General features: G+C 67.9%; 42 protein-coding genes (1 of these 42 running past the window's edge). 13 read left to right on the top strand and 29 right to left on the bottom strand.

Annotated elements, in window-relative coordinates; genetic code table 11:
* Nucleotides 1-77, bottom strand: partial view of a hybrid sensor histidine kinase/response regulator gene (locus B9N97_RS26335; RefSeq protein ID WP_085090810.1) — the beginning only. 3,421 nt of this gene lie to the left of the window's left edge; only the first 77 of its 3,498 coding nucleotides appear in the window; its start codon is at nt 75-77; its stop codon lies beyond the left edge, outside the window.
* Between the two features lie 254 nt (nt 78-331).
* Between B9N97_RS26335 and B9N97_RS26330 the strand changes: the two genes are divergently transcribed.
* Nucleotides 332-1,510 carry a calcium-binding protein gene (locus B9N97_RS26330; RefSeq protein WP_085090809.1) on the top strand — a complete coding sequence of 393 codons (1,179 nt, stop codon included), beginning with the start codon at nt 332-334 and terminating at the stop codon, nt 1,508-1,510.
* Between the two features lie 118 nt (nt 1,511-1,628).
* On the opposite strand, the gene B9N97_RS26325 is transcribed toward B9N97_RS26330, so the two are convergent.
* Both B9N97_RS26325 and B9N97_RS26320 read right to left on the bottom strand, forming a co-directional pair.
* On the bottom strand, nt 1,629-3,344 hold the full coding sequence (locus tag B9N97_RS26325) for an MFS transporter (protein ID WP_085090808.1): 1,716 nt from the start codon (nt 3,342-3,344) through the stop codon (nt 1,629-1,631).
* Between the two features lie 226 nt (nt 3,345-3,570).
* A complete protein-coding gene (locus tag B9N97_RS26320) occupies nt 3,571-4,635 on the bottom strand; it encodes a transporter substrate-binding domain-containing protein (protein ID WP_085090807.1) in 1,065 nt (354 codons plus the stop codon).
* Between the two features lie 141 nt (nt 4,636-4,776).
* On the opposite strand from B9N97_RS26320, the gene B9N97_RS26315 reads away from it, so the two are divergent.
* Nucleotides 4,777-8,220, top strand: a complete 3,444-nt coding sequence (locus tag B9N97_RS26315; protein ID WP_244560934.1) for an ATP-binding protein — start codon at nt 4,777-4,779, stop codon at nt 8,218-8,220.
* A 36-nt stretch (nt 8,221-8,256) separates the two neighbouring features.
* Here the strand turns inward: B9N97_RS26315 and B9N97_RS26310 are convergent, their stop codons facing one another.
* The 4 genes from B9N97_RS26310 to hmpA all read right to left on the bottom strand — a co-directional run bounded on the left by B9N97_RS26310 (nt 8,257) and on the right by hmpA (nt 13,853).
* Entirely contained in the window at nt 8,257-8,910 is a 654-nt protein-coding gene (locus tag B9N97_RS26310; protein WP_085090805.1) for a bifunctional 4-hydroxy-2-oxoglutarate aldolase/2-dehydro-3-deoxy-phosphogluconate aldolase, read from the bottom strand.
* Nucleotides 8,910-9,836 carry a MurR/RpiR family transcriptional regulator gene (locus tag B9N97_RS26305; RefSeq protein WP_085090804.1) on the bottom strand — a complete coding sequence of 309 codons (927 nt, stop codon included), beginning with the start codon at nt 9,834-9,836 and terminating at the stop codon, nt 8,910-8,912. Before B9N97_RS26305 ends, B9N97_RS26310 begins: the two co-directional genes overlap by 1 nt.
* 178 nt (nt 9,837-10,014) lie before the next feature.
* On the bottom strand, nt 10,015-12,192 hold the full coding sequence (locus B9N97_RS26300; RefSeq protein ID WP_085090803.1) for a methyl-accepting chemotaxis protein: 2,178 nt from the start codon (nt 12,190-12,192) through the stop codon (nt 10,015-10,017).
* Between the two features lie 485 nt (nt 12,193-12,677).
* The gene (hmpA, locus tag B9N97_RS26295; protein ID WP_085090802.1) at nt 12,678-13,853 is read right to left on the bottom strand and encodes an NO-inducible flavohemoprotein; all 1,176 of its coding nucleotides are present in this window, start codon (nt 13,851-13,853) and stop codon (nt 12,678-12,680) included.
* Nucleotides 13,854-13,986: 133 nt separating this feature from the next.
* Here hmpA and norR point away from each other — a divergent pair, with 133 nt between their 5' ends.
* On the top strand, nt 13,987-15,597 hold the full coding sequence (norR, locus tag B9N97_RS26290; protein ID WP_085090801.1) for a nitric oxide reductase transcriptional regulator NorR: 1,611 nt from the start codon (nt 13,987-13,989) through the stop codon (nt 15,595-15,597).
* Nucleotides 15,594-15,860 carry a DUF1488 family protein gene (locus tag B9N97_RS26285; RefSeq protein WP_085090800.1) on the top strand — a complete coding sequence of 89 codons (267 nt, stop codon included), beginning with the start codon at nt 15,594-15,596 and terminating at the stop codon, nt 15,858-15,860. Before norR ends, B9N97_RS26285 begins: the two co-directional genes overlap by 4 nt.
* On the opposite strand, the gene B9N97_RS26280 is transcribed toward B9N97_RS26285, so the two are convergent.
* The 3 genes from B9N97_RS26280 to B9N97_RS26270 form a co-directional block, all read right to left on the bottom strand.
* Complete coding sequence (locus B9N97_RS26280; RefSeq protein WP_085090799.1) at nt 15,857-17,140, bottom strand: TRAP transporter large permease; 1,284 nt, start codon at nt 17,138-17,140, stop codon at nt 15,857-15,859. The genes B9N97_RS26285 and B9N97_RS26280 overlap by 4 nt on opposite strands.
* Nucleotides 17,137-17,676 carry a TRAP transporter small permease gene (locus B9N97_RS26275; protein ID WP_085090798.1) on the bottom strand — a complete coding sequence of 180 codons (540 nt, stop codon included), beginning with the start codon at nt 17,674-17,676 and terminating at the stop codon, nt 17,137-17,139. Before B9N97_RS26275 ends, B9N97_RS26280 begins: the two co-directional genes overlap by 4 nt.
* Nucleotides 17,677-17,755: 79 nt before the next feature.
* Nucleotides 17,756-19,594 carry a sensor histidine kinase gene (locus B9N97_RS26270; protein WP_085090797.1) on the bottom strand — a complete coding sequence of 613 codons (1,839 nt, stop codon included), beginning with the start codon at nt 19,592-19,594 and terminating at the stop codon, nt 17,756-17,758.
* Between the two features lie 231 nt (nt 19,595-19,825).
* On the opposite strand from B9N97_RS26270, the gene B9N97_RS26265 reads away from it, so the two are divergent.
* A complete protein-coding gene (locus B9N97_RS26265; RefSeq protein WP_085090796.1) occupies nt 19,826-21,304 on the top strand; it encodes a sigma-54 interaction domain-containing protein in 1,479 nt (492 codons plus the stop codon).
* A gap of 17 nt (nt 21,305-21,321) precedes the next feature.
* Here the strand turns inward: B9N97_RS26265 and uxuA are convergent, their stop codons facing one another.
* The 7 genes from uxuA to B9N97_RS26230 form a co-directional block, all read right to left on the bottom strand.
* Nucleotides 21,322-22,518 carry a mannonate dehydratase gene (gene uxuA, locus B9N97_RS26260; protein ID WP_085090795.1) on the bottom strand — a complete coding sequence of 399 codons (1,197 nt, stop codon included), beginning with the start codon at nt 22,516-22,518 and terminating at the stop codon, nt 21,322-21,324.
* A gap of 45 nt (nt 22,519-22,563) precedes the next feature.
* Nucleotides 22,564-23,838, bottom strand: coding sequence for a TRAP transporter large permease (locus tag B9N97_RS26255; RefSeq protein ID WP_085090794.1), 1,275 nt, complete (start codon nt 23,836-23,838; stop codon nt 22,564-22,566).
* Nucleotides 23,838-24,341: a TRAP transporter small permease gene (locus tag B9N97_RS26250; protein ID WP_085090793.1), complete on the bottom strand. Its 504-nt coding sequence runs from the start codon at nt 24,339-24,341 to the stop codon at nt 23,838-23,840. The genes B9N97_RS26255 and B9N97_RS26250 overlap by 1 nt, the downstream gene beginning before the upstream one ends.
* Nucleotides 24,342-24,413: 72 nt before the next feature.
* Entirely contained in the window at nt 24,414-25,439 is a 1,026-nt protein-coding gene (locus tag B9N97_RS26245) for a TRAP transporter substrate-binding protein (protein ID WP_143266879.1), read from the bottom strand.
* A 65-nt stretch (nt 25,440-25,504) separates the two neighbouring features.
* Nucleotides 25,505-26,533 (bottom strand): Zn-dependent oxidoreductase, encoded by a 1,029-nt coding sequence (locus B9N97_RS26240; RefSeq protein ID WP_085090792.1) that lies wholly within the window; start codon nt 26,531-26,533, stop codon nt 25,505-25,507.
* Nucleotides 26,534-26,574: 41 nt separating this feature from the next.
* On the bottom strand, nt 26,575-28,089 hold the full coding sequence (locus tag B9N97_RS26235) for a mannitol dehydrogenase family protein (protein ID WP_085090791.1): 1,515 nt from the start codon (nt 28,087-28,089) through the stop codon (nt 26,575-26,577).
* A gap of 161 nt (nt 28,090-28,250) precedes the next feature.
* Nucleotides 28,251-29,009: a GntR family transcriptional regulator gene (locus B9N97_RS26230; RefSeq protein ID WP_085090790.1), complete on the bottom strand. Its 759-nt coding sequence runs from the start codon at nt 29,007-29,009 to the stop codon at nt 28,251-28,253.
* Nucleotides 29,010-29,334: 325 nt separating this feature from the next.
* Between B9N97_RS26230 and ppc the strand changes: the two genes are divergently transcribed.
* Together ppc and B9N97_RS26220 are read left to right on the top strand one after the other, a co-directional pair.
* Entirely contained in the window at nt 29,335-32,106 is a 2,772-nt protein-coding gene (gene ppc, locus B9N97_RS26225; RefSeq protein ID WP_085090789.1) for a phosphoenolpyruvate carboxylase, read from the top strand.
* A gap of 282 nt (nt 32,107-32,388) precedes the next feature.
* Nucleotides 32,389-32,577: a hypothetical protein gene (locus B9N97_RS26220; RefSeq protein WP_085090788.1), complete on the top strand. Its 189-nt coding sequence runs from the start codon at nt 32,389-32,391 to the stop codon at nt 32,575-32,577.
* Nucleotides 32,578-32,676: 99 nt separating this feature from the next.
* On the opposite strand, the gene B9N97_RS26215 is transcribed toward B9N97_RS26220, so the two are convergent.
* Nucleotides 32,677-35,313, bottom strand: coding sequence for a methyl-accepting chemotaxis protein (locus tag B9N97_RS26215; RefSeq protein ID WP_085090787.1), 2,637 nt, complete (start codon nt 35,311-35,313; stop codon nt 32,677-32,679).
* Nucleotides 35,314-35,649: 336 nt separating this feature from the next.
* Here B9N97_RS26215 and B9N97_RS26210 point away from each other — a divergent pair, with 336 nt between their 5' ends.
* From B9N97_RS26210 to B9N97_RS26200, 3 genes are read left to right on the top strand one after another with little or no spacing between them, the layout of a single operon-like run.
* A complete protein-coding gene (locus B9N97_RS26210) occupies nt 35,650-36,798 on the top strand; it encodes an FIST signal transduction protein (protein WP_085090786.1) in 1,149 nt (382 codons plus the stop codon).
* A 4-nt stretch (nt 36,799-36,802) separates the two neighbouring features.
* On the top strand, nt 36,803-40,744 hold the full coding sequence (locus tag B9N97_RS26205) for a PAS domain S-box protein (protein ID WP_085090785.1): 3,942 nt from the start codon (nt 36,803-36,805) through the stop codon (nt 40,742-40,744).
* Entirely contained in the window at nt 40,741-41,871 is a 1,131-nt protein-coding gene (locus B9N97_RS26200; RefSeq protein ID WP_085090784.1) for an HD-GYP domain-containing protein, read from the top strand. The genes B9N97_RS26205 and B9N97_RS26200 overlap by 4 nt, the downstream gene beginning before the upstream one ends.
* Nucleotides 41,872-41,886: 15 nt before the next feature.
* Here B9N97_RS26200 and B9N97_RS26195 read toward each other — a convergent pair whose 3' ends face one another.
* Nucleotides 41,887-42,678: a DUF2076 domain-containing protein gene (locus tag B9N97_RS26195; protein WP_085090783.1), complete on the bottom strand. Its 792-nt coding sequence runs from the start codon at nt 42,676-42,678 to the stop codon at nt 41,887-41,889.
* Nucleotides 42,679-43,054: 376 nt separating this feature from the next.
* Here B9N97_RS26195 and B9N97_RS26190 point away from each other — a divergent pair, with 376 nt between their 5' ends.
* The 3 genes from B9N97_RS26190 to B9N97_RS26180 are packed head-to-tail and all read left to right on the top strand — an operon-like array spanning nt 43,055 to nt 46,006.
* Entirely contained in the window at nt 43,055-43,732 is a 678-nt protein-coding gene (locus B9N97_RS26190) for a chemotaxis protein CheX (RefSeq protein ID WP_244560933.1), read from the top strand.
* Nucleotides 43,713-45,608 carry a sensor histidine kinase gene (locus B9N97_RS26185; protein WP_085090781.1) on the top strand — a complete coding sequence of 632 codons (1,896 nt, stop codon included), beginning with the start codon at nt 43,713-43,715 and terminating at the stop codon, nt 45,606-45,608. Before B9N97_RS26190 ends, B9N97_RS26185 begins: the two co-directional genes overlap by 20 nt.
* Nucleotides 45,605-46,006 carry a response regulator gene (locus tag B9N97_RS26180; protein ID WP_085090780.1) on the top strand — a complete coding sequence of 134 codons (402 nt, stop codon included), beginning with the start codon at nt 45,605-45,607 and terminating at the stop codon, nt 46,004-46,006. Before B9N97_RS26185 ends, B9N97_RS26180 begins: the two co-directional genes overlap by 4 nt.
* Before the next feature lie 22 nt (nt 46,007-46,028).
* Here the strand turns inward: B9N97_RS26180 and B9N97_RS26175 are convergent, their stop codons facing one another.
* The 10 genes from B9N97_RS26175 to B9N97_RS37060 all read right to left on the bottom strand — a co-directional run.
* A complete protein-coding gene (locus B9N97_RS26175) occupies nt 46,029-46,886 on the bottom strand; it encodes an oxidoreductase (protein ID WP_085090779.1) in 858 nt (285 codons plus the stop codon).
* Between the two features lie 114 nt (nt 46,887-47,000).
* On the bottom strand, nt 47,001-48,809 hold the full coding sequence (locus tag B9N97_RS26170; protein WP_085090778.1) for an ABC transporter ATP-binding protein: 1,809 nt from the start codon (nt 48,807-48,809) through the stop codon (nt 47,001-47,003).
* Nucleotides 48,810-49,095: 286 nt separating this feature from the next.
* Nucleotides 49,096-51,213: a YgiQ family radical SAM protein gene (locus tag B9N97_RS26165; protein WP_085090777.1), complete on the bottom strand. Its 2,118-nt coding sequence runs from the start codon at nt 51,211-51,213 to the stop codon at nt 49,096-49,098.
* A 191-nt stretch (nt 51,214-51,404) separates the two neighbouring features.
* Nucleotides 51,405-51,989 (bottom strand): MFS transporter, encoded by a 585-nt coding sequence (locus tag B9N97_RS36480; RefSeq protein ID WP_348520099.1) that lies wholly within the window; start codon nt 51,987-51,989, stop codon nt 51,405-51,407.
* A gap of 3 nt (nt 51,990-51,992) precedes the next feature.
* Nucleotides 51,993-52,652, bottom strand: a complete 660-nt coding sequence (locus tag B9N97_RS36475; protein ID WP_244560931.1) for an MFS transporter — start codon at nt 52,650-52,652, stop codon at nt 51,993-51,995.
* 234 nt (nt 52,653-52,886) lie between these two features.
* Entirely contained in the window at nt 52,887-53,462 is a 576-nt protein-coding gene (locus B9N97_RS26155; RefSeq protein ID WP_085090776.1) for a TMEM175 family protein, read from the bottom strand.
* 17 nt (nt 53,463-53,479) lie between these two features.
* The gene (locus B9N97_RS26150) at nt 53,480-54,196 is read right to left on the bottom strand and encodes a YoaK family protein (protein ID WP_085090775.1); all 717 of its coding nucleotides are present in this window, start codon (nt 54,194-54,196) and stop codon (nt 53,480-53,482) included.
* Nucleotides 54,197-54,678: 482 nt separating this feature from the next.
* Complete coding sequence (locus B9N97_RS26145) at nt 54,679-56,010, bottom strand: ISNCY family transposase (RefSeq protein WP_085083673.1); 1,332 nt, start codon at nt 56,008-56,010, stop codon at nt 54,679-54,681.
* A gap of 869 nt (nt 56,011-56,879) precedes the next feature.
* On the bottom strand, nt 56,880-57,392 hold the full coding sequence (locus B9N97_RS26140; protein ID WP_432264213.1) for a phosphate ABC transporter ATP-binding protein: 513 nt from the start codon (nt 57,390-57,392) through the stop codon (nt 56,880-56,882).
* Nucleotides 57,308-57,671: ATP-binding cassette domain-containing protein (locus B9N97_RS37060; RefSeq protein WP_432264208.1), on the bottom strand; the 364-nt coding region annotated here is incomplete at its 5' end. The genes B9N97_RS37060 and B9N97_RS26140, both read right to left, overlap by 85 nt.

Raw genomic sequence — 57,671 nt, 5'->3', positions numbered from 1 at the left:
CGGTCGCCATACCACGCGATTGCGAACAGCGACAACAGATAGGCCAGCGATGCGGCCAGGATGAACCAGCTTTCCATGGGGCTTTGCGCATCCCGTTCCCGATTTTCACTCCCTGTGGGCAGCAGTTTATCACAGCACGCGCCTCGGCACCGCGCCTGCTTCGCACCTCCACCTTTGACCGCACGCAAATGGCTGGGGCCGGTGGTGCCGGGGGCAAAGGGGGCCGCCCGACCGCACGTCCGGCGAAGCCGGCACACATCCGCCCTTTCGTTGTTCTTCCTGCGGGGCTGCAAAGCCTTTGGTCGAAAACGCAAGGTTAAGGAGAGTGCGAATGGTATCGGTCAGCGCCGGTTCACAGACCAGCATCAATACCGACGAACTCGGGGTGACCGGCATCCAGGGCGGTACGGTCACGGTGGCCACCCCCAACCAACTCGTCATCAGCTATGGCGACGGCCGGTCCACCGACTTCCGCGGCAATTTCACCTACGACGCGGCCAGCCAGACTCTGACCGGCGGCACCATCGCCAGCGTCACCAACGCCACGAACGGCGTTCCCGACCTGTCGGTGTCGCAGTTGAACCTGCCGGTTGCGACCGCACTGGGTTGGGCGGCGGCCGGCACCGACGCTGAAGCGATCCGCGATGCCCTGCTGAGCGGCAACGACAGCCTGACCGGGTCGGACTTCAACGACACGATGCGCGGCTATGCCGGCGACGACACCATCAACGGCGGCCGGGGGGACGACCTGCTGGATGGCGGCAAGGGCGTGAACATCATCGATGGCGGCGACGGCATCGACACGGTGGTCCGCCACGCCTCGCGGGCCGACAGCGGTGCCGTCAAGCATGACGGCGAGATCTATGTGATCGACGCCAACGGCTATGACCAGCTGACCAATGTCGAATTCATCCAGTACGCCGACCAGACGGTGGCCGGCGCCACCGCCCCGGTGTTCGACGGCCTGTCCTACCTCGCGGCCAATCCGGACCTCGCCGCCGCCTACGGTACGGACGGCGGCGACGCCGCCTTCGACCATTACCGGTCCTTCGGCTGGAACGAGGGGCGCACCCTGACCTTCAACGCCGCGGGTTACATCGCCGACAATCCGGACATCTTTGCCGCCTTCGGCACGGACACCAGCGCGGCGACCCGTCACTATATCGAAATGGGACGGCTGGAAGGCCGCCAGACCGATTTCGATTCCATGAGCTATCTTGCCGCCAACCCGGACCTGATCGCCGCCTTCGGCACGGACACGACCGCGGCGGCGCTCCATTATGCCCAGTTCGGCCGCAACGAGGGTCGGAACCTGGAGTTCGACGCCTCGTCCTATCTGGCGCGCTATCCGGATCTGCAGGCCGCCTTCGGAACCGATCTGCAGGCCGCGACCAACCACTATGTCCAGTTCGGCTACCAGGAGGGCCGCGACGCCTCGCCGCTCACCACCGGCACCGCCTTTGCCGTGGCCGACACGACTCAACCGCACGCGGCGCTGTCGTTCGCCTGATCTGGGCCGCGTGACCCGGGCCGCCTGACGGCAACCGGACGGAAAAAGGGCGGAGGGGTATCCCCTCCGCCCTTTTCCTTTGTTGGACCAATGCCGGTTCAGGCCAGGGCCGGTACCGTCAGTCGTGCTGGTAGATGTCCACGTCCTTGGTCTCGCGGACGAACAGCAGGCCGATCACCAGGGTCGCGGCGGCGATGACGATCGGGTACCACAGGCCGGAATAGATGTCGCCGGTGGCCGCCACGATGGCGAAGGAGGTGGTCGGCAGGAAGCCGCCGAACCAGCCGTTGCCGATGTGGTAGGGCAGCGACATGGAGGTGTAGCGGATGCGGGTCGGGAACATCTCCACCAGCATGGCGGCGATCGGGCCGTAGACCATGGTCACATAGAGGACCAGCACCGTCAGCAGGGCGACGACCATCACCGTGTCGATACGGGCCGGATCGGCCTTGGCCGGATAGTTGGCGGCCTTCAGCGCGTCGCCCAGCCCCTTGTCGAAGGCGGCGCCCACGGCCTTGGCGTCGGCCGGGGTGGCGGCGGTGGCGGGCCCGTGGCTCAGCGACACGGTGGTGTTGGCCTGCGGCAGGGCGGAATAGCCGGGGATGACCGTGCTGCCGACCTTGATCGAGGCAACGGTGCCGGCCGGCGCCGCCTCGTTGGTGTAGGGGATGCCGCGCTTGACCAGCGCGCTCTTGGCGATGTCGCAGGAGCTGGTGAACTGGCTGGTGCCGACCGGGTTGAACTGGAACGAACATTCGTTCGGATCGGCGATCACGACGACCGGCGCGGTCGCGATGGCTTCCTCCAGCGCCGGGTTGGCGTAGTGGGTGATGCCCTTGAACAGCGGGAAATAGGTCAGGCAGGCCAGCAGCAGCCCGGCCATGATGATCGGCTTGCGGCCGATCCTGTCGGCCAGCGTGCCGAAGATCACGAAGAAGGGCGTGCCGATCAGCAGGGCCGCCGCGATCATCAGGTTGGCCGTCTGGGCATCGACCTTCAGCGTCTGGGTCAGGAAGAACAGAGCATAGAACTGCCCGGTGTACCAGACCACCGCCTGACCGGCGACGAGGCCGAACAGGGCGAGCAGGACGATCTTCAGGTTCTTCCACTCGCCGAAGGATTCGGTCAGCGGCGCCTTCGAATGCTTGCCCTCCTCCTTCATCTTCTTGAAGGCGGGCGATTCGTTCAGCATCAGCCGGATCCACACCGAGATGCCGAGCAGCACGATGGAGATCAGGAATGGGATGCGCCAGCCCCAGGCGTTGAAATCCTCCGCCGACATCGACACGCGGCAGCCCAGGATGATCAGCAGCGACAGGAACAGGCCGAGCGTCGCGGTGGTCTGGATCCAGGACGTGTAGTTGCCGCGGCGGCCGTGCGGCGCATGTTCGGCGACATAGGTGGCGGCACCGCCGTATTCACCGCCGAGAGCCAGACCCTGCAGCAGGCGCAGGACGATCAGGATGATCGGGGCGGCGATGCCGATGGACGCATAATTGGGCAGGATGCCGACGATGAAGGTCGACAGGCCCATGATGAGGATGGTGACCAGAAACGTGTATTTGCGGCCGATCATATCGCCGAGACGCCCGAAAACCAGGGCACCGAAGGGGCGGACCGCAAAGCCGGCGGCGAACGCCATCAGGGCGAAGATGAAGGCCGCGGTCGGGTTCACGCCCGAAAAGAACTGTGCGGCGATGACCGCGCTGAGCGATCCGTAGAGATAGAAGTCGTACCACTCGAAAACGGTCCCGAGCGAGGACGCGAAGATGACTTTCTTTTCCTCGCCCGTCATCGGTCGGACGGCATCAGCCGTCGAAGCCGCATAGGCCATGGTCTTCACCCTCCCAAGTGAATAAGCCAAGACTGTGGTTGGTTTTTGGCGAGCGGCGCATCGCGGTCATGCCGTTGAATGACCAAGCCCGCTTCTTGGTTGTTCTGCGGATAGTTGTGCGCACAAACCATGCGCGTCACCCCCGACCATGGTCGGGGGGCACCGGGACGCGGTATTGGGTTACGCTATCCTATTGTGCGGATTCCACCGCCTGCCGGAACGGCCCTTACTGGAAAACCGGGGCATATAACAGCCCGCCCTGCGTCCAGGGCCGGTTCACGCCGCGGTCCAGCTTGAAGGGGGAGCGGCTGCCGAGGTTGCGGTCGAAGATCTCGCCGTAATTCCCGACCTGTACTACCGCTTGGTAGGCCCAGTCCGGGCGCAGGCCCGCCTTCGCCGCCACCTCCGGCATGCCGGACAGCAGGCGCCGCATTTCGCTGCTGCCGGTGATGCGCTGGAAATTGGCGTTGGCGCCGGTGACGCCGGCATCGTCGGTCAGAAACAGCGCGAACATGACCCAACGCACCGCCGCCATCCACATGCGGTCGCTGTTCGGCGTCAGCGGAGCCAGCGGCTCACGCGCGGCAACGGAAGAGGCCACGGGGGTGTCGGCGATTTCCAGCGCGTCCTGCGGCGCATCCAGCATCCGCAGCGCCGTGGTCAACAAGGCCCGGTCGGCGCTGACCGCCGCGCAGTCGCGGCTGAGGAAGGCCTCCAGCGTGTCGGGCCAACCGGGGAAGCTGCGCAGCTTCCAAGGCCGCTTGCCGCTGGCGATCAGGGATTCCAGCTCGGCCTGGGTGGTGGTGCCGGCCGGCACGCAGACCGTCACCTCGCCGTCCAGCGCCGACCGGCCGTCGGGCAGCCGCCACGCGGCGATCCCCTGCACGTCGTAGAAGATCGGCGGTCCGAAATCGACGGCATAGGTCGCATCCCGTGTCAGCGTCCAGGACGTCTGAGCGAAGGAGACGTCGACCTCGCCGGCGGCGACCGCGGCGAACTCCTGCAGCTTCGACAGCCGGCGGATCTCGATGGCGTCGGCCTTGCCCAGCACCGCGGCGGCCAGCGCCCGGCACAGATCGACCATGAAGCCGACCGGACGGCCGCCGTCGTCGTTGGCGGCGAAGCCGGGATTGAAGGACACCCCGCAGCGCACGACCCCGCGCCGCTCGATCTCCGCCAGCACCGGGCGGTCGCCGTTGCGCGCGGCGTCAGGCTGCGCTGCGGCGGCACCGGTGAAGAGCTGCAGCGCCAGCAGCAGGCCGGACGCGACGGCAACAGGCTTGGACCCCATCCTTCTCCCCTTATCCGACGGATTGGCTATGATACGCTGCGATCGTTCTCGCGCAAACGATGCGGGGCCAGAGAAGCAGGAACGGGAATGGCGGACGGCAGCGGGTCGGGGTCTGGCGGTTCTGAACCGGACAGGGCCGGGATGGTCAGGATCGGCGTCGGGGCGCGGCTGTTCGGCGCGCTCGCCTTCAACGGGCTGGTCGCCTTTCTGATCGGGCTGGGCGCCTACATCGCCTTCGATGGGCTGCATGCCGGCATCACCAAGGTCACGTCGGAGCAGTTCCCGGCCGTCGTCGCCTCCGCCAAGCTGGAGCGCCAGCACCAGCGGATCATGCGGACCCTGGAACAATTGGCTCTGTCAGAAGAGAATTTCGGACGCGAAACGATCAAGCAGGGGCTGGCCGACCAGCTCGACGGCTATGACCGGCTGCTGGCCGAGTTGGACTCGCCCGACGGCCGGCAGGCCCAGCGGATTGCCGGGCTGAAGCTTCAGCGCGACGAGATCCTGCGGCTGCGCGACGCCATCGACCGCGGCGTCGCCGCCCGCATCACCGCGCGCCGCGCCCTGGCCGACCGTACCCGCGACGTGCGGCGGATGGCCGACGCCCTGGCCGAACCGGCTCTGCGCGGGGTGGAGGATGCCGGTGTGCAGCGCTGGCTGGCGATGGCGGAGCGGCTGCTGTTCCTGATCGCCTCGGTCCATCAGGCGGAGAACAGCTTCGCGCTCGCCCGGCTGGCCGACAGTGCGGTGGCGCAACTGACGGCGCTGGACGGCTCGGTTCCGGCGGGCGCCGTGGCGGACCAACTCACCCGGCTGGCCGAGGGCATGCGGTCGGTGGTGGAAGGCGACCGCTCCGTCTTCCGCCAGCGGCAGGCGGAATTGCAGGCGTCGGAGATGCTGAACGGGCTGGTCGACCGCGCCAATCAGGTGTCGCTGGTCAACACCGGGCTGAACACCGGCATCTTCGTGGAACAGACCAAGGCGGCGGAGGAAAGCCGCCAGCAGGTGATCGAGGTGTCGACCACCTACACCCGCCTGTTCTTCGCTTCGGTCGGCGTTGTCGTGCTGGGGATGGTGCTGTCGGTGCTGTATGTGCGGCGCAAGGTGCTGGCCCGGTTGTGGGCGGTGAGCGAGGCGATCCGCGACCGCACAGGCGGTGGCCGGGCCGAAGTGCCGGTGACCGGCGCCGACGAGATTGGCCAGCTTGCCCGCGCGTTGCGCTTCTACATCCAGGAGACGGAGGACAAGAGCGCGGCGCTCCGCCGCAACGAGCAGTGGCTGCGCACGGTGTTGGAGGCGGCGCCGGTGCCTCTGGTGATCTCCGGCCGCGCCGACGGCCAGATCCGCTTCGTCAACCGCCGCGCCGCCGACCTGTTCGAGGTGGACGAGGCCGCCGACCTGCTGGGCCGCCCGGCCGCCAGCGTCTGGTATGTCCCGCAGGTGCGCGACGAGTTCGTCCGCGACGTCTTCTCCAGCGGCCTCGCCCTCGATGTGGAAACGGAACTGGTGACCAGGTCCGGCCGCCGTCTGTGGGGCCTCCTGTCCGGCATCGCCTTCGAATTCCAGGGAGAGGAGGTGCTGCTCAGTTCGGTCGTCGACATCACCCGCCGCCGCGAGGCGGAGGAACTGTTGCGGCGGACCCAGGCCTTCCTGGACGCGGTGATCGACAATGTGCCGAGCGTCCTCTACGTGCTGGACGGCGACAGCGGCCGTGTCCTGCTGTGGAACCGGGCGGCGGAGGATTGTTTCGGCACCCGCCGCGCCGACATCGAGAACCGCACGCTGGCCGAGGTGCTGGGGCCGGAGACCGGCCGGGCGCTTGCCGGCGGCGATCCTGGCGCCATGCGCTCGCTGGGAGTGGAGGAACTGGTGCTTCCCCGCAACGGCGAGAACGCTGTCTTTGCCCTGCAGCGCCATCCGTTCGAATGGTCGGGCGATGGACGCTGCCGCATCATCTGCGTCGCCAACGACATCACCGCCTCGCGCCGGGCGCGCGAAGAGTTGCGGCAGGCCAAGGAGCGGGCCGAGCGCGCCGACGCCGCCAAGACGGAGTTCCTCGCCACCGTCAGCCACGAGATGCGCACACCGCTGAACGGCATCCTCGGCCTGTGCCGGCTTCTGCTGACCGGGCAGCTGCATGCCGGCGAGCGGCGCTATGCCATGTCGATCATGCGCTGCGGCCACGGGCTGCTCGATCAGGTCAACGACATCCTGGACCTGCGCAAGATTGAGGACGGCAAGCTGGACCTCGACCCCGCCCCCTGTGCCCTGCTGCCGGTGCTGGAGGAGGTCGTTGCGACGGTGGAAGGACTGGCGAACGAGAAGGGGATCGACCTCGACCTCGACATTGCGCCGGAGGTGCCGGAACTGGTGGTGGTCGACCGACAGCGGCTGCGCCAGATCCTGGTGAACCTCGTCGGCAACGCGGTGAAGTTCACCGAACGCGGCGGGGTGGACCTGCGCGTCGACATCGAACCGGTTCCGGAACGTTCCGGCTCCGGAGAGATGCTGCGTTTGGCTGTGCGCGACACCGGCATCGGCGTGCCGGCGGACCGCCGCGCCGCCATCTTCGAAAAGCTGGAGCAGGCCGACCCCACCATCGCCCGACGCTTCGGCGGCAGCGGGCTGGGGCTGGCCATCGTCCGCCATCTGCTGGACGCCATGCAGGGCAGCATCCGCGTCGACAGCGCGGAGGGGCTGGGCAGCGTCTTCACCGTCACCATTCCCTTGCAGCGGGTGATCGAGCCGGCGCTTCCCGCCCGGCCCGGCCGTCTGCTGCCGATCAGCCGGGTACGCTCGCTGGCCCTGCTGCTGGTGGAGGATGATGCGATCAACCGCGAGGTGGCACTGGGCCTGCTGTCCGACGCCGGCCATCGCATCACCGTGGCGGAGACGGGGGAAAAGGCACTGGAACTGGCGACCCGGCGGCGTTTCGACGCCATCCTGCTGGACATCCGGCTGCCCGACATCGACGGGCCGGAGGTGGCGCGCCGCATCCGTGCTTTGGAGGATGCCGACCGCGCGGCGGTGCCGATCGTCGCGGTGACCGCCAACGTCTTCGCCGCCGACCGCGCCCGCTACATCGCCGCCGGCATCGACGCGGTGATCGAGAAGCCGATCTTCCCGGAGCGTCTGATGCACCTGCTGTCGAACGCCGTCGCCGCCCGATCCGAAGATGACGAGGAAACGGCTGCCGGGACTGCGCCGGTCGAGCCGCCCGCCCGCCGGCCGGTGATGGAGGACGACGTGAATGAGGAGATTCTGGAACGCTACATCCGCTCCCTCGGTCCGGCGCGCTTCGCCACCATCCGCGGCCTGCTGCTGGACTCGGCGCAGGACGGGCTGCCCCGCCTGACCGCTGCCGACAGCTCCGACGAGGAGATCGAGGACATCGCCCACCGGCTTGCCGGCGCCGCCAGCCATTTCGGTCTGACCGCCTTCGTCGGCCTGATGCGTGCGGTTGAGGACGGGATGCGCGAAGGCCGCCGCGTGGAGGCGCAGGCGTTGGCCGCCACCGCGGAGTCGGCGTTCAGACGCGGCCTTGGGGCGATGGACGCGGTGCGGGGGGTGCTGGAGGGGGTTTGAGGCGGGAGTTTGGCGTCCCGCCTCGTGCAGACTTGCTCACGCCCCCTTGGCGGCGCGATAGGCTTCCATCAGCTGACGTCCGGCGGCGAGGATGCCCTCGCGATCGCCCTTCTTGACCAGGGTTTCGTCGACCAGCTTGCCGCCGGCGCCGACGCAGGCCACGCCGGACGCGACATAGGACGCCACGGTGGTGGCATCAATGCCGCCGGTGGGGACGAAGCGGACGCCGGGGAAGACCGACTTCAGCGCCTTGATGTGCGCCGGGCCGACGGTGGAGGCCGGGAAGATCTTGATGGCGTCGGCGCCGGCGGAAATCGCTGCATGCACCTCGGTCGGGGTCAGGGCGCCCATCAGGCAGGCCACGCCGTGGTCGCGGCAGGCGGCGGCCACCTTCGGCACGACGCAGGGCGACACCACATACTTGGCGCCGGCCTTCACCACGTCGGCGACGGCGGCGGGGGTCAGGACGGTGCCGGCGCCGATCAGGGCGCCGCCCTCGGCCGACAGCTCCTCGATCAGGCCGACGGCGCCGGGGGTGGTCATGGTGATCTCGAAGGTGCCGTAACCGGCCTCGCGCAGCCAGGTCACTGCGGTGCGTGCCAGATCGGCGGAGCTGTTGCGGATGACCGGAACGACGCCGTAGGCGACGAGCTGGTCCAGGATTTCGATAGGGCTCTGGTTGGTGGACATCAGGATTCCTCGGATTTCTTCTGGATGATTGGGGATGCGGGGTTTGAAAAGGAAGCCGGCCGCTCGGGTACGCGGTGGTGCCCGGCCAGGACCGCCTTGATGCGGGCGAGACGGCGGTCGAGGCCCGGCGGTGCCTGCAAACCGACGGCGACGGTCAGCACGTCGATGAGCGCCAGTTGCGCCAGCCGCGAGGCCATCGGGGTGTGAACGGCGGTGTCTTCGTCGACATCGACGGTCAGGCGGATGTCGGCGCGTTCGGCCAGCGGCGTCGCGGACGCGGTGATGGCGATCACCGTGGCGCCGCCGTCGCGGGCGATGGCGGCGACGTCGAAGATCTCGTCGCTGGTACCGGTCTTGGAAATCGCCAGCAGGGCGTCGCCGGGGCCGAGAGTCGCCGCCGCCATCGCCTGAAGATGGGCGTCGGTGCTGGCGGTGACCTGCGGCAGCAGGCGGAACAGCTTGTGATGGGCGTCCAGCGCCACCGTGCCCGACGCGCCGACGCCGACGATCTGCACCCGCTGTGCCCGCGCCAGCACCCCGGCCGCCTTTTCCAGCGCGCCGGCATCAAGCCGGCTGCGCAGGCGGACCAGTGCGTCGATGGAGCGGTTCAGCACCTTTTCCGCGGCGCTGGCAACGCTGTCGCCGGGGGTGAGGTCGCGCACCAGCGGGGTCGGGCGGTCGCCGACCTCCTCGCGCACGGCGGAGGCCGCCAGATGCTGGGCCAGCGAGATCTTGAATTCCTGAAAACCGCCGAAACCGGCCGAGCGGCAGAAGCGCAGGACCGACGGTTCGCTGACCCCCGCCTTCCCGGCCAGCTGCGCCAGACTGTCGCGGACCGCGGCCTCCGGATCGGCCAGAACGGTGCGGGCCACCGCGGCTTCCGCGCGGCGCAGGCTGTCGAGGGACGAGGCGATGGTGTCCAGCATGGGTGGGCCAGCGGTGGCTGCCGAAAACGAATGTAGTTTTACTACAGACGAGCCGCTTTGTCGATCCGCCTGTGAAGCAACACTACATTTCGTTCGCGCACCCCGCGCCGCAAGCTGTCCCGGGAGGATGGGCGCGAAGGCTCCTCTCCCGGGGCTCCCGGCGGATTTTCGCTCCGCCTTACGCCGACCGCACCTGACTGAGGAAGCGGTCGATCTGCTGCTGGAGACGGTCGGTCTGGCTCGAGACCTCCTGGGCGACCGACAGGACCTCCTGCGCCGACTGGCCGGTCTGGCCGGCGGCGGTGCGGACCTGACCGATGTTCTGGGAGGCCTGGGCGGTGCCGCCCGCCGCCTGCTGGACATTGCGGGCGATCTCCGACGTGGCGGCGCCCTGTTCCTCCACCGCAGCGGCGATGCTGGCGGCGATGTCGTTCAGCCGGCCGATGGTCTGGCCGATGCTGCGGATGGCGTTCACCGCCTCGCCGGTCGCCTGCTGCATGGCGCCGATCTGGCCGGCGATCTGCTCGGTGGCCTTCGCCGTCTGGCTGGCCAGCTGTTTGACCTCCTGCGCCACGACGGCGAAGCCCTTGCCGGCCTCTCCGGCCCGTGCCGCCTCGATGGTCGCGTTCAGCGCCAGCAGGTTGGTCTGGCCGGCGATATCGGAGATCAGGTCGAGCACCGCGCCGATGCGGCTGGCGGCCTCGTTCAGTTCCCGCATCGTGCTGTCGGTGCGATCGGCCTCGTTTGCCGCCTTGGCGGCGATTGTCGCCGATTCGGTCACCTGCCGGGCGATCTCGCTGATCGACTGCGACAGCTCATGTGCGGCCGATGCGGCGCCGTCGACGTTGACCGACGCGGTCTCCGCCGCCTCGGCGGCACTGCCGGCCTGGCGGGAGGTGTCGTCGGCGGTCGCCACCATGCCGGCGGCGGTCTGGTGCATCTGGGTGGCGGCGGCGGACACCGTCTCCACCACCGTTTTCACGCCGTTCTCGAACTGGTCGGCCAGCGACAGCATGGTCTGGCGGCGTTCGCCGGCGGCCCGCTGGCGCTCGGCCTCGGCGGCGGCGCGGGTGGTCTCCACCTCGCGCGCGGTGTCGCGGAAGACGAGCAGCGCCGCCCCCATCTCCGCGATCTCGTCATGGCCGCTCAGCTTGATCTCGGCGTCGAGGTCGCCGGCGGCGATCCGGCCCATGCCGGTCTTCAGCTCCATCATCCGGCGGATGACGATGCGGCCGATATAGAGCCAGACCACCAGGATCGACACCAGGATGCTGGCGACGGCGACGGCTATCTGGGTCAGCCGGCTGTTGTCCAGCATGCGGGTGGTGGCGCCGCTGGCCTCGGCGATGTTGCGCTTCTGGCCTTCGACCAGGGTGGCGATCCCCTTGGACAGGGTGGTGGTCAGGGCGTGGTTGCTCTCCAGCAGCTGGATGAAATAGCCCTGGATCAGCAGTTCCTTCTGCCGGATGGTGACCAGCGAGGTCTCGCCGACCGAAAAGCCGTTCAGCAGCTCCGCCTGCTTGGTGGCGACGGCGGCCAGCCGCTCCGGCAGATCCTTCGCGCTGTTCACCAGCCCGGCCAGCGAAACGCCGACACGGGTCTCGATGATGGCCAGCCGCTGGTCGTCGCTGGTGCTCGCCGCTTCCATCAGCATGTTGCGGACGTTGGCCGCCTCGGCCGTGACGGTCGCCAGCGGCTTCTTCTCGGTCGTGATCTTGGCCAGTGCGGCGGCCGCCTCGCGCATTGCGGCGGAGTCGGTGTCGGGTTCGGACAGGGTGGAGCGGGCCTGCTCCTCGTCATTGTTGAGGACGGAGGTCCAGGGGGCGGCGAATTTCTGGATTTCCGCTTCGGCCGCCATCACCTTCGGCAGCATCGCCGTGCGTTCGGCGGCGAGCGCCACCCGTTCGGCCGCCGCCTGGTCGAGCTGTACGAGGTTGTTGAGCAGCCCCTGCGACGCCTCTTCGATGGCGGCGAGCTGGTCCCCGGCGGAGCCGGTGGCCCGCAGCCGGGAAAGGCGGGCGTTGAATTCCTCCTTCGCCTCGGCGATGCGGGCGGAGACTGCCTCCCGCGCGGCGGCATCGGTGGCCGACGTCAGGGCGGGGGCCAGCGCCACCAGCCGTTCGGCCTGCTGCGCCACCGCCATGCCCTCCGTCATCGCCGGCACCGCCTCACCGACGATGGCGTCGATGGTGGTGCGCACATTCGCATAGCCGATCAGCGCCACGGCGGCGGCCACCAGCGTGCCGGACAACACCACGCCGATGGCGATCATCAGCTTGGCGCGTAACCCGGAATACCAGGCGCCGCCTTTGGCGGGGCCTCCCTGGAGCGTCATGCTCCGGCTATCGTTCGACATACCGTCCTCCCCCATCGGTGCTCTCGGGCACCAGCGCTCCACACGTCACTGCGGCCGGCCGTTCCGGCTCTCGCCGCATCACTGTTTCCTCCGTCCCGCTCCGGGACGGCCGTCGGCGATGTCTCGGAAAAGGAACAAATGCAAATAATTTGACCGTTCCATGACTAGGAAAGCGCCAAAATCGCTAAGAAAGAAATAAGGAGAATCCACGATTCTTCCGGGGTGCGTTGCGGATTGCGTCGCAGCGCAATGGTCGGCCAGCCGTGTCACGTAATGATTTCACCGAAAAGGCGCACACTCTGGGGAAGGAAAGTCGGAATGGTGGTCTATGCCTCGGCAAATCACACCGGATTTAGGTGATATAACAGATTTACTCGCAACCGCCGGACGCACCGGCGTGAGCGGGCGCATATCAGCCAAAAAAAGGGCCGGCCTTGCGAAAGGCCGGCTCCTTCAGTCGGAGGCAATGGTGTTCGGGTGCCGCGTCAGGCGAGCGCTTCCCGCGGGCCGAAGAACTCGTGAACGATCGACGATTCCGGCAGCCCCAGCGCGGTCAGCGCCTTGACCACCGCGGCCATGAAGGGCTTCGGGCCGACGACATAGGCGGCCACGCCCGGCTCCTTCGGCAGCAGGTCCGCCAACCGCTCCTGGTCGAGCAGGCCGACCATGTGCGGCTGATCGCCCGGCTGCGGCTTGGCATAACAATAGACCGGCTTGAGCGCCTTGTGCAGGGCGGCCAACTCGTCGATCTGCCGGCGGAAGGCGTGGACCGAGCCGTTGAGCGCGGCATGCACATAGATGACCTTGCGGCCGGCGGCCAGCGCCTGTTCGGCCAGCGGCAGGGCGGGGGTCTGGCCGACGCCGCCGGTGATCAGCAGCAGCGGGCCGGCACCCTCGCGCAGCACGAACTCGCCGGCCGGCGGATAGACGTCGATCTCGTCACCGACCTGGATGCGGTCATGCAGGAAGCCGGAGACCAGTCCCTGCGGTTCGCGCTTCACCGAGATGCGGTAGTCGCGGCCGTTCGGCGAGGCAGAGAGGCTGTAGTTGCGGTGGACGGTCTCGCCGTCGACCGTCAGGCGCAGGCCGAGATACTGGCCGGGATGGAAGTCCATCACCCGCCCGCCGTCGACCGGCGCCAGCCGGAAGGAGGTGATGACGGCGCTTTCCGGCGTCTTCTCCACGATGCGGAAGCGCCGGGCGCCGCGCCAGCCGCCGGTCAGCGCCGCCTTGCGGGCATATTCCGTCTCCTCCGCCGCGATCAGCAGGTCGGCCAGCTGCCAGTAGGCGGCACCCCAGGCGTCGGCGACCTCGGCCGTCACCGCGTCGCCCAGCACCTTGCCGATGGCCTCCATCAGGCAGGTGCCGACGATCTTGTACTGGTCCGGGGTGATGTTGAGCGACACGTGCTTCTGCACGATGGCCTCGACCGCCGGCCCCAGAACCTCCAGCCGGTCGATGTTGGAGGCGTAGGCGATGATGGCGTTGGCCAGCGCTTCCGGCTGGGCGCTGCTGCGCTGGTGGCTTTGGTTGAAGACGGCGCGCACCTCGGGGAAGCGCTCGAACATCAGCGGATAGAAGGTGCCGGTGATCTTGTTGGCGTTGGCGGCGACCACGTGGGCGGTGGCCTTGATGACGGCGGTCTGGTCAGGCGTCAGCATGAAGAGGGCAATCCTTTTGCGCGTCACGATGTCGCAATGGAATGGCAAGCCCTGTGCCAAAGCGACGCAGCCAGGGATTCCGCGCCGTGCGGACGGGGCGTTGTCAAAGCGACCACGCAGGTTATGATGTCTGATGGACAACGAAGCGGTCATTTCGACATCGTCGCTCCCGCTGGACGAGGCTGGAGCCCTGTTGCAGGCATTGGACGATCCGGCACGGCTGTGGCCCCTGCTGCTCGACCTGATGTCCCGCCATCTGCCGTGCGACGCCTGCGCGCTGCTGCGCCACGACGGTCGCTCCGATGGTGTCAAGGCGGGGGAGGGGATGCTGGTGCCGCTCGCCACACGCGGGCTCAGCCCCGACACGCTCGGCCGCCGTTTCGAGCTGGACGAGCATCCCCGCCTGCAGGCGATTGCCGAAGCCGATGGTGGACCGCTGCGTTTTCCCGCCGGCTGCGAGTTGCCCGACCCTTATGACGGGCTGATCCCCGACCTTAGCCAGCGCTTGCATGTCCATGATTGCGTCGGGGCGCCACTGAGCGTCGACGGCCGACCCTGGGGCGTGTTGACTCTGGACGCGCTGAACGAAGGACGGTTCGATGGCTGGGACGGGGCGATTGCCGCCTGGGCGCAGTTGACGGCCGACCTCGCGACCGCGGTGGAGCGGCGGGCGGCTGTGGTCGGCGATGGCGGAACGGCCTTGCGCGTTCTCGACGAACCGGCGCCGGGGCTCGATCTCGAGGCGGTCGGCGGCAGCCCGGCGATGGCGGCCCTGCTGGCGGAAGTCGATACCGTGGCGGCCAGCGACCTCGTCGTGCTGGTGCTGGGCGAGACCGGGGTGGGAAAGGAACTGGTGGCCCGTCGGCTGCACGCCCGCTCCCCCCGCGCCGCCGGGCCGCTCGTCCATGTCAACTGCGCGGCGCTGCCGGACGCCCTTGTGGAAAGCGAACTGTTCGGCCATGTGCGCGGCGCCTTTTCCGGCGCGGTGGCCGACCGGCGCGGCAAGTTCGAACTGGCCGACGGCGGCACCCTGTTTCTGGACGAGGTCGGCGAACTGCCGCTGGCGGCGCAGGCCAAGATGCTGCGGGCGCTGCAGAACGGCGAGATCCAGCGCGTCGGCTCGGACCGACACATCACCGTCGATGTGCGGGTGATCGCCGCCACCAACCGCGACCTCGCGGCGGAGGTGCGGGAGGGCCGCTTCCGCGCCGACGTCTATCACCGGCTCAGCGTCTATCCGCTGCGGGTGCCGCCGCTGCGCGACCGCGGCACCGACATCCTGCGGCTGGCCGGCTTGTTCCTGGAGCGCAACCGGGCGCGGCTGGGCTTGCGCAACCTGCGCCTGTCGGCGGCGGCGGAGCGGCGCATGCTGGCCTATCCCTGGCCCGGCAACGTGCGCGAGTTGGAGCACGCCATCGGCCGCGGCGCCATCCGCGCCCGCGTCGCCCGTCCGCCGGACGGCGGCGTGCTGACCCTGACTCCGGCGGATTTGGGCTTGGCGGATTTGGGGCAGGAGGAGGGAAGTGTCATACCGACAGCGATGCCGGCGCAGCAACCCCGCATTCCGGAACCGGCGGACCTGCCCGAACTGCCGTTGCGCGACGCGGTGGAGGATCTCGAACGCCGGATGATCCGCGCGCATCTGGCCCGCCACGATGGCAACTGGGCGCAGGCGGCACGGTCGCTCGGGCTGGATCGCAGCAACCTGTTCCGCCTGGCCCGGCGGTTGGGTCTGCGCGAATGACCGGGGAGGATTTGTCCTGGCGGGCGGAGATCGATGCGCTGGTCTTCCGCCCGGCCGGGCATGGTGGCTGGTGCGCCGTCCACCGCTTGGCATTCCGCGCCCTGCTCGGCACGCGGGAGCCGGCGCCGGAGGACTGCCTCGCCTACGCGACCGCAAACCGTGGCGCGTTCGAGGCCGCGGCGGCAGGCAAGATCGCCCGGCGCGGCTACGACGTTGCGGCCAGCCTGCATCTGACCAGCCGCGACGTCGCCCGCTTCCTTTAGAACCCCATCTGCCGGGGCATCCACAGCGCCAGATCCGGCCACAGGATCACCGCCACCACCACCAGCAGCATGGTGACCAGCGGCCAGATCACCCAGCGGATCGTGCTTTCCATCGAACAGCCGGTCATGCGGCAGGCCACCATCAGGTTGACGGCCATCGGCGGGGTGAACTGGCCGACGGCGATCATCAGGGTCAGGATGACGCCGAACCAGGTCAGGTCCCATTTGTAGGCGGTGGCGATGGGGATCAGCAGCGGCAGCAGGATGATGAAGATCGAGATGCCGTCCAGGAAGGTGCCGATGATGGTCAGCATCACCACCAGCAGCGCCATCACGCCATATTCGCCCAGACCCGAATGGATGATGGCGTCGGCGATGGGGTCGATCACCGACAGGGTGCTCAGCGCCCAGCCGAACACGCTGGCCAGCGCGATCACCGTCAGGATGATGGCGGAGATCTCCGCCGCCTCCACCAGCATCGAGTAAAGGTCGCGGAAACGGATGGTGCGGTAGACCACCATGCCCAGCAGCAGGCCATACGCCACCGCGATCACCGCCGCCTCGGTCGGGGTGAAGATGCCCAGCCGCAGGCCGCCCAGGATGATGACCTTGGCGAACAGGCCGAGCGACGCGTCCCACAGGCTGCGCCAGAAGGGCGGGCGCGGCTCGTGCGACAGCTTGGCTCCCAGATTGTGTTTCCGCGCCAGCCAGTAGACCGGGATGATGAGGGCGAGACCGGCCAGCGTGCCGGGGATGATGCCGGCGGCGAACATCGAGGTGGTCGGGGCGGCCGGCACCAGCACGCTGTAGATGATGAGGGCGACCGACGGCGGGATCAGGATGTCGGTGGCCGCCGCCGCGGCGATGACGCTGGCGATGTAGGGGCGGGGATAGCCGGCGCGGATCATGCTGGGCGCCATCACGCCGCAGACCGCCGCAGCGATGGCCGGGCCGGAGCCGGAGATGCCGCCCATCATCATCGCCACCACCACCGCGATGATCGCCAGCGCGCCCTTGCCCTGGCCGACAATGGCGGTGGCGAAGCGCACCAGCTTCTGCGCCACGCCCGACCGGTCGAAGATGGTGCCGGCCAGAACGAACATCGGGATGGTCAGCAGCGGATATTTGGCGATGCCGGTGTAGACGCTGGTGGGGACCGAGATCACTCCCAGATGCGCGAAGGCGATTGCGGCGGTGCCGGCCAGACCCAATGCGGCGGCGATCGGCACGCCTGCCAGCATCATGACCAGGAAGGAGCCGAAGAGAAGGGTGGTGATCACGGCTCACCCTCCGGGATATGTCCGGTTTCCAGCGGTTCGGTGCCGCGATGGATGCGGATCATGCGGCCGATGGTGCGGGCGAGCACCACCAGCGACAGCACCGGCAGCCAGATCGTGTAGATCCATTGCGGCAGCCCCAGCGCCGGCGAGGTCACCTCGAACCGGTAATCGTCCCAGGTCGTCCAGGTGCCGTAGACCACCAGCAGCCCATACATCAGCGCGACGCAGGCCATGGCGAACTGCTCGGTCCGGCGGCGGTTGGCGGGCGACAGCTTGTCGGTGATGAAGGTGATGCGGATGTGCCGGTCCTTCACCACCGCGGCCGACGCGCCGAGGAAGGTCAGGATCACCATCAGCGCGATTGAATATTCCTCGGTGAAGGCGAAGGAGACGTCGGTCAGGTAGCGCACCACGACGTTGGCGAAGGTGATCAGCGCCACCACCGCCATGGTGATGGCGACCAGCACCTCTTCGATGCCCAGGGGGACGCGGGGTTTCGGCACCGGCCGGACGACGGTGGGGTCGTGATCGCTCATATTGCCAGGGTCCAGATGGAGGGAGCGGGATTATTCCCTTCACCGGGCAATCAATGCAAGAAACGATCTCCCACCCGGATTACTCCACCGGCATGCCGGCCATCCTGTCTGCGCAGAGCGCCTCTTCGCACAGTGGGAGCCGCAGCGTGAAGACGCTGCCCTCCCCCAACCGGCTGTCGAGCGTCACGGTGCCGCCATACAGGGCGGCGATGCGGCGGACCATGTTCAGTCCGACGCCGCTGCCCGCCGCCGTTCCGGTGTTGGACGCGCGGAAGAACCGGTCGAACACCCGCTCCCGCTCGCTGTCCGGAATGCCGATCCCCTGGTCTGCCACGGACAGCGCCAGCTGCGATTGCCCGTCCGGACCGTCCTCGCTCCAGGCGCGCAGCCGGACCGGCGTGCCCGGAGGCGAATATTTCAGCGCGTTGTTCAGCAGGTTGTGGACGCACAACTCCAGCATCGGGCCGTCGCCGGTCATCCGCGCCGGGCAGCCCTCCAGTTCCAGTTCGATCCGTCGGCCGGGCGCGGCGTCGCCCTGGGCGGAAGCGGCGGCGCGCAGCAGGGCTGGCAGTTCCAGCGGATCGCGGCGCAGCGCGAAGGCGGGGTCGCTCAGCCGGTCGTCGGCAAGGCAGGTTTCCAGGATATTGACCTGCCGGCGCACGGCCCGGCGGATCTTTTCCAGCCGCGGCAGCATGCCGGGAGCCTTCACCTCCGCATCCATCAGCAGAAGCTGGGCGGCGCCGTCGATGATGGCGAGTGGGGTCTTGAACTCGTGGGCCGCCATCGACAGGAAGCCGTTCAGCGCCCGTTTTGCCTCCTGCTCCGCCACCAGCCGTTCCTCCGCCTCCAGCCGGGCGAGATCGAGGCGCCGCACCATGTCCTCCAACCGCATCTCGGCCCGGCGGCGGTGGGTGACGTCGCGCAGCATCAGCAGGCAGCCGACCTCGCGCGCCGCAGCACGCCCGCCGCCGTTGCCGGAGGTGAGCGGGACGCGCGTGGCTTCGAAGCTGCGCAATGCGCCGTCGCTCTCCAGGGTCAGCGGCACCGGCAGGGTGATGTCCCGTGGCGACAGCGCCGACAGGCCGGGGAGGTCCGCCAGCCGGCGGCCGAGCGGCGTGCCGTCGGGCACAAGTGCCAGGGCCGCCGGGTTCGCCTCCACCACCCTGCCGTCGGCGTCGAGCACCAGCACCGGGTCGGGAACCGCGTCCAGCAGGGCATCGCGGGCGACCGGCAGCAGGATGAACAGGCGCCGCCGGGTGATCAGCCAGTAGAACACCGCGCCCATCAGCAGGAAGCTGAAGGGCGTGGGGTCAAGGTCGAACAGGGTCAGGTTGCCGGTGACGTAACCGACATTCGCCACCCACGGCACCGCCATCGCAATCAGGAAGCCCAGGTAATGGGTACGGTAGGCTGGCGTGGCCCGGTGGATGCCGCTGGCGGTGACGACGATGCTCATCACCATGAAGGCATAGAGATAGATGGTGACGACGAAGAACAACAAACCGTGGCTGTAGACCAGCGCCGCACCCGGTGCATCGCTGATCGGCTGGACCGCCGTGTAGATCAGCCGGTGGGCGTCGTTGGTCAGCGCCGCCACCCAGGTGAGCAGTCCCACCGTCACCGGCACCAGCCGCCAGCGCGCCGCCAGTTCCTCCCGCGTGTAGGACCACAGGAACAGCGCCCAGAAGCTGGGGGTGCAGACGATGCCGAACCACGCCATCTCGGCCCAGAAAAGCTTGTCCGCCGGTGCCGGGACGATGGTCTCGATGGCGGCGGCCGTCGCCCACCAGGAGGCGGACAGTTGCATCGCCACGAAGTTGAAGCGTCCGGGAAAGGGGGGCAGCGCCCAGCTGCGCCACGCTGTCCACAGGGTCGCCAGGACCGCGGCAAGCAGGAGAAGGGCCGGCAGGGTCAGCATGGCTGAATGGACGGGACGAGCAAGTTGGCTCCGGAAAGCGATTCGCGCCGCAGCATGGACCGCCCGGCCGCGACTCCGCAAGAGCCTGCGGCGCTGTGGTCGGCATTGTCCCAAGGGGCTCTCGGCCATTGCGGAATCCGGGCGCGGTCCCGATAACACGGGGGGCGAGGATCAGGGGGAGCGGCCAGGGTGACGGAACGGGCGGACGGCGGCCGGCGTGGCGCAGCGGACATGGCGACGGTTCCCTTGGAAGGTGATGCCTTCGCCGGAAACGCGGCGCTGCTGCGCAGCCGCGCGATCCCCTCGCTGTTCGAGGCGCTGGAAACCCAGTCCGAGGGCACGGTGGCGGTCGACCGCGACGCGCGGGTGGTGTGGATCAACGAGAAATACGCCCGCATGCTCGGCATCTCCGACCCCGCCGAGGCCATCGGCCGCGAGGTGGAGGAGATCATCCCCCATTCGCAGATGCGTCAGGTGCTGGCGACCGGCCAGCCGATCCTGCTCGACCTGATGCTGTTCGGTACCCAGCGGCTGGTGGTGACGCGCTTTCCCCTGACCGACGACCACGGCGCGATCATCGGCGCCGTCGGCTTCGTCCTCTATGACAGCCTGCACCGGCTGAAACCCCTGCTGGCCGAGCTGTCGCGGCTGGAGGCGGAGTTGGCGGCTACCCGGCGCCGGCTCGACGAGGGGCGGCAGCCGCGCTACACGCTGCAGAGCTATGTCGGCGACAGCCCGGTCTGCCTTGAGGTCAAACGCAAGGCCCGCCTTGCCGCCCGCAGCGATGCGCCGATCCTGCTGCTGGGCGAGACCGGCACCGGCAAGGAGCTGATCGCCCAGGCCATCCACGGCCTGTCGGCCCGCAGCGGCCGGTCCTTCGTCGGCGTCAATGTGGCGGCGATCCCGGAAACACTGCTGGAGGCCGAGTTCTTCGGCGCGGTGCCCGGCGCCTATACCGGGATGGACCGCCGGGGCCGCGAAGGCCGCTTCAAGACCGCCGACGGCGGCACCCTGTTCCTGGATGAGATCGGCGACATGCCGCTGGGGCTGCAGGCCAAGCTGCTGCGGGCATTGCAGGAGCAGGAGATCGAACCGCTGGGCTCCGACCGTCCGGTGAAGGTGGACGTGCGGGTGATCGCGGCGACGAATGTCGATCTGGAGCAGCGGATCCGGGACGGCCGTTTCCGCTCCGACCTCTATTACCGGCTGAACGTGCTGCCGATCCGCCTGCCGGCCCTGGCGGAGATGGGCGGCGGGCTGGAGGCCATCGCCGAATCGATCCTGCAGGAGATTGCAGCCCGCAGCGGCCTTCCTTTGCGCGGCCTGACTCCGGAAGCGGTCGAGGCGCTGGGCCGCCACCGCTGGCCCGGCAATGTGCGCGAACTGCGCAACGTGCTGGAGCGAGCCTGCCTGCTGACCGACAACCGCCGCCTGACCGCCGCCGACCTTGCGGAGGCGCTGCCGAATCTGGGGGATGTCGAATCGGCGGGGGCGTTTCCCGACACGGTTCCTGCGGTCGTCCGGGCGAAGCCGCAGCCTGTGCCCCTGCCGGGCTATGACGACGCCTTCGACGAGTTCGAGCGCGGGCTGCTCGGCCGTGCGCTTGCGGCCAGCGGCGGCCGGGCGACGGAGGCGGCGCGGGCGCTCGGCATTTCCCGCGCCGCCTTCTACAAGAAACTTGCCCGGCTGGGGATGCGCGCCGGCGGGTGAAGCCGGCGCTTTCCCACTCACATCGGCAGCTGCTTCACCGCGGCGACGGCGGTCATCACGCCGCGGATCTCGGCCAGACCGCGCAGGCGGCCGATCATCGGATAGCCGGGGTGGGTCGGCTTGCCGACGTCGTCCAACAGCTCGTGGCCGTGGTCAGGGCGGAAGGGCAGGCGCCAGTTGTCGTTGCCGGCATCCTGGCGGCGCTTCTGCTCCTCCAGCAGGGTGGTGACGACCGACACCATGTCGACATCGCCGCCGAGATGGTCGGCTTCCTCGAAGGACCCGTCCGGCTCCTTGGCGACGTTGCGCAGATGGACGAAGTGGATGTCCTCGGCGAAGCGCTTGGCCATCGCCGGCACGTCGTTGGTCTGCCCCGCGCCCAGCGAGCCGGTGCAGAAGGTCAGGCCGTTGTTCGGCGACTTCACCGCGTTGATGAGGTGAGCGAGGTCGTCCTCGGTGCTGACGATGCGGGGAAGGCCGAACAGCGGGCGGGGCGGGTCGTCGGGGTGGATCGCCATGCGGATGCCGACCTCTTCCGCCGTCGGGATCACCTCGCGCAGGAAGCGGGCCAGCGTCTCGCGCAGGCCGTCGGCGCTCATGCCGTTGAAGCGCGCGATCATCTTGCGCAGGCCGGGGATGTCGTAGCGGTCATAGGCGCCCGGCAGGCCGGCCATGATGTTCGACAGCAGCTTCGCCCGGTCGCTTTCCGACGAGCGGTCGAACCATTCCTTGGCCTTGGCGAGAACCTCCGGCGAGTGGTCCTCCTCGGCGCCCGGACGCTCCAGCATGTAAACGTCGAAGGCGGCGTGCTCATGGGCGTTGAAGCGCAGCGAGGTGCCGCCGCCCGGCAGCGCCGCCGCCAGCTCCGTCCGCGTCCAATCCAGCACCGGCATGAAGTTGTAGCAGATGGTGGTCACGCCGCAGGCGGCGAGGTTGCGCATCGACTGGCGGTAGTTGTCGAACAGCTCGGTCAGGTCGCCTTCGCCGATCTTGATCGCCTCGTGCACCGGCAGGCTTTCGGTAACGGTCCAGCTGAGGCCGAGTTCCTTGTCGGACTCGATCATCGCCTTGCGCTTCTGGATTTCCTCGACCGACCAGACGACGCCGTAGGGGATGTGGTGCAGGGCGGTGACCACGCCGGTGGCGCCGGCTTGGCGGATGTGGTTCAGCTTGATGGCGTCTTCGGGGCCGAACCAGCGCCAGGATTGTTCCATGGCTGCGAACTCCTTGGAAAGAGAGGGGCTTTGGAATTTGGAAAATCAGCGGAAAAGCAGGCTCGGCAGCCAGAGCGACAATGCCGGGATGTAGGAGACCAGGAACAGGATCACGATGTTGCAGAGCAGGAAGGGCCAGATCGCCTTGGTGATGGCGCCCAGCGAGATCTTCGCGATGTTGGCCGCGACGAACAGGCAGACGCCGACGGGTGGGGTGGTCAGGCCGATCATCAGGTTCAGCACGGCGAAGGTGGCGAAATGGATCGGGTCGATGCCCACCTGGGTCGCCACCGCCAGCAGCGGCGGGAACAGGATGATCAGCGCCGCGATCGTCTCCATGAAGGTGCCGACGAACAACAGCAGGATGTTGATCATCAGGATGATCAGATACTTGTTGGTGGTCAGCGCCAGCATCGAGGCGGCGATGGCCTGCGGGATCTGCTCGCTGGTCAGGATCCAGCCGAACACGTTGGCGAGGCCCACCAGCAGAATCAGCCCGCCCGACCCAATGGCGCTTTCCAGCAGGATCGCCGGCAGCTGGCGGAGCTTGAAGCCCTTGTAGACGAACAGCCCGATGACGAAGGCGTAGAGCGCCGCCACCACCGACGCCTCGGTCGGGGTGAAATAGCCGCCGACGATGCCGAACAGGATGATCGCCGTCATCAGCAGCGCCCAGAAGGCGCCGCGGCTGGCGCGCAGCAGCGCACCGAAGCCCTGCCAGGGCTCCTTCGGGTAATTGCGCACCCGCGCCAGGATCCATACCGTCAGCATCATGCCGACGCCCAGCAGCAGGCCCGGAATGGCGCCGGCCATGAACATCTTGCCGACCGACAGGCCGGTCAGGGTGCCGACGATGATCATCGGCACGCTGGGCGGGATGATCGGCCCGACGGTGGAGGCGGCGGCGGTCACCGCGGCGGCGAAGGGCGCGTCGTAGCCTGACTTGCGCATCGCCGGGATCATCACCGCGCCGATGGAGGCGGTCTCCGCCACCGCGGTGCCGGAGATGCCGGCGAACACCATCGACCCCGTCACGTTGGCAAGGCCGAGGCCGCCGCGGATGTGGCCGACCAGCCGGTTGCTGAACAGCACGATCTGGTCGGTGATGCCGCCGCCGTTCATCAGGTTGCCGGCCAGCACGAAGCCGGGGATGCAGAGCAGGACGAAGCTGTCCATACCCGCATACATGAACTGCGGAACCACCGCGAGGTCGATGTCGCTGCCGACCAGATAGACCGCCGACGCGCCGCCCAGCGCGATGCCCACCGGCGCGCCCAGGATCAGCAGGACGGCGAAGGTGACGAACAGTGCGGTGACCATCAGACGGTTTCCCCATGGCTGGGCGGCGCGGAATCACGCCCGAGCCCGGCCAGCCGGGCGATCGAGAAGAAGGCGAGCGACACCGGGATGATCAGCGTCACGACATAGACCCAGATCATCGGCACGTTGATGGAGCGCGCCCGCTCGCCGATGCTGCCGACGACGTAATCCCAGGCGCCGGGAATGATGGCGACGGCGAAGACCAGGATCGCCAGATCGACCACCCGCGCCACCGCCCATTGCAGCGGCTTGGGCAGCAGCAGGATGAACATGTCGACGTTCACCAGCTCGCCGCGCAGCAGCGCCAGCCCGCAGGAGAAGGCGACGAGATGGACCAGCGCGAAGCGGGCCACCTCCTCCGTCCAGGGTGGCGAGGGGAAGCCCGGCACGCGGCCCAGCACCTGGATGGTCACGACGACGATGAGGACACCGATGGCCGCCAGGGTTCCCCAGCGGCAAAGGGCGGATACGGCCGCCACCGCGGCGGAAAAGGCTTTGCGCATCGGACAGGCTCTTGCGGTTGGTGGGGCGGACACCCCCACCCGCTTGAAGCGGGTGAAGGCTTCGGTTCCCGCTTACTTCACCGCGAGGATTTCGTCGTAGATCGGCTTGATCTCCGGCGACAGTGCCGCGACGACGGCCGGGCGGCCCTTCTCGGCGAAGGCGGCCTTGTCGACGGTGATGAACTCCATGCCCTTGGCCTTCAGGTCGGCCGCCAACTTGGTCTCGTCCTCGATGAACAGCTTGCGCTCGGCGGCCTGGGCGGCCTTGGCGGCTTCCATAATGGCGGCCCGCTGTTCGGCTGGCATCTTGTTCAGCTTCTTCGACCCGCCGACCAGATAGATCCAGCTGATGACGTGCTCCGTCAGGTTCACGTATTTCTGGACCTCGTAGAAGCTCGCCGACTTGATCAGGGCCAGCGGGTTCTCCTGCGCCTCGATGGTGTCGTTCTGCAGGCCGGTGAAGACCTCCGAGAAGGCCATCGGCGTCGGCTTGGCGCCCAGACCCTGCCAGAAGGACACGAACAGCGGCACGTTGGGAACGCGCATCTTCAGGCCGTTCAGCTCGTCCGGCGACTTGATCGGGCGCTTGCTGGTCAGGTTGCGCGGGCCGCGGGCGAAGTAGGTCAGCGGGACCAGCTGGGTCTTCTGCTCGATGGCGTCGGCGATCTTCTTGCCCGGCTCGCCGGTGACGACCTTGTCGAGATGGTTGAGGTCGCGGATGGCGTAGGGAACCGCCAGCAGCGCCGCGGCCGGCGCCCAGTTCTGCAGCGATTCACCGGTGATGGTGAAGTCGATGGTGCCGAGCTGGATGCCCTTGATCAGGTCGGTTTCCTTGCCGAGCTGCTCGTTGGGGAACACCTTGACCTCGACCGCGCCGTTGGTGCGCTTGGCGACTTCCTCGGCGAACACCAGCGAGGCCTTGTGCCAGACATTCTCCTCGTTGGCGAGGTGGCCGAGCTTCAGCGTCGTCTTGGCCTGGGCACGGACGATGGCGGGAGCGGCGATGCCGCCCAGCAGCGTCGCACCGGCGGCGATGCCGGCGCCGAGGCCGATGCTCTTGGCCAGCGTGCGGCGGGAGATCGGGGTCTTGCTGTTCATCCTGGTGTTCCTCCGTTTTGGGCGGATCGCGTCCGCCTTGCTTTGGGTAATGGGTGTGCGGGCGGTCAGCTTTCGAAGTCGAGTTGGACCTTGATCGTGCTCGACGGGTCGTTTTCGATCAGGGCGAAGGCGCTCGCGGCGTCGGCGATCGGGAAGACCTGGGTGATCATCGCCGCAGGATTCAGCTTGCCGCTCTCCAGCCACTCGATGACCTGCGGCAGCAGGCGGCGGTTCAGGCGGGAACCGACGAGCGTCAGTTCCTTCTTCACGATCTCCTGCTGGCTGATGTTGCAGGGGGCGGGGGAGAAGCCCAGCAGGCCGATGCGCGCCGCCGGGCTGGCGAGGCGGCAGGCCTCCTCCAGCAGGGCCGGCACGCCGGCGCCATCGATCACCACCGTCGGACCCAGCCCGTCATTCTCGTCGCGCACCGCGTCGGGCACCGACACGCGCGCGGAGTTGAGAACGACGTCGGCGCCGAACTCCTTCGCCCGCTCCAGCCGCTTGTCGTCCAGGTCGGCGACGATGCAGCGGGCGCCGTGCAGCTTGGCGACCTGCACCACCGTCAGCCCGACCGTCCCGGCGCCATAGACCAGCAGCGTGTCGTCGGGCCCGATGCCGGTGCGCGACAGCACGTTGGCGGCAATCGACAGCGGTTCCGCCAATGCGGCCAGCGAGATCGGCAGGTCGGAGCGCACCTTGATGGCGTTGGCCGCCGGCACCACGACATGGTTGCGGAAGCCGCCGTCGCGATGGACGCCGAACACCTCCAGATTGGCGCAGACATTGGTCCGCCCGGCGCGGCAGGCATAACAGCGACCGCAGGACACCACCGGATCGACCACCACATGGTCGCCGGCCGCGACATTGATCACGCCGTCGCCCACCGCCTCGACCCTGCCGGCGAACTCGTGGCCGATGACGCGGGGATAGACCGCGAAGGGGTTGGAGCCGTGGTAGATGTGCAGGTCCGACCCGCAGATCCCGGCGCGCTGGACGCGGACCAGCACCTCGCCGGCCTTCACCGGTCCGGCATCCGGGGCGTTTTCGGGGCGGAGCGCCAGCACATGCGGCTTTTCGACGGTCAGGGCAACCACGGGAACACTCCCTAAAGAAGATGATGCTGTGAAGCAGAGACTCAGGCGGTGGCGGCGACCACGGCGCGGGCGCCCTCGGCGAACAGGTGCTTGAGCGCGGCGGTGACCGGCCCGGTGAAGCGCGGGTCGCGCGGCAGATCCTCGCCGAACACCGCGGTCAGGCCGAACAGCGCCTCGGCCAGCCGGTCGGGGTTGCGGGCATTCGCGGCGGCAATCTCGGCCAGCCGGGAGGCCAGCGGGTCGCGCACGTCGATGGGCTTGCCGGCCTCGTCGGTGCCGGCGACGTAGCGCATCCAGGCGGCGACGGCGAGCGCCAGCCGGTCGATGGGGAGGCCGGCGCCCAGCCGGTCGCGGATCGGGTTCAGCAGGCGCTGCGGCAGCTTCTGCGTGCCGTCCATGGCGATCTGCCAGGTGCGGTGGCGCAGCGCCGGATTGCGGAAACGCTCGATCAGCGCGTCCTTGTACTGCTCCATGTCGGCACCGGGCGGCATGTGCAGCGTCGGCCCGGTCTCCTGGTCCATCAGGTTGCGGACCAGCGTGGCGAAGGCGGGATCGGCCATGGTGTCCGACACCGTCTCGTAACCCGCCAGATAGCCGAGATAAGCGATGGTGGAGTGGCTGCCGTTAAGCAGGCGCAGCTTCATCGTCTCATAGGGATGGACGTCGGCGACCAGTTCCACCCCGACCGTCTCCCAGGCCGGGCGGCCGGCGGGGAAGCGGTCCTCGACCACCCACTGGGTGAAGGGCTCCGTCACCACCGGCCAGGCATCCTGCACGCCCAGCGACTGCGACACGCGGGCGCGGTCAGCCTCGGTGGTGGCGGGAACGATGCGGTCGACCATGCTGTTCGGGCAGGCGACCGCCTCCGCCACCCAGGTGCCGAAACCGGCATCGCGCAGTTCGGCGAAGCGGCGCAGGATGCGGGCGACGGTGTCGCCGTTGCTCGGCAGGTTGTCGCAGCTCAGCACGGTGAAGGGTGGCAGCCCGGCGGCGCGGCGACGAGCCAGCGCCTCGGCCAGGAAGCCGATGGCCGTGCGCGGCTTGGCGGGGTTGTCCAGGTCGTGGCGGATGTCGGGATGGTCCTCGTTCAGCGCGCCGGTCGCCGGGTCGTGGCAATAGCCCTTCTCCGTCACCGTCAGGGTGACGATGCGCACCGACGGACGGCACATCCGCTCCAGCACCGCTTCCGGATCCTCATGCGCCACCAGCAGTTCCAGCAGGCAGCCGATCACCCGCAGCCGCTCCCCCTCCGCGTCGCGCACGGCAACGGTGTAAAGCCCATCCTGCGGTTCCAGCGCGTCGCGGGTGTCGGGGCTGCGCAGGCTGACCCCGGCGATGCCCCATGCCCCGAACTGCGTCTCCAGCAGGGCGTCGGTGTAGGCCGCCTGATGGGCGCGCTGGAAGGCGCCGACGCCGAGATGGACGATGCCGATCTCCAGATCCCTGCGGTCGTAACCGGGCCGCGCCACCTCCGTCGGCAGGGTGGACAGGGTGGCGGCGCCGAGGCGCCGCGACCGGGCGCCGGAAGGAGTCGGGGAGGGTGCGGGCGTTTGCATGGGAGCGGTTTCCTTCCTGGCGAGCCTCAGGCTCACATTCTTGTATGGTAGTATGTCAAGAGAGCCGGGCGGGGGCAATCCTGATTGTTCCCTAGCCGGACGATGCGGGTATGCGAACAATGCAGGCCCGCCCGCCATTGCCCCCCTGAAAGCTGTGCCGGTCAGCGTGCTCCGGCAACCCTTGCACGGCCCGAATTACGGGAGGTCGCCTTCTGGGGCGGCGGAGGTGCGGCGTCGTCCAGGGTGAACAGGTCGGGGAACTTGCCTTCCAGTTCGGGCAGGGAGGTCAGGATCTCGCGCAGGTGCAGCCCCATCGCCGCCTCCGCCTTCACGGGATCGCGGGCGACGATGGCCTCGACCACCGCCTGATGCTGCGAGATCAGCCGGCGGATCGGCGTGGCGTAGGGAACGCTGAGGTAGCGGACGCGGTCCATCTGGGCCTTCGTCTCCTCGACGATGCGCCATGCATAGTCGCACTCCGCCCCGATGGCGATGGTGCGATGGAAGGCCTCGTCCAGTTCCAGGAAGCGCACCGGAACCGCTTCGTCGGCGATGTCCCACTGGGCCTTCAGGTTGTCGCGCAGTTCGGCGATGCCGGCCGGCGTGATGGTCTCGCAGGCCTTGCGCACCACGGCGGTCTCCACCGCCTCGCGGACGAAACGGGCGTCGAGCACCTGTTTGACCGAGATCTTGACGACGAAGGTCCCACGCTGCGGCCGGATGGTCAGCAGCCCCGACTCGCTCAGCTTGATGAAAGCCTCGCGCACCGGCTGGCGGCTGACGCCGAGCTGGTCGGCGATCTCCTGCTCGGACAGGGCTTGGCCCGGGCGGAACTGCATCGTCACGATGGCTTGGCGGAGCACCCGGTACACGCGCCGCGCGATCGGTTCGCCGGAGTCCACGTCGATCTTGCTCAGCATCGCTTTCCCACCCCTAAGCCCACCCGATCCGGTCGACGGACCATCGGCTGGCGTCCACAACAATTCAAGGATACTACCATACTAGTTGGGAAGCAAGCCCCGAGCCTTCCCGAAGCGTTATGCGACGTCGCATTTCTCAGCGCTGCGAATTATGGAAATCATTTCGCACCAGCACACGGACGGTTGAAACTTCTGACAGAATGGGCATGCTGTCGCCGATGGTCTGACCACTTCGCGTGCATGGAGATTCCCTGCCCGGATTTTGACCATCCCGGTTCGCGCATCGACCCGTATCCGTCCATCCTCGACCAGGAAACCGTCGCCCATGTCCGCCATCCTGCTGCAGGAAAGTTCCGAGACGAAGGACCAGCCGCTCCGCGAAGACATCCGCCTGCTGGGGCGCATTCTGGGCGACACCGTCCGCAGCCAGGAGGGGGAGGCGGTGTTCGACATCGTCGAGCGGATCCGCCAGACCTCCATTCGCTTCCACCGCGAAGAGGACCAGGGCGCCCGCAAGGAGCTGGAGGCGATCCTGAACAGCCTGTCGCCGCCGCAGACGGCGCGGGTGGTGCGGGCCTACAGCTTCTTCTCGCACCTCGCCAACATCGCCGAGGACCAGCACCACATCCGCCGCACCCGCGCCCATGCGCTCGCCGGGTCGGCCCCGCGCGAAGGCACCATGGCCCATGCGCTGGACGAGGCGGCGAAGGCCGGCGTCACCACCCAGCAGCTGAAGGAGTTCTTCGACGGCGCGCTGGTCAGCCCGGTGCTGACCGCCCACCCGACCGAGGTGCAGCGCAAGAGCATCCTGACCGTGCAGATGGCGGTCGCCAAGCTGCTGGCGGAGCGCGACCACGGCCCGATGACGCCGGAGGAGGAAGAGACCAACCTCGAATCGCTGCAGCGCGCCGTGCTGACGCTGTGGCAGACCGCGATCCTGCGCGCCACCAAGCTGGCGGTGACGGACGAGGTGGCGAACGGCCTGACCTTCTACGACTATACCTTCCTGCGCGAGATGCCGCGCTTTTACGCTCAGCTCGAAGACCATCTGCGCAAGACCGACCCGTCCTGGGCAACGACGGAGCTGCCGTCCTTCCTGCGCATGGGCAGCTGGATCGGCGGCGATCGCGACGGCAACCCCTTCGTCACCGCGCCGGTCCTGCGGCAGGCGATGCGGATGCAGAGCACCCGCGCCCTGCAGTTCTATCTGGACGAACTGCACACGCTGGGGTCGGAGCTGTCGCTGAGCACCCGCGTCATCGACGTGTCGGAGCCGCTGCGCCAGCTGGCCGAACGCTCGCCCGATCCCTCGCCGCACCGCAAGCTGGAACCGTACCGTCGCGCCATTTCCGGCATCTATGCGCGGGTCGCCGCGACGCTGCGGACGCTGGACGGGCTGGAGGCGCCGCGCCACGCCGTGGGCGACGCGCCGCCCTATCTGACCCCGGCGGAGTTCGGCGCCGACCTCGACATCATCGACCGTTCGTTGACCGTCAACGGTTCGGCCGCCCTGGCCAAGGGCCGGTTGCGCCATTTGCGCCGCGCCGTCAACCTGTTCGGTTTCCATCTCGCCAGCATCGACCTGCGGCAGAACTCCGACGTGCATGAGCGCACGGTGGCGGAGCTGCTGTCCTTCGCCGACGCCGATGTCGATTACAAGGCGCTGTCGGAGGACGAGCGGATCGAGCTGCTGGTGCGGGAGCTGGAAACCAACCGCCCGCTGGCCTCGCGCTACGCCGATTATTCGGAGGAAGCCAACTCCGAACTGGACATCCTGCGCACCGCCGCCGATGCCCGTGCCCGTTTCGGGTCGGACGCGGTGGTCAACTGCGTCATCTCCAAGACCGACGGTGTGTCGGACATCCTGGAGGTCGCCGTCCTGCTGAAGGAAGCCGGGCTGCTGCGGCCGAAGGAAAAGGCGCTGGACCTGAACATCGCGCCGCTGTTCGAGACCATCGGCGACCTGCGCAACTGCGCGGCCACCATGGACCGGCTGCTGTCGATCCCGACCTACCGGCGCTTCCTGGAAAGCCGCGGCAACCTGCAGGAGGTGATGCTCGGCTATTCGGACAGCAACAAGGACGGCGGGTTCCTCACCTCCGGCTGGGAGCTGTACAAGGCCGAGATCGCGCTGGTCGAGGTGTTCGCCAAGCATGGCGTGCGGCTGCGGCTGTTCCACGGCCGCGGCGGATCGGTCGGCCGCGGCGGCGGTCCCAGCTATCAGGCGATCCTGGCCCAGCCGGCCGGCGCCGTGCAGGGCGCCATCCGCATCACCGAACAGGGCGAGGTCATCGCCGGCAAATATTCGAACCCCGAGGTCGGCCGCCGCAACCTGGAAACCCTGGCCGCGGCGACGCTGGAAGCCACGCTGCTGCACCCGGAATCGGCCGCCCCCTGCACCGACCTGTTCCTCCAGACCATGGAAGAGCTGTCGGAGCATGCCTTCAAGGCCTATCGCGGGCTGGTTTACGACACCGAAGGCTTCGAGAAGTATTTCTGGGAGTCGACGGTGATCGGCGAGATCGCCAACCTCAACATCGGCAGCCGCCCGGCGTCGCGCAAGAAATCGACCAGCATCGAGGATCTGCGCGCCATTCCCTGGGTGTTCAGCTGGGCGCAATGCCGCCTGATGCTGCCGGGCTGGTATGGCTTCGGCTCGGCGGTGAAGGCCTATCTGGCCCAGCATCCCGACGGGATGGAGCGGCTGCGCGCCATGCACCGCGACTGGGGATTCTTCAGCACGCTGCTGTCCAACATGGACATGGTGCTGTCCAAGTCGAACATCGCCATCGCGTCGCGCTATGCCGGTCTGGTGTCGGATCCGGCGCTGCGCGACGCCATCTTCTCCCGCATCCGGGCGGAGTGGCAGGACAGCATCGACGCGCTGCTGGCGATCACCGAGCAGACGGCCCTGCTGGAGAACAACCCGCTGCTGGCGCGGTCGATCCGCAACCGCTTCCCCTATCTGGACCCGCTGAACCATGTCCAGGTCGAACTGCTGAAGCGCCACCGCACCAGCGACAGCGGCGAGCAGATCGCCCGTGGCATCCATCTGACCATCAACGGTATCGCCGCCGGCCTGCGCAACAGCGGCTGACCGGCCTGCCGCACCGCACCACCACGCGGCTTTCCGCCGCACCGTTGCCCACAAATGCGCCCTTCCTCCATCGCGGGGAAGGGCGCATTTTGTTTGCAGACGAAGGACTTGGTCCGCCTTGCCATTTTCTTGTGCGATGCACGATCAACTCTTCGGCATCGCAAAACAAATGTCGGTTACTGAGGCTTTGCCCTAAATAAATCACCATATCTCGGCCGAAAATCCCAGTTGATCGCCTCCGAGTATTTTGATACCTCATGCCTCCCCGAGAGGAGAAATGGTATGACCACTCAGTCGCAACAGCAGCAGATGGCCCAGCAGCAACAGGCGCGGGCGACCACCGGCACGTCCCCCAGTGCGCAAGGCGGCGCCACCGACACACATGAGGAATTCTGTGGCGGCGCCTGCGGTGCCGGTGCCGGCGCCGCGGTGATCTGGCGGCCGATCACGGTGGAGCCGCGTCGCCGCTGAGCGACCCGACCGCCGGGCGACCGCCTTGCCATAAGAAAAGCCCCTCTCCGGTGAAGGAGGAGGGGCTTTCTTTTTTGAACTTTTGCTTCCGCAGACCGGTCAGCCGGCCCGCATGTGGTTGACCAGACTGTCGACCTGTGACCCCAGCGACCGTACCTCGTCGGCGACGGTGGAGGAGGCGGTCAGCACGCGGGTGGCGGATTCGCCGGACTCCGCGGCGGCGCGGGCGACGGAGTCGATGTTGCGGCGGACATGCTGGGTGCCGTCGGCCGCCTCGCCCACATTGCGGGCGATCTCGCGGGTGGCGGCACTCTGCTGCTCGACCGCGGCGGCGACGGTGGCGGCGATCTCGTTGATCTCGCGGATGGTGCCGGCGATGGAGCGGATGGCGTCCACCGCCTCCTGAGTCACCGACTGCATCGCCTGGATCTGGCTGGAGATCTCCTCCGTCGCCTTGCCGGTCTGGTTGGCCAAGCTCTTGACTTCGCTCGCCACCACGGCGAAGCCCTTGCCGGCTTCACCGGCGCGTGCCGCCTCGATGGTGGCGTTCAGCGCCAGCAGGTTGGTCTGGCTGGCGATGTCGTTGATGAGCTGCACCACCTCGCCGATCTTGTTGGCGGACTGCGACAGGCCCTCCACCGTGCGGTCGGTGCGTTCGGCCTCGGTCGCCGCCTTGCGGGCGATCTGGCTGGAGGCGTGGACCTGGCTGCCGATCTCCTGGATCGAGGCGGACAGTTCCTCCGTCGCCGCGGCCACTGCCTTGACGCTGCCTTCGGCCTGCTGCGAGGTGCTGGCCGCGGTGGCCGCCTCTCCGGTGGTGGCCTCGGCGTTGCGGGTCATGCGCTGGGCCATGTCCTGCATTTCGCCGGCGGCGCGGGCGACGCGATCGAGCACGCCGCGCACGCTGCTCTCGAAATTCTCCGCCATCTCGACCATGGCGCGGCGGCGCTCGCCGGCGGCACGGCTGCGTTCGGCTTCGGCGCGGGCGTTGGCCGCGCTTGCTTCGTTGGCCGTGTCGCGGAAGACCATCAGGGCGCGGGTCATGTCGCCGATCTCGTCGGAACCGGCGTTGGGAATCGGCGCGTTCAGGTTGCCGGCGGCGATCGCCCGCATGGCGTCGGACAGTTGGCTGATGCGCGCGACGATATTGCGGCCGACGACGAACCACGCCAGCGCGGCGGCACCGATCAGGCTGGCGACCGCGAACAGGATCAGCATCTTGCGGCCGGCCGACAGCGCGTCGGTCGCCCCGGCGGCGGCGGTGTCCGCCTCCTGCTTCATTGCGGAGATCTGGTCGTCGACCATGCCGGCGAACTGCCGGGCGATCTGGCGGTTCTCCGCCAGGACCTTCTCGTTCTCCTCAGCGGCGGCGAGTTCGGAGCGGCGCAGCTTGAACAGGCTGTTGTCGCCCTTGCCGAAGCCGGCCAGGACCTCGGCGCTCTTGACCAGCTTCGGCAGCCCGTCGTCGCCGCTGGTCTGGAGCGCCTTCAGCCGCTCCTCCATCGCCTTGGCGGCGGTGGTGAAGCGGGTTTCCAGCATCGTCAGCCGTTCGGCATTGGGTGCCTGCGTCGCCTCGTTCAGCGCGCCGACGGTGGCGGCGGCGTAGGTCGACAGTTCAAGATAGCTGCGGAAGCGGGCCAGCCCCTCTCCCAGCAGATCCTGCATGGAGTCGCGGGTCTGTGAGCGGACGTTGACGCTCGACAGTTTGATCTCCGCCTTAAGCCGCATCAGCGGCGATTCCATCTGCTCCAGCAGGGAAGCTTGCCGCTTTGCGGCGTCGGCCAGGACCGTCCCGATCTTCTGACGCAAGGCGTCGCGCTCGGCGCTGCCGACCGGCAACTCCAGAAGCTTGCGGCGCATATCGAAGACGCCGGTGTCGCCGTCGCCCAGCAGGAAGAAAGCGTCCAGCCCGTCGGAGGCGTCCTTGCTCAGGCGGCTGCCGATCTGCGCGGTGGCGCTGACGATGCGGGCGGCCGATTCCAGATAGCTCTGCTGGTGCTGGGTGACGGCGAAGGCGGTCTCCGCGCTCCCGGCGCGGGTCAGGGACTCCGACGCCACGCCCAGGTCGCCGCGCACCTCATACATGGTGATCAGGGAGCGGACGGCGTCGCCCAGCGCGTTCATGTCGCGCTCGGTGCTGCTGTCCAGGGTCTCGCCCTTGCTGCGCAGGGTGGCGCCGGCCCGCTCGGTCAGCGGGGCGAGGTTTGCAAGGAAGGCGTCGTAGGATTTCGCCAGATCGATGGCCATCGCCTCGCGCGTGCCGCGGACGGACAGGCGCTGGTTGGCCGCGGCGTTGCCGTGCTCCAGCGTGGCGATCAGCCCTTCGGTCTTGCTGCGCAACTCGCCAATCCGCGGGTCGCCGGACCGATGGGAGGCCAACTCCTCCACCAGGGCGCCCAGCGTCTTGCCGTTGCCCATGATCTCGCCATAGACGCGCTCGCGTTCGCTCTGGCTTTCCGCGGCGGCCAGCACCGGGGCGGCGGCGGCGATGCCGCTGCTCTCGCCGGACAGGCGCTTCGCCAGTTCCATCTCCGGCAGGCCGGTGCCGACGATCTGCGTCAGCGGTCGTTCCACCGCCGAAAAGGACGTCAGCCCCACGATACTGGCGGCGACCGTCATGCCGGCCATACCGGCAAAGGCGAGCAGAAGCTTGCCCCGTACGCCCATCCGTCTGCCGCGTGGAGTGCCGTCCTGGCGGTCCGGCATCATGGTGTCGTCGCGAACGTCCATCGTCATAATGCGTCCTGCTCCCCCGCAAATGTCTTAAGGTCGGGCTTTTTGCCCGTTTTGTTCGTTTCTGCCGGCCGCGGACCGCTCCCCCACTCCCGGGGATTGGTTCCGATCCGCACTGCTTGGCAGTCCAACCATACCGCAGTGTGGTTGACAGATCCTTACGGGGGAACTCTCATTTTCTGCCATTCCCGGTTCTAACCGCTTCGGATTACGGCCATCCGAGGGTAGGAGGTGCGTGCGTCATTATGACCATCCGCCACCCCCGAACGTTATAGGGCCTCTTCCCGACTCCGGCCGCGTGATAGTCTGCCCCGGAAATCATCGGCAAGGGGGAGAGGCATGCGGGTCTGGCAGGCGGCATTCGCACCTCCGGCGGCGGAGCCGGCTCCACAGCCGGCCGATCTCGTCCTGGTCTTCGGTTCCGTCGAAGTCTTCGACGAGCCGGACCTCGCCGCCCGGCTGGCTGAGGCATTCCCCGGTGCCGTGATCGCCGGATGCAGCACGGCGGGCGAGATCGCCGGCGATGCCGTGCTCGACGGGTCCTGCACCGTTACCGCCATCTGCTTCGACCGTGGCGGCCATGCGGTCGCGGTCGAAGCGGACATCGCCTCTGCCGACGACAGCCAACGGGCGGGGGAAGCGCTGGGAGAGGCGCTTGTTGCCCGTCCCGGCCTGTCGGGGGTCCTGCTGTTCGCCCGCGGCGTCGGCGTGAACGGCAGCGCGCTGATCGACGGGCTTTCCTCGCGCCTGCCGCCGGGCCTTCCGGTGTCGGGCGGGCTGGCCGGCGACGGCGGCGCCTTCGTCCGAACGCTGGTGCTCGGTCCGTCCGGCGTGTCCGACAGCCGCGCGGTGGCGGTCGGACTTTACGTCGGGGACCTGCATCTCGGCCTCGGCTCCGTCGGCGGGTGGGAACCGTTCGGGCCGGCGCGCAAAGTGACGAAGGCCGTCGGCAACCTGCTGCTGCAGCTGGACGGCGAACCGGCGCTGAACGTCTACAAGCGCTATCTCGGCGACTATGCCCGCGACCTGCCGGCGTCGGGCTTGCTGTTCCCGTTCGAACTGCTGAACGGCAACCATGATTCCGTCGGACTGATCCGCACCATCCTCGGCATCGACGAGGCGGCCGGCGGCCTGGTTCTGGCCGGCACCGTGGAGGAAGGCTTCTTCCTGCGGCTGATGCACGCCAGCACCGACGGGCTGGTCGATGGGGCGGAGCAGGCCGGCGCCATCGCCGCCGCCGCCGCCGCCGGCAAGGCCGGGGGCGGGGCGGAGGCGGACCGGCTCGCCCTTCTGGTCAGCTGTGTCGGGCGCAAGCTGGTGATGGGCGACCGGGTGGAGGAGGAGGTGCAGGCGGTGGCGGACCGGATGGGCCCCGGCGCGGTGCTGGCCGGCTTCTATTCTTATGGAGAGATCGGACCGATGCGCGATCTGGTCGATTGCCGGCTGCACAACCAGACGATGACGGTTGCCCTGCTGACGGAACGCTGACCGCATGCACCGCCTGCTGCAAAGCCAGTTCAAGCGGGTGCTGGGCCTGCCGACCGCCGAGGCGGCGAATTCCGTCCTGGCGGAACTGAGGGCGCTCGCCGGCACCCCCGGGCTGTCGGCCGACGCGGTGCGGATGCTGGACTCGCTGCCGGCGCTGTTCACCCGCATCGGCCAAAGCTACGAACAGGCCGACCGCGACCTGACGCTCAGGGCGCGCAGCCTGCAGCTGAGTTCGGAGGAACTGGCCGACACCAACGAGCGGCTGCGGCGCGAGGCGGCGGCGCAGGCCCATGCCATCCGCCGGCTGCGCGGCATCGCCAACAGCCTGCTGCGGGCGGACGGCCGTCCCGAGCTGCCGGATTCCGCCGACAGCGGGCCAACCGACAGCCTGGAACGGCTGAGCCAGCTGATGGCTGGACTGGTGGAGGAACGCTCTGCGGCGCAACGGGCGCTGGAGCAGCAGAAATTCGCGCTCGACCAGCATGCCATCGTCAGCATCACCGACCACCGCGGCATCATCACCTACGCCAACGACAAGTTCTGCCAGATCAGCGGCTATTCCCGCGAGGAACTGCTGGGCCGGTCGCACCGCATCGTCAATTCCGGCCGCCACCCCTCAGGCTTCTTCGCGGAGATGTGGCACACCGTCATGGACGGGCAGGTCTGGCACGGCGAGATCTGCAACCGCACCAAGGCGGGCGAGGAGTATTGGGTGGCGGCGACCATCGTCCCGCTGCTGACCACCGACGGCCAGCCGCACCAGTACATCGCCATCCGCACCGACATCACCGAACGCAAGCGGATGGAGGCGGAGCTTGAGGACAGCCGCCGCTTCCTGCAGAGCATCACCGACAGCATGGGCGAGGGCGTCTTCTCGCTGGACCGCAACGGCTTCTGCACCTTCCTGAATCCGGAAGCGGAGCGGCTGCTGGGCTGGTCGCTGGCGGACCTGCGCGGCATCACCCTGCATGACGCCGTGCATTACAAGGACGGCCAGGGACGACCGGTCCCAGGCGAGGATTGCGCGGTGCTGAACACCGTCCGCCGCGGCGAGATTCATCGTTCCGAAACCGACCATTTCGTCCGGCGCGACGGCACCATCTTCCCCATCGCCATCACCGCGGTGCCGCTGCGCGAGGACGGCCGAATCGTCGGTTCCGTCACCGTCTTCCAGGACATCACCGAACGCCAGCGCATGCTGACCGCCCTGCAGGAGAGCGAGGAACGGCTGACGGTGGCGCTGGACGCCTCGAACACCGGGCTGTGGGACTGGAACCCGGTGACCGACCACGCCTATTTCTCCGACCGCTGGCTCGGCATGCTCGGCTACGCCCCCGGCGAACTGCGGGGCAACGGCGCCACCTGGCTGGGGCTGCTGCATGAGGGCGACCGGGAGCGCGTGCTGGCGACGCTGGAGGACCATGTGGCAGGCCGCGCCCCGGTCTACGAGGTCGAGTTCCGCATGCGCCACAAGTCGGGCGCCTGGGTCTGGATCCTGTCGGCCGGCAAGGTGACGGAGCGCGATGCGGACGGTCTGCCCACCCGCATCACCGGCATCCACAAGGACGTGACCGACCGCAAGCGGACCGAGGACGAACTGGCCCGCGCCAAGGAGGAGGCCGACCGCGCCAACCGCCAGAAGAGCGACTTCCTGGCCAACATGAGCCACGAGATCCGCACGCCGATGAACGCGGTGATCGGACTCAGCCATCTGATGATGAAGACGGAGCTGTCGCCGCGCCAGCGCGACTATCTGGACAAGATCCACGCCTCCTCGCGCAGCCTGCTCGGCATCATCAACGACATCCTCGACTTCTCCAAGGTCGAGGCCGGGAAGCTGACGATCGAGGCGATTCCCTTCCACATCGGCGACGTGCTGCAGGAGGTGGCGACGGTCGTCCTGCCCAAGGTGCGGGAAAAGGGGCTGGAGCTGATCGTCGACCTGCATGGCGGCGTGCCGGGCACGCTGGTGGGCGATCCGCTGCGGCTGGGTCAGGTGATCCTGAACCTCGTCTCCAACGCCGTGAAGTTCACGGAGCGGGGCGAGGTGGTGGTGACGGTGGGCGGGCGCATCGGCACCGGCGACGATTACCGGCTGGAGGTGGAGGTCTGCGACACCGGCATCGGCATGTCGGCTGAGCAGGCGGCTGCGCTGTTCCGCCCCTTCACCCAGGCGGACAGCTCCACCACGCGGCGTTTCGGCGGCACCGGGCTTGGGCTGGCGATCTGCCGGCAGTTGGTGGAACTGATGGGCGGCGGGGTGTCGGTGGAAAGCCGGCCGGGGGAAGGGAGCATCTTCCGCTTTTCCATCCGCTGCCGCGTCGCGGCCGGCGACACTGGCGACGACCGGCTGCCGCGCGACCTGATGGAGCGGCGGGTACTGGTGGTGGACGACAGCGACGCCGTGCGCTCCATCCTGACCGACATGCTGGAACGCTTCGGTCTGACCGTGGAGTCGGTCGGCGACGGCTGGTCGGCGCTGCGCCGTTTGGAGGAGGGGCAGGCCGGGGTGAAGCCGCCGGTGGAACTGGTGGTGCTGGACTGGCGCATGCCGGACCTCGACGGGGTGGAAACGCTGCGCCGCCTGCGGGCCCTGCCCGGCGCCCAGCCACCGGTGGTGATGACCACCGCCTATGGCGCCGACGGGGTGCAAGGGGCGCTGGATGAGGCGCTGGACGGATCGCTGGACGGACTGGCAAGCCCCGCCGGGCCGGTCGCCGCCGTGCTGGAAAAGCCGGTGACGCCGTCGGCCATGTTCGATTCGGTGATGACGGCGCTGGGCGGCGCGGCCCGGCCGGCCGATACCGCACGCCGGGTGAACGACCCCGCCCAGTCGACCGAGCTTTCGGCGCTGGTCGGGCGCAGCGTTCTGCTGGTGGAGGACAATCCGGTCAACCAGCAGGTCGCCTGCGGCCTTCTGGAACTGGTCGGCATCGAGGCGACGGTGGTCGGCAGCGGCGAGGAGGCCCTGCAATGCCTGCGCGAGGTGAAGTTCGACCTCGTGCTGATGGACGTGCAGATGCCGGGGCTCGACGGCTATGAGACGACGCGGCTGATCCGGCGCGAGCTGGAGCTGTCGAGCCTGCCGATCATCGCCATGACCGCCCACGCCATGGCCGGCGACCGCGAACGCTGCCTCGATTCCGGCATGAACGACCATGTCTCCAAGCCGATCGATCCGGACACGCTGTATACGGCGCTCGCCCGCTGGCTGAAGCCGGTGCGCGGGATCGGGGGTGCCGCGGCCGGACCGGCCGTGATGCCGGCCGCCGCCGTGTCGGCCGCCCCGGCGCTGCCCGACAGCCTGCCGGCGCTCGACCTCGCCGTCGCCCGGCGCAACGTGAACGGCAACCTCGCCCTGCTGCGCCGGATCCTGATCGATTTCGCCGCCACCCACGAGGGAGAGGCCGTACGCCTGGCCGCCGCGGTGCGGGAGGAGCGCTGGAAGGACGTGCTGCGGCTGTCCCATACGCTGAAGGGCACCGCGGCCACGGTCGGCGCCATGGACCTGTCCGCCCTGGCGGGGCGGATCGAAGCCGGCGCGATGACGGTGCCGCCGGTCCTGGAAGACGGGGTGCTCGACCGGCTGGCCGATGCGCTCGCGCTGGTGGTGGAGGGGATCGGCACCCTCGGACGGCCGGCGGCGGACAGCGTCCCGGCGGCGGGGCCGCCTGTTGCGCCGCCATGCTCGGCGGCCGGGCTGCCGCGCGACATGCTGCGGGCGGCCCTGCCGCTGGCGGACCGGCTGGGCGGCCTGCTGATCGCCGGCGATCCGGAGGCGGGGGATCTGGCCGATGCGCTTGCCCGCCTGCTGGCCGGCAGCCCGGTGGCGCAGTTGGCGGAGCGGGTGAACCGCCATGCCGGCGCCTTCGATTTCGACGACGCGGCCACCGCCCTGACAGACCTGCGCGACCGCCTGCGTGACTGGAGAGAGACCGCGACATGAGCTTGCCGAACCCGGTTGCCCTGCCGAACGGCGAGAAGCCGCGCATCCTGGTGGTCGACGACGAGCCGATCAACCTGAAGGTCATGGCCGACCTGCTGCGCGACAGCTATGGCCTGATCGTGGCGAAGGACGGGCCGCAGGCGCTCGCCCGTCTGGCCGGCGATCTGCTGCCCGACCTGATCCTGCTGGACGTGATGATGCCGGGCATGGACGGGGTGGAGGTCTGCCGGAAACTGAAGGAGGACTCCCGCACCCGCGAAGTCCCGGTGATCTTCATCACCGCCATGGGGCAGGTCCATGACGAGACCCGCGGGTTCGAGGTCGGGGCCGTCGACTACATCACCAAGCCGATCTCGCCGCCGGTGGTGCTGGCCCGCGTCCGCACCCACATCGCGCTCCGCGAGGCGCGCCGCGCGCTCGCCGACCAGAACCGCCAGCTGGAGGACCGGGTGGCGGAGCGCACGCGCGACCTGCTGCGCGCCCAGGACGCCACCATCCGCGCCATGGCCTCGCTGGCGGAAACCCGCGACAACGAAACCGGCAACCACATCCGCCGGACCCAGAACTATGTGCTGGCCCTCGCCCTGCATCTCAGCCGCGATCCGCGCTACGCCGGCCGGCTGGACGAGGAAACCATCGAGCTGCTCTACAAATCGGCGCCGCTGCACGACGTCGGCAAGGTCGGCATCCCGGATTCGATCCTGCTGAAGCCGGGCAAGCTCAGCGACGACGAATTCCATGTGATGAAGACACACGCCGCGCTGGGCCACGACGCCATCTTCGCCGCCGAAGGGCAGGCGGAGATCGCGTTGGCCGGCGAAAGCTCCTTCCTGCGCATCGCTCGGGAGATCGCGCACGGCCACCACGAGCGCTGGGACGGCACCGGCTATCCCCAGGGACTGGCGGGGGAGGCGATCCCGCTGTCGGCCCGGCTGATGGCGGTCGCCGACGTGTATGACGCGCTGATCAGCCGCCGCTGCTACAAGCCGCCCTTCCCGCACGAGAAGGCGGCGACGATCATCCGCGAAGGCAGCGGCAGCCACTTCGACCCCGCCGTCGTCGCCGCCTTCACCGCGCTGGAGGACGAGTTCATGGACATCGCCAGCCGCTACCGTGACGAGGAGTGACGGCGCGATTCCCCGCTAAATCCAGGAATCGTCCCCACCACCGCTGCCGCCATCGTCGAAGGACGAATCGTCATAGGACACATCGTCGGCCGGCGGCGGGTCGGGGTCGTAGGAGGCGTCCTGCGCCGCATCCGGCGCCGAGTCGCCCTGCGGCCCCTGGTCGTCGCCGTAATAGTTGTTGTTGATGACGGTCTCGTTGATCGTCTCGCCGCCCAGGGGCTGGGCCATCGCCGTGCCGAAGGGGCCGGGCGAATGATGCAGCAGGGAGGAGATGGCGCTCGCCGCCAGCATGCCGCCCGCCACCCCCGCGGCGGTCTGCGCCGCCCCGGCGAAGAACCCGCCGCCGCGCGGGGCCATGCCCTGCTGCGGGAAGGGGGGCGGGCTGTATTGCTGCTGGGGATAGGCCGCTCCCGGCGCTGCGCTCCAGGGGCTGCGGCCGGCAACCGGCTGTGCTTGCGCCGGCTGCGAATAGGACGGGGCAGGGGGAGGCTCGGCGCCGCGGCTCCACGGGCTGCGGCCGATGCCGAGCGCGTTCGACAGGAAGCTGCCGCCGGATTGTGCCGGCTGGGCCGGGCGGTCGCGCAGTTGCCGCTCCAGCTCCTCGATCCGAGTCTGGGCCGCGGTCAGCGCCTGCTGCTGCACCAGCACCGTCTGCGCCATGTAATAGGACGACAGCGGCTGGTCCTGGACGGCGCGGCGGATGAAGTCCTCCGCTTCGGCGTCGCGCGGCTGGGATTGCTGCTGCGTTTCCACCTCGCGCAGGCGGCGGAACAGGTCGGACAGAAGGGTGCGTTCCTCGGGGGTCATCGACGTCTCCTAACATGGCGCCCAACGCGAGGGACGCCACCCCTTGATGTGGAGTCACCATACCCCACCGGACAAGTCCTAAGTTGGGCGACCCCGCTCCCGGAATCCGTCCCGCCGCTCGACGTGGACTTGGTCATTTCGTTTCAAGGCACCTGCAACATTGCGCTAACGCGCCAGCAACTTGCCGAACATTCCGAACGCGGTTCTTTGGATGGTGAACTGTTGGCCTGACCATTGTGGGAATAGGGGCGGCTATATCGGCTATGGCGTCGCCGGCTTAACATATGACATTGACGGGGGTGCCTTTTTCGAGACCGATAGGCCACATTTGTGATGCGACCGCCCGGCGGCGCCGGTTTTGAAGCCGAGACCAAGAATGAACAGGCGCCGAGAGATGGTGGAACTGACCGACCTGGAGCGCGATGCGCTGACCGAGTTGGTGAACATGGGGGTCGGCCGCGCCGCCACCCATCTCAGCCGCATGGTCAACGACCAGGTCCTGCTGTCCGTGCCGACCGTGGACATCGTCAGCCGGCAGGAGGCGTCGGATTTCCTGACCGCGCGCGAACGCCACGGGCTGGTGGCGGTGGAGCAGCAGTTCCAGGGCTCCTTCGACGGCCGCGCCATGCTGATCTTTCCAGAGGCCAACAGCCTGGAGCTGGCCCGCGCGGTGCTGGGCGGCGACCTGACCCTGGCGGAGATCGTCGATCTGGAGCAGGACGCCCTGGCCGAGATCGGCAACATCATCCTGAACGGCTGCCTCGTGGTGGTCGCCAACGCGCTGAGGGACCGGCTGACCATCTCGTTGCCCGCGGTGCTGCGCGGCGACGGCGCCAACATCCTGACGGACAAGGCCGGAGGCGCGGACGAGCTTGTGCTGTTCCTCTACATCGATTTCACTATTCGCAGCCGCAGCATCCGCGGTTACATCGCCCTGCTGATGGGGGTATCGTCCCTGCAGTCGCTGAAGCAGCTGATTCATGCCTTCATCGAAGGCATCGCGTCCGAAGAACCCTCATCCGCCGGATCGTCGCATGGCTCCCAGATTGCCTGAACAACCCACCTGGGCGCTCGATGTCCTTGGCGCGCTGGATGCCGGCATCCTGCTTCTGGACCGCCATTGCCGCGTCCTCTACTGGAACGGCTGGATGGAGCAGGCCTCCACCCTGACGGCCAGGGAGATTCTGGGGCACGACCTGTTCGACGCCTTGCCGAACCTGCGCGAATCGCGTCTGCATATCGCCGTGCGCGACACGCTGGCCACCGGCGCGCCCGGCGTGCTGTCGCACACTCTGAACCCGATGCTGTTCCCGCTGCGCCTGGCCGACGGGCGGCGGATGGTCCACAATGTGGTGATCCGGCCGCTGCCGTCGAATGCGCAATCCCCCCATTCACCGGTGGCGGGCAGCGAGGCACGCTGCCTGATCCAGGTGACCGACGTCACCGCGTCGGTGAACCGCGAACGGGTTCTGCGCGAACAGCGCGACGCGCGTTACCGCGCCATCGTCGACACCGCCCCCGACGCCATCATCACCACCGACACCCGCGGCATGGTGCAGTGGATGAACGGCACCGCCACCCGCCAGTTCGACTACCGCCCGGACGAGTTGATCGGCCAGAGCGTCACCGTGCTGCTGGGCGACGACGCACCCGACTGGATCGCCATGGCTGAGCGCAGCGGACCGGGCACCGCCGGCAGGGACGCCGCCACCCAGCCGGTGGAATTGTCCGGCCGGCGCCGCGACGGCAGCCATATCGACCTCGAATTGTCGATGGCGCGCTGGGAATCGGAAGGGCGCAGCTTCATCACCGGCATCCTGCGCGACATCACCGAACGCCGCCGCACCCGGGAGGAACTGCGGACCAGCGCGCTCGCCATGCGCCAGCTGGCCGAACAGACCAAGGCGACTCTGGACGCGCTGCCCGCCTTCATCGCCGTGCTCGACCGCTCCGGCCATATCGTTTCGGTCAATCGCGCCTGGGCCGAAGCCGGGCCGGAGACCAGCTTCCTCGGCCAGGGCTGCATCGTCGGCGACGATTACCTCGACCATTGCGGCCGGGGGGAGACCGTCGACCCGCGCGCCGACGGCGTGATGGAGAGCTTGCGCACGCTGCTGGGCGAGGGCGGCCCGCCGGTGTCGGCCGAGTACGTCACCAACTCCCAGCACTGGTTCCGCTGCCTCGCCGCCCCGATGCCGGCCGGTCCTTTCGGCGGCACGGTTCTGATGCACATCGACGTGACGGAGATCAAGTCGATGGAGGCGGCGCTGCGCAAGCTGGTCGGCCAGAAATCGACCCTGCTGCGCGAGGTCAACCACCGCGTCAAGAACAGCCTGCAGTTGGTCTCCAGCCTGCTGACGCTGCAGACGCTCAGCCTGCCCGACGAACGGGTGCGGGTGCATTTCCAGGACGCCCGCAGCCGGATCGAGGCGATCGCCCGCGTCCACAACCGGCTCTACCAGGCCGACCAGTTCCAGACCATCGAGTTCGGCACCTACCTGAACGAGCTGTGCGAGGATCTGGCGCGTGCGTCGGGCGGCGAGAGCATGTGCGACATCGTCGTGCGGTCGGACGTGATCGATCTGCCGATCGACCATGCCGCACCGCTCGGCCTGATCGCGAACGAGCTGATCACCAACGCCGTCAAGCATCGCGGCGATGAGCCTGCGCGGGTAACGGTAACCTTCATGCGCGAGGGCGACGACCTTGCCCTGACCGTTTCCGACCGCGGTCCCGGGCTGCCGTCCAACTTCGACATCCGCAAAAGCCGCAGCCTGGGCATGCGCCTGATCTCCAGCCTCGCCGGCCAGATCCGGGCCAGCGTCGACATCGACACCACGGCGCAGGGCACCACCTTCCGCATCGAACTGCCGGTGCCGGACGAGGTGCCGCTTCTCGAAGCGACCTCCGCCGAGGAGATCGGGGGATGAAGATCCTGCTGGTCGAGGACGAGGTGCTGATCGCGCTGGAACAGCAGCTCTATCTGGAGAATGTCGGCCACAGCATCATCGGCCCGGCGATCACCGCGACGGAAGCGGTGGAGATCGCCGCGGCCGACAAGCCCGATCTGGCGCTGGTCGACGTGCATCTGGGCATGGGCACCAACGGCATCGATGCCGCGCGCGGGCTGACGAAGCTGGGCGTACCCTGCCTGTTCATCACCTCGTTCCGCGACGAGCTGAAGAAGGACGGCCCGCTGACCGGCATCGGCTGCCTGCCCAAGCCCTTCACCGAAAGCGGCCTGATCGCCGCCGTCGACGCCGCCCGCGCCATATTGGCGGGGGAGACGCCGCGCAACGTGCCGCAGACGATGGAACTGTTCGTGTAAGGGGAGGGGGCGATACCCCCCGTCACCCCGCATCGGGAAAATCAGCCCCCAGCGTGGTCTTCTCCCAATTGTCGATCTCGTCCAGCACCGACCGCAGCTTGCCACGCACGCCCTCGAGAGCCGGACGGCCGAGCACGAGGCGGAGCGGCGGGTTCTCGGCCGTCACCGCGGTGATGATCGCCTCGGCCGCCCGCACAGGATCGCCCGGCTGCTTGCCGCTGTAGCCGGAGATCTGCTTGCGCCGCGCGCCGGAGGTCTGCTCATAGTCATCGATCCAGGTCGCCGACTGCTTCAGAGACCGCCCGGCCCAGTCGGTGCGGAACGGTCCCGGCTCGACGATCAGCACATGGATGCCCAGCGGCGCCACCTCCTTCGACAGGGATTCCGACAGCCCCTCCACCGCGAATTTGGTGGCAGCGTAATAGCCGGAGCCGGGAAAGCCGATCATGCCGCCCTGGGACGAGATGTTGACGATATGGCCGGCGCGGCGCGCCCGCATCCCCGGCAGCACGGCCCGCGTCACCGCGGCCAGCCCGAAGACGTTGGTTTCGAACATCGCGCGGATCTCCGCGTCCTCCCCTTCCTCGATGGCGGAGAGATAGCCGTAGCCGGCATTGTTCACCACCACGTCGAGCCGACCGAACGCCTCCTCCGCCTCGGCCACGGCGCGGGTGACCTGGGCTTGGTCGGTGACGTCCAGCGCGATGGCGCGCCCGCGGTCGCCATGGCCGGCCAGCAGATCATCCAGCTTGCGCGGGTCGCGCGCCGTCGCGGCGACGCGCCAGCCCTTCTCAAGCACAAGCTGGGCAAGTTCGCGGCCAAAGCCGGTCGAACAGCCGGTGATGAACCAGACGGGCGTGTCGGTGGTGTTTTCTGCCATGACGACTCCTGCGGTCTTTCATGATGCGCCGTTGTCGGCGATGTGAACTGGTCGCCAGGGACATACGCCGACGTACCGACGCGGCCACCCCACCTTTCGACAGGGGGGCGGTCGTCAACCGCCGATCCGGCGGATCGGCTCCGGCGCCGATTGCTGTTCGAACAGGCGGCGGTAGAGCCCGCCCGGTCGGCGGAGCAGGGCGGCATGGCTGCCTTCCTCCGCCACCCGGCCCTGGTTGAAGACCAGGATGCGGTCCAGCGTGCGGACGGTGGACAGGCGGTGGGCGATGATGATGGCGGTGCGGCCCTGCATCAGCCGCTCGATCGCTTCCTGGATCAACGCCTCCGATTCCGAATCCAGGCTGGAGGTCGCCTCGTCCAGGATCAGGATCGGCGCGTCGGCCAGGAAGGCGCGGGCCAGCGCCACCCGCTGACGCTCGCCGCCCGACAGCTTGACGCCGCGCTCGCCGACCAGCGTCGCGTAACCCTTCGGCAGGCGGGCGATGAAGTCGTGGGCGTTGGCGAGCCTGGCTGCCCGTTCGATTTCCGCCATCGATGCGCCGGGGCGGCCATAGGCGATGTTCTCCGCCAGGGTGCGGTGGAACAGGATCGGCTCCTGCGGGACGATGGCGATTTGCGAGCGCAGCGACTGCTGGGTCGTCGCCGCCACCTCCTGCCCGTCGATCAGAACGCGGCCGTCGGTCACGTCGTACAGGCGCTGGATCAGCTTGACGAAAGTGGTCTTGCCCGAGCCCGACGGACCGACCAGCCCCACGCGTTCGCCCGCCCTGATGGTCACGGACAGCTCGCGATAGAGCGGGGTGGTGTGGCCGCCATATTGGAAGGTGACGCGGTCGAAGCGCACCTCGCCCGCTCCGATGCGGATCGGTGCGGCATCCGGCCGGTCCTCCACCCCCAGCGGTTCGGCGTGGATCGCCACCAGCTCCTCCATCTCGTTGACGGAGCGCTGGAGGTGGTTGATGTGCATGCCGATGTCGCGCAGATAGCCGTGCACGACGAAATAGGTGGTCAGCACATAGGCCACGTCGCCCGGCGTCGCCTGACCGCGCCACCACAGCCACAACGCCGTCGCCACCACGCTGCTGCGGATCAGCAGCAGCACCGCCAGCTGCACGGTGCTGTGGCGGGTGTGCCGGGTCCAGGTGCGGTGGGTGCGGCGGCTCCACTTGTCGACCACGCCGGCCAGCCGGTCGTCCTCGCGCGGTTCGGCGCCGAAGGCCTTGACCACGGCATTGCAGCCGATGGCGTCGGCCAGCGTTCCGCCCAGTTTCGTATCCCAGGCGTTCGACAGCCGGGCGGCCGGCGCGATGTAGAGGGTGGAGAACATCACGGTCATCGCGATGTAGACGGCAGTGCCGAGCGCGATGACCAGCCCCATCGCCGGCCAGTGCAGTCCCAGCGTCACCATCGTGCCGATCAGCACGACCAGCGACGGCCACAGCGCCAGCAGCAGCGTGTCGTCCAGCGTATCGAGCGCCCACATGCCGCGGGTGATCTTGCGCACCACCGACCCGGCGAAGCTGTTGGCATGCCAGTCGGTGGAAAAGCGCTGGATGCGGTGGAAGCTATCCTGCCCGACATCGGCCATGATGCGCAGGGTAAAGGGGATGACGCCGCTCCAGGCGATGTGGCGCATTACCACCATGCCGACTCCCAGCGCCACCATGGCGCCGAAGGAGGTCAGTGCGGCATGCAGCGCCGCGTCGCGGTCGCCCGGCAGCAGCGTCAGCGCGTCGACCAGCCGGCCGGCGAAAAGCGGCATGAAGACGTCGGCCAGCGTCGACAGGGCGATGGCCCCGGCGATGCCGACGGCCAGCGGGGTCTGGCGGCGCCAGTGACGGAAGGTGAAGGCCAGAACGCTGCGGATGGCGTTCGGGCGCGGGGTGCGTTTCGACAGAGCCATGGGTTCCAACCGGGGCAGGGCCGGCCGTAAAGGCGGCGGCGCCGTTGGGGGAAATGCGGGATTGACAGGTGCGGGGCTTCAGGCAGCCGGCGCGAAGGCGTTATGCGGCGTTAGATGCGCTCTCTTCCCGAGTGGCATGGGTTCGAGGCACGAAGAACCAGCCTGAACAGCGACAACTGCGCGTCATCCCCGCGAAGGCAGGGATCCAGTGTTCCCGAAGCGACCGCTCCGGAAAGGCTGGATTCCCGCCTTCGCGGGAATGACGACCGAAGAAGTCCTTGGAACGCTACCGGCCCTTCAAATTCGTCTGGCGTGGCTTCATGCCGGAAGGCTTGCCTCCAACCCCGGCCGGTTTCGCCCCCGGCGGCTTTCCCACCGGCGGCACCACGCGGCGCCCCTGGCCGGCCTGCTGGGTCAGGAAGGTCTTGCCTTTCGGTCCCTTCTCCCGCGGCTTGGCGGTGGCGCCGACCGGTTGCCAAGCCGGGATCAGATGCTCTTCGCCCGGTCCGATCAGGTCCTCGCGGCCCATGCGTTTCAACGCCTCGCGCAGGATCGGCCAGTTCTCCGGATCGTGGTAGCGCAGGAAGGCCTTGTGCAGGCGGCGCTGCTTCAGCCCCTTCGCCGACGACACCATCTCCGACCCGACGCGGCGCACCGGGCGCAGGGGATTGCGCTCGCTGTGGTACATCGCCGTCGCCAGCGACATCGGCGAGGGTAGGAAGGTCTGCACCTGATCCGCCTTGAAGCCGTTCCGCTTCAGCCACAGGGCGAGGTTCATCATGTCCTCGTCCGTCGTGCCGGGATGGGCGGCGATGAAGTAGGGGATCAGGTAGAGCTTCTTTCCCGCCTCCTTCGCCGCCTTGTCGAACATCCGCTTGAACTCGTCATAGGCGCCCATGCCGGGCTTCATCATCTTCGCCAGCGGACCCGGCTCGGTGTGTTCCGGGGCGATCTTCAGGTAACCGCCGACATGGTGGGTCACCAGCTCCTTCACATATTCCGGATTGCGGACGGCGAGGTCGTAGCGCAGCCCAGACGCGATGTGGATCTTCTTCACCCCCGGCACCGCGCGGGCCTTGCGGTAGAGCTGGACCAGCGAGGAATGGTCGGTGTTCAGGTTCTTGCAGATGTCCGGGAAGACGCAGGACGGACGCCGGCAGACCGATTCCGTCTCCTTGTCCTTGCAGGCGAGGCGGTACATGTTGGCGGTCGGCCCGCCCATGTCGGAGATGACGCCGGTGAAGCCCTTGGTCTTGTCGCGGATATGCTCGATCTCGCGCAGGATCGACCCTTCCGACCGGCTCTGAATGATGCGTCCCTCATGCTCGGTGATCGAGCAGAAGGAGCAGCCGCCGAAGCAACCGCGCATGATGTTGACCGAGAAGCGGATCATCTCCCAGGCCGGGATGCGCGCGTCGCCGTAGGACGGGTGGGGCGCACGGGCGTAGGGCAGGTCGTAGACGCCGTCCATCTCGTTGGTCTCCAACGGGATCGGCGGCGGGTTCAGCCACACGTCGCGGTCGCCGTGGCGCTGGACCAGCGCGCGGGCGTTGCCGGGATTGCTCTCCTGGTGCAGCACACGGCTGGCATGGGCATAGAGCACCTTGTCGGCCGTAACCTGCTCGTAGCTGGGCAGGCGGACCACCATGCGGTCGGCCCCGGCGGCGCGCGGCGACACCGTTGCGGCGGGGTCGTCGATGGAGCTGCTGTCGACCACGGTCCAGCCTTCCGGCAGGGACGAGCGCATGATGGCGGTGCCGCGGATGTCGGTCATCGCCTTGGGCGATTCTCCATTCAGCGCACGCTGGGCGATCTCGATGATGGCGCGTTCGGCGTTGCCGTAGACCAGCATGTCCGCCTTGGAATCGACCAGGACGGAGCGGCGGATCTTCTCGCTCCAGTGATCGTACTGGGCGATGCGGCGCAGGCTCGCCTCGATGCCGCCCAGCACGATGGGGACATCCTTGAAAGCTTCGCGGCAGCGCTGGGAATAGACGATGACGGCGCGGTCCGGCCGCTTGCCGCCCTCGTCGTTCGGCGTGTAGCTGTCATTGTGGCGCAGGCGGCGGTCGGCCGTGTAGTGGTTGACCATCGAATCCATGTTGCCGCCGGTCACGCCCCAGAACAGCCGCGGCTTGCCCAGGATCTTGAACGGCTCCGCACTGCTCCAGTCCGGCTGGGCGATGATGCCGACGCGCAGCCCCTGCGATTCCAGCAGTCGGCCGATGATCGCCATGCCGAAGCTGGGATGGTCGATATAGGCGTCGCCGGTGACGACGATGACGTCGCACTGGTCCCAGCCCAGCCGGTCCATTTCCGCACGCGACATCGGCAGGAAGGGCGCCGCCTTGGGGCGCACGCTCCGGTCCGGGCGGTGGGCGAACAGGTTGGGGGCCGCGAGCATCGCGTTCTCCGGGTCTCTATCAACAATGCGGATGGATAAGCCTACAGTCTTACCTTGTCGGCCGGCAAAATCCCACCGCTGATAACGCAGCGGAGCAATGGGACATTGTGCGGGGTGGCGCGACAGCTATGTGGGACGCCCCACAGCCGGTGCAAGGGCCGGCCATGGGTCAGGAGGGCAGGGGGTAACGTTCAGGCGGCGACGCCGTCCGCCCCCACCGCCCGCCCGTTGCGGCGCGCCACCACCCAGCCGATCAGCGCGCCGGCCAGCAACACCAGCGCCGCAATCAGGAAGGCGGCACCCGGGAGCGGAAACAGCGGTTCGCTGCCCACCGATGCGGAATAGACCGCCCCGAAGAAGACCGGCGACAGGATGCCGGCGACGCTGGCCACGCTCATGTTGGCGCCCTGCAGCTGACCCTGCTCCGACGGGCTGACCCGTTGCGTCATCAGCGACTGGATGGTCGGCATCGCCAAGCCCCACAGCGCGTTCGGCAGGATGGCGAGTGCGAACCAGCCGCCGGTCGGCGCCAGCCCCATGCAGGCCAGCCCGGCGGCCCCGCCGAACAGGCCGACGACCATCGTGCCGCGATCGCCCAGCCACGTCACCATGCGCGAGACCACCAGCCCCTGCATGACCATGTCGAGCGCGCCGACCACCGCCAGCAGAAGCCCGACATCCCAGGCGCTCCAGCCATAGCGGTGCGCGGCATAGAGCACGAAGACGGCCGGGAAGACCTGGTGGGAGACATGAAGCATGAAATTGACCGCCGCCAGCCCCTACAGCTCCGGGTGCGAACGCAGCAGGCGCAACGCTCCGAACGGGTTTGCCCGGCGCCAGGAGAAGGCCATGCGGCGATCATGCGGCAGCGATTCCGGCAGCACCACCAGACCATAGAGGAACGCCAGCCCGCTGAGCAGGCCCGCCCCCCAGAAGGGTGCCCGCGGCGAGATCTCGCCCAGCAGGCCGCCCAGCAGTGGACCGGCGATGAAGCCGGCGCTGAACGCGGCACCGATCAGACCATAGGCGCGCGCCCGCTGCTCCGGCGGCGTCACGTCGGCCATGTAGGCGAAGACGGTGGTGAAGCTGGAGGAGGTGATGCCGGCGACCGCCCGCCCGACCACCAGCCACCACAGGTTCGGCGCCACCGCCATCAGCACATAATCCGCCGCCAGCCCCAGCGCCGACAGCAGGATCACCGGCCGCCGCCCGAACCGGTCGGACAGCGATCCGATCACCGGGGAGCAGAAAAACTGCATCAGCGCCCACAGCGCGATCAGCGCACCATTGATGGTGCCGGCCTGGGTGTCGGCTCCGGCGAATTGCTCGATCAACGCCGGCAGCACCGGAATGACGATGCCCATCGCGACGATGTCGAGCGCCGCGGTGACGAGAATGAAGGCCGTCGCGGCTTTGCGCGGACGAAGAACGGCAGACATGGAAAAGACCTTCAGGAACAACGAGGTTTAAGGCGCCCGAACAGGGCGCGGGCGCGCCCCGGCCAGAGAGGGCAGGCCGGGCGGCATCGCGCAGTGAAGCATCATCATAGGCTGTGTGCAGCCCTTTGTGAAGCGAAATATTTCCGACCGCGGATATGTTTTGCCGACGCACGCGGCGCAGCCGGCTTGCTCGCCACCGCCATCGGCAAAATCATGCATGCGCTGATCGCTTCGTCATCCCTCCAAGGTGCGTTCGATCCGGCGGTCCGGCACCAGCCACAACAGGATCACCAGGACATACAGCAGGATGGACAGCCATTGCAGGATGAAGGCCGCCGGAATGGCCAGCACATAGATGGCTATGCTGATTTTTCCCTTCAGATCGGTCCCGACGGCACGGGCCACCGCCGACTCCCGGCCGCCGCAGGCGATGATCGCCCGTTCGGTCAGGCTGTAGCCGACCGCCGCCATGCCGAGGACGACGCCATAGGCCGCCGTCGCCACCGGCGAGAACGAGCTGTCGTCGAGCCAGCGGATGACGAAGGGCACCAGCGACAGCCAGAACAGCAGGAACAGATTAGCCCACAGAACCCGCCCGTCGATCCGCGTGGTCGCCTGCAACAGATGATGATGGTTGTTCCAGTAAAGTCCGACATTGATGAAGGACAGCACATAGGCCAGCAGAATGGGAACACGCTCGGTCAGTGCGGCGAGACTTCCGTCGGCCGGCACCTTCAACTCAAGCACCATGATGGTGATGACGATCGCCAGCACCCCATCGGTGAACGCCTCCATCCGGCCGGCCTTCATGATCGATCTCCGGAGCGTCAGGCTGCCGCCGGCGCGGCAGCGACGGGGTGAAGCGCGCAGACTGCGGTGCCGGCCAACACCAGAGCGCCCACGACGACCAGGGGTAGCACCAGTCCGCTCTGCATCACCATGACGGCGCCGATGGCAGCCCCGAGGAAGATCGCCGCCACGCTGGCCAACCGCCTGCCGAGGTTGATGTTCGCTCCGCCGGCGAGACTGGAATCGGCGGCCACCCCGGTCAGGGTCAGGGTCAGAACCGTCGTGGTGAGGTCGGGAACCTTCAGTTGCCGTACGGTTCCGTTCCGGAAGCCCATGGCAAACCCGGTCAGGGCGATGATCGCATAGATGCCGAACGCCCTGGATTGCTCCCCGACATTGGGGTCGGTGTCGAAGCCGGCAGCGACGACCGCCGCGATCCAGAACAGCGACGTTTCGAACAGCGCGGAGGCCAGCAGCCAGTGCCGCATCGGCCGTCCCGCCAGCGTCCTGCCGAGCCGTCCGGCGATCAGCGCCCCGGTAAGGAAGGAGGCCAGCGCCGTCACCGCCGGCACGACCAGAAAGCCCGGCGTTCCCACCGCGGCGAAGCCGAGAAAGACGATGTTGCCGGTCATATTGGCGGTGAAGACCTTGCCCAGACCAAGAATGCTGATGGCATCGACCAGCCCCGTCGTCACCGACAGGAGCAGCAGAAGCCATGGCAGGGGAGAAGTGCCGCTTGCAGCCGGTGCGGACATTGTCGTCGCCTTCCCAATGAAACAGGTGGGGGGAGCGACAAAGTCTGTCATCCACGCGATTCCGGTCTTGTCGGTTCGCGGCCGGTTTGGAAAAATCTGCACATCCTGCCGATGCGGCGGAATTCTTGGTACCGGCACAATGTCATCACGGGACTGACAGTTCTATGTTGCGCCGGATTGACAGTTTAGCTTTGCGCCTACAAATTTTGTTGCAACCGGATAGAAATGTCAGTGGTTTGCGCAAAGTAGGAATGTCAGTAGGTCAGGCTTAGGCTTGACGGTGTGTCGGGGGGGCGGCCTTTTTCGGCATATCTGGCATGGATGCGTTTGGGATCGGCTCGGCGGCGCGGTCAAGCCCCATCGCCGCTTTGCGGTGCGCCGCAGGCGCAGGGCTTGACGGCGGCGACGATCGCCGAGCCATCATCCTGCTGCCAGAAATGCCGGCCGCATCGGGTCTTCAAGTCGGGGGCAAACACCTGCGGTCAGTCGGCCGCGCAGGCACTGTCGGGTGGTCCGCCCTGCCGCTTGCGCCGGCCTGTCTTGCGGTAGCCGGTCTTCTCGCTGTTGGTCTTCACCCGAGGTGGAGGTCGGCTCTCCTGCATCTCCTTCACCTGGGCCAGCACCGCACTCAGCCGCTTGTTCTCCACAACGTCGGCCTGGGTGACCCGCTGGTCCTTGTCGAAGGCCCGATAAGACAAGGCCACCCCCTTCCATCGCACCTCCAGACGGCCATCGGCGAAGGCGTAGGTGTCGACATACTGGCCAACCAGCCCCCGCGTCAGCTCCGTCTCCTCCAGCATGATCAGCTTGCGCTCGTAGGACAGCGTCAGCTGCTGCCCGACATGGCGCTGTTCGCGCCAGCACAGCACCTGGCGCAGCCGATCCGGCGCGATGTTCAACGGCCGGTGCAGATCGTCCGGCCGGGAAGGGGGCAGGGCAAAGCGGGCGTTGAAGCGCTCGACGAAGCCGGGCAGGAAGGCGTTGCCCGCCTCGATGCCGGTGATGCCGGCCAGCCGCAACTCCTTCACCAGCCGGTCCTGCAGCGTCCGGTTCACCCGCTCGACCCGCCCTTTGGCTTGGCTGGAGTTGGCACACAGGATCTCGATGTTCAATTCCGCCAAGGCCCGGCCGAACTGCGTCATGCCCTGGCCACCCTTCGCCTCGCGCTGTGGAACCCGGAACACCGTGGCTTTGTCCGAGTAGAAGGCCAACGGCCGGCCATGGGCGTTCAGATAGCCCTCCAGCGCCTCGAAGTAGGAAAAGGCGCTCTCCGATTGAGCGAAGCGAAGCTGCATCAACTGGCCTGTCGCATCGTCGATGAACACCAGAAGCGTGCAGGGATCGGCGCGATCCTCGAACCAGCGGTGCTCGCTGCCGTCGATCTGGATCAACTCGCCGAACCGCTCGCGGCGCAGCCGGGGAGGGTGGAACTGCCGGCGCTGCCGACGCGACAACCACAGACCAGCGTCCGTCATCCACTGGCGCAACGTCTCGCGCGAGACCGTCAGCCCATGCTTGTCCCGCAGCAGTTCCGCCGCCAGGGTCGGGCCGAAATCGCCATACCGGCTGCGAACCAACTCCAGCGCCCGCTCCCGCACATCATCGCCAAGCCGCCGGTTCGATGGACGGCCGCGCCCCCGGTGAACCAAAGCACCGCCGCCACCGGCCTTGTAGCGCGCCAGAAGCCGCCACACCTGACGCTCGCTCAAAGCCAGAACCGACGCCGCCGATCCGATCCCACGGCGACCGCTCAGCACCTCGCCGAGAACCTCGACCCGTTGCAAGTCCCGTTCGCTCATCGTGATCCAGCCCATCGCCAGCCTCCCAGCCGTCGAAAACCGGATGGAAGACTGACACTTCTATGTTGCGCTGGACTGACATTTTAGCTTTGCGCCTACAAATTTTAGACGCATAAGCATGATTATGGAAAAATCGCGGCACAAGCAAGGGATGCCGGGTAGTCTTCGGGCCCGTGGTGAGTGCTTCCTTCCCCAACCGCCGCGCAGTGACCTTGCCTGCCCTACGTCTTGTCGAACTTTCTCGTCGCAGCTATATTCAGATGCAGGTGGCGGCGTACTGTAAGAGATGCCGGGTAGCCTTCGGTCCGTGGGCGTGTCTCTCTCCCCAGCCGCTACCTTCTCAGCAGCCATGACGAACCAATATTCCGCGCATTCGTATGTTGCGATCTGGTCGTTGTTGGACCGACGCAGAGACTGCAAATACACTTCTCTGCGGTCTACAGTCACTTTGATGACTGCGCACCACCAAGCCGAATCGTGGTGTGCCACAATCACGTGTCTTTCACGATCCTCTCTGACCTCACCCTGGTCCAGGATCGATTGAAGACGTGCGAACGCTTCGGCTGTCCATCTGTGCTTTTTGTGGCTGTCCCGGGTCTCCGACGATAGGAACACGCGGGTCGTCTTGGCGCCAAGATGCCTTTGAATATCGGCGGGGAGCAGCGCCACGACGACGATGCCGGAAGCATCCGAAGCAAGAAAGTCCTTCACGCCGCCGGTGTCCCGCCATCATGCTGACTGGGCGGAGCCTACCTTACTTGCAAATCGCACGGAAGACGGCGGTTGAGCTGATGCGTGCCGAGAACAGCCCCCGGTATGTCCCGCATCAAGATTTTGCGCCGCCGGCCCTTCCCAAGCGCGGGAAGAACCGGCGGCGCAAAACGTCAGCCGAAGCGGCCGGTGATGTATTCGGACGTCTTTTCCTTGGTCGGATTGGTGAAGATCTCTTCCGTGTTCCCGAATTCGATCAGCTCGCCCAGATACATGAAGGCGGTGAAGTTGGAGATGCGGGCCGCCTGCTGCATGTTGTGGGTGACGATGGCGATGCAGTAGTCGGAACGCAGCTCGTCGATCAGCTCCTCGCACTTGGCGGTGGAGATGGGGTCGAGCGCCGAGGTCGGCTCGTCCAGCAGCAGGACCGACGGCTTCACCGCGATGGCGCGGGCGATGCACAGGCGCTGCTGCTGGCCGCCGGACAGGCTCATGCCGTTCTGGCGCAGCTTGTCCTTCACCTCGTCCCACAAGGCGGCGCGGCGCAGCGAGAACTCCACCCGCTCGTCCATGTCGGCGCGGGACAGCTTCTCGTACAGCTTCACGCCGAAGGCGATGTTGTCGTAGATCGACATCGGGAAAGGCGTCGGCTTCTGGAACACCATGCCGACGCGGGCGCGCAGCAGGTCAGGTCCTGCTTGGGCGACAGGATGTTGTGACCGTCCAGCAGAACCTCGCCGGTGGCGACTTGCTTGGGATAGAGGTCGTACATCCGGTTCAGGATGCGCAGCAGGGTCGACTTGCCGCAGCCCGACGGGCCGATGAAGGCGGTGACCTGACGGTCGTACAGCGGCAGCGAGATGCTCTTCAGCGCCCGGTAGCCGTCATAGAAGAAGTCCAGGTTGCGGACGCTGATCTTCTCGGCAGGCCGGCGCCGGCGATCGGGCGTTCGGCAGCGGTCCCGG

The sequence above is a fragment of the Azospirillum oryzae genome, from assembly GCF_900177515.1.
GTDB lineage: Bacteria > Pseudomonadota > Alphaproteobacteria > Azospirillales > Azospirillaceae > Azospirillum > Azospirillum oryzae_A.
Note: the sequence above shows the minus strand (reverse complement) of the source record. Positions and strands in the feature narration are given on the sequence as shown.

Bases quoted from the DNA above. Each gene is read 5' to 3' on its own strand.
- B9N97_RS26330 (WP_085090809.1), top strand. From the start codon at position 332: ATGGTATCGGTCAGCGCCGGTTCACAGACCAGCATCAATACCGACGAA.
- B9N97_RS26325 (WP_085090808.1), bottom strand. From the start codon at position 3,344: ATGGCCTATGCGGCTTCGACGGCTGATGCCGTCCGACCGATGACGGGC.
- B9N97_RS26320 (WP_085090807.1), bottom strand. From the start codon at position 4,635: ATGGGGTCCAAGCCTGTTGCCGTCGCGTCCGGCCTGCTGCTGGCGCTG.
- B9N97_RS26315 (WP_244560934.1), top strand. From the start codon at position 4,777: ATGGTCAGGATCGGCGTCGGGGCGCGGCTGTTCGGCGCGCTCGCCTTC.
- B9N97_RS26310 (WP_085090805.1), bottom strand. From the start codon at position 8,910: ATGTCCACCAACCAGAGCCCTATCGAAATCCTGGACCAGCTCGTCGCC.
- B9N97_RS26305 (WP_085090804.1), bottom strand. From the start codon at position 9,836: ATGCTGGACACCATCGCCTCGTCCCTCGACAGCCTGCGCCGCGCGGAA.
- B9N97_RS26300 (WP_085090803.1), bottom strand. From the start codon at position 12,192: ATGTCGAACGATAGCCGGAGCATGACGCTCCAGGGAGGCCCCGCCAAA.
- hmpA (WP_085090802.1), bottom strand. From the start codon at position 13,853: ATGCTGACGCCTGACCAGACCGCCGTCATCAAGGCCACCGCCCACGTG.
- norR (WP_085090801.1), top strand. From the start codon at position 13,987: ATGGACAACGAAGCGGTCATTTCGACATCGTCGCTCCCGCTGGACGAG.
- B9N97_RS26285 (WP_085090800.1), top strand. From the start codon at position 15,594: ATGACCGGGGAGGATTTGTCCTGGCGGGCGGAGATCGATGCGCTGGTC.
- B9N97_RS26275 (WP_085090798.1), bottom strand. From the start codon at position 17,676: ATGAGCGATCACGACCCCACCGTCGTCCGGCCGGTGCCGAAACCCCGC.
- B9N97_RS26270 (WP_085090797.1), bottom strand. From the start codon at position 19,594: ATGCTGACCCTGCCGGCCCTTCTCCTGCTTGCCGCGGTCCTGGCGACC.
- B9N97_RS26265 (WP_085090796.1), top strand. From the start codon at position 19,826: ATGGCGACGGTTCCCTTGGAAGGTGATGCCTTCGCCGGAAACGCGGCG.
- uxuA (WP_085090795.1), bottom strand. From the start codon at position 22,518: ATGGAACAATCCTGGCGCTGGTTCGGCCCCGAAGACGCCATCAAGCTG.
- B9N97_RS26255 (WP_085090794.1), bottom strand. From the start codon at position 23,838: ATGGTCACCGCACTGTTCGTCACCTTCGCCGTCCTGCTGATCCTGGGC.
- B9N97_RS26250 (WP_085090793.1), bottom strand. From the start codon at position 24,341: ATGCGCAAAGCCTTTTCCGCCGCGGTGGCGGCCGTATCCGCCCTTTGC.
- B9N97_RS26245 (WP_143266879.1), bottom strand. From the start codon at position 25,439: ATGAACAGCAAGACCCCGATCTCCCGCCGCACGCTGGCCAAGAGCATC.
- B9N97_RS26235 (WP_085090791.1), bottom strand. From the start codon at position 28,089: ATGCAAACGCCCGCACCCTCCCCGACTCCTTCCGGCGCCCGGTCGCGG.
- B9N97_RS26230 (WP_085090790.1), bottom strand. From the start codon at position 29,009: ATGCTGAGCAAGATCGACGTGGACTCCGGCGAACCGATCGCGCGGCGC.
- ppc (WP_085090789.1), top strand. From the start codon at position 29,335: ATGTCCGCCATCCTGCTGCAGGAAAGTTCCGAGACGAAGGACCAGCCG.
- B9N97_RS26220 (WP_085090788.1), top strand. From the start codon at position 32,389: ATGACCACTCAGTCGCAACAGCAGCAGATGGCCCAGCAGCAACAGGCG.
- B9N97_RS26215 (WP_085090787.1), bottom strand. From the start codon at position 35,313: ATGACGATGGACGTTCGCGACGACACCATGATGCCGGACCGCCAGGAC.
- B9N97_RS26210 (WP_085090786.1), top strand. From the start codon at position 35,650: ATGCGGGTCTGGCAGGCGGCATTCGCACCTCCGGCGGCGGAGCCGGCT.
- B9N97_RS26205 (WP_085090785.1), top strand. From the start codon at position 36,803: ATGCACCGCCTGCTGCAAAGCCAGTTCAAGCGGGTGCTGGGCCTGCCG.
- B9N97_RS26200 (WP_085090784.1), top strand. From the start codon at position 40,741: ATGAGCTTGCCGAACCCGGTTGCCCTGCCGAACGGCGAGAAGCCGCGC.
- B9N97_RS26195 (WP_085090783.1), bottom strand. From the start codon at position 42,678: ATGACCCCCGAGGAACGCACCCTTCTGTCCGACCTGTTCCGCCGCCTG.
- B9N97_RS26190 (WP_244560933.1), top strand. From the start codon at position 43,055: ATGAACAGGCGCCGAGAGATGGTGGAACTGACCGACCTGGAGCGCGAT.
- B9N97_RS26185 (WP_085090781.1), top strand. From the start codon at position 43,713: ATGGCTCCCAGATTGCCTGAACAACCCACCTGGGCGCTCGATGTCCTT.
- B9N97_RS26180 (WP_085090780.1), top strand. From the start codon at position 45,605: ATGAAGATCCTGCTGGTCGAGGACGAGGTGCTGATCGCGCTGGAACAG.
- B9N97_RS26175 (WP_085090779.1), bottom strand. From the start codon at position 46,886: ATGGCAGAAAACACCACCGACACGCCCGTCTGGTTCATCACCGGCTGT.
- B9N97_RS26170 (WP_085090778.1), bottom strand. From the start codon at position 48,809: ATGGCTCTGTCGAAACGCACCCCGCGCCCGAACGCCATCCGCAGCGTT.
- B9N97_RS26165 (WP_085090777.1), bottom strand. From the start codon at position 51,213: ATGCTCGCGGCCCCCAACCTGTTCGCCCACCGCCCGGACCGGAGCGTG.
- B9N97_RS36475 (WP_244560931.1), bottom strand. From the start codon at position 52,652: ATGTCTGCCGTTCTTCGTCCGCGCAAAGCCGCGACGGCCTTCATTCTC.
- B9N97_RS26155 (WP_085090776.1), bottom strand. From the start codon at position 53,462: ATGAAGGCCGGCCGGATGGAGGCGTTCACCGATGGGGTGCTGGCGATC.
- B9N97_RS26150 (WP_085090775.1), bottom strand. From the start codon at position 54,196: ATGTCCGCACCGGCTGCAAGCGGCACTTCTCCCCTGCCATGGCTTCTG.
- B9N97_RS26145 (WP_085083673.1), bottom strand. From the start codon at position 56,010: ATGGGCTGGATCACGATGAGCGAACGGGACTTGCAACGGGTCGAGGTT.